Annotated in this window: 59 protein-coding genes (2 of these 59 running past the window's edge); 26 read left to right on the plus strand and 33 right to left on the minus strand. The window is 69.1% G+C overall.

Going from position 1 to position 53,722, the window contains the following annotated elements; translation table 11 throughout:
* Positions 1-473: the 3' portion of an LOG family protein gene (locus ACK8OR_RS17315; RefSeq protein WP_410190627.1), read on the plus strand. The gene continues 382 nt to the left of window position 1, outside the view; the window shows 473 of its 855 coding nt (coding positions 383-855); its start codon lies off the left edge, out of view; the stop codon is at positions 471-473.
* Here the strand turns inward: ACK8OR_RS17315 and lhpI are convergent.
* The 5 genes from lhpI to ACK8OR_RS17340 all read right to left on the minus strand — a co-directional run bounded on the left by lhpI (position 470) and on the right by ACK8OR_RS17340 (position 5,742).
* Complete coding sequence (gene lhpI / locus ACK8OR_RS17320; RefSeq protein WP_410190628.1) at positions 470-2,107, minus strand: cis-3-hydroxy-L-proline dehydratase; 1,638 nt, start codon at positions 2,105-2,107, stop codon at positions 470-472. The genes ACK8OR_RS17315 and lhpI overlap by 4 nt on opposite strands.
* Before the next feature lies 1 nt (position 2,108).
* Entirely contained in the window at positions 2,109-2,960 is an 852-nt protein-coding gene (locus tag ACK8OR_RS17325) for an esterase-like activity of phytase family protein (RefSeq protein WP_410190629.1), read from the minus strand.
* Positions 2,927-3,787 carry a penicillin-insensitive murein endopeptidase gene (gene mepA, locus ACK8OR_RS17330; RefSeq protein ID WP_410190630.1) on the minus strand — a complete coding sequence of 287 codons (861 nt, stop codon included), beginning with the start codon at positions 3,785-3,787 and terminating at the stop codon, positions 2,927-2,929. The genes ACK8OR_RS17325 and mepA overlap by 34 nt, the downstream gene beginning before the upstream one ends.
* Positions 3,760-5,127, minus strand: a complete 1,368-nt coding sequence (locus ACK8OR_RS17335; protein WP_410190631.1) for an MFS transporter — start codon at positions 5,125-5,127, stop codon at positions 3,760-3,762. Before ACK8OR_RS17335 ends, mepA begins: the two co-directional genes overlap by 28 nt.
* Before the next feature lie 72 nt (positions 5,128-5,199).
* On the minus strand, positions 5,200-5,742 hold the full coding sequence (locus tag ACK8OR_RS17340) for an acyl-CoA thioesterase (RefSeq protein ID WP_410190632.1): 543 nt from the start codon (positions 5,740-5,742) through the stop codon (positions 5,200-5,202).
* A gap of 107 nt (positions 5,743-5,849) precedes the next feature.
* Between ACK8OR_RS17340 and ACK8OR_RS17345 the strand changes: the two genes are divergently transcribed.
* A complete protein-coding gene (locus tag ACK8OR_RS17345) occupies positions 5,850-6,137 on the plus strand; it encodes a YggT family protein (RefSeq protein WP_410190633.1) in 288 nt (95 codons plus the stop codon).
* Between the two features lie 15 nt (positions 6,138-6,152).
* Here ACK8OR_RS17345 and ACK8OR_RS17350 read toward each other — a convergent pair whose 3' ends face one another.
* Together ACK8OR_RS17350 and ACK8OR_RS17355 are read right to left on the minus strand one after the other, a co-directional pair.
* Positions 6,153-6,656, minus strand: a complete 504-nt coding sequence (locus ACK8OR_RS17350; RefSeq protein WP_410190634.1) for a DUF5946 family protein — start codon at positions 6,654-6,656, stop codon at positions 6,153-6,155.
* Positions 6,657-6,723: 67 nt separating this feature from the next.
* Complete coding sequence (locus tag ACK8OR_RS17355) at positions 6,724-6,864, minus strand: hypothetical protein (RefSeq protein WP_410190635.1); 141 nt, start codon at positions 6,862-6,864, stop codon at positions 6,724-6,726.
* A gap of 87 nt (positions 6,865-6,951) precedes the next feature.
* Here ACK8OR_RS17355 and ACK8OR_RS17360 point away from each other — a divergent pair, with 87 nt between their 5' ends.
* Positions 6,952-7,848, plus strand: coding sequence for an aminotransferase class IV (locus ACK8OR_RS17360; protein ID WP_410190636.1), 897 nt, complete (start codon positions 6,952-6,954; stop codon positions 7,846-7,848).
* A 169-nt stretch (positions 7,849-8,017) separates the two neighbouring features.
* Positions 8,018-8,713 carry a sulfotransferase-like domain-containing protein gene (locus tag ACK8OR_RS17365; RefSeq protein WP_410190637.1) on the plus strand — a complete coding sequence of 232 codons (696 nt, stop codon included), beginning with the start codon at positions 8,018-8,020 and terminating at the stop codon, positions 8,711-8,713.
* On the opposite strand, the gene ACK8OR_RS17370 is transcribed toward ACK8OR_RS17365, so the two are convergent.
* Together ACK8OR_RS17370 and ACK8OR_RS17375 are read right to left on the minus strand one after the other, a co-directional pair.
* On the minus strand, positions 8,671-9,396 hold the full coding sequence (locus ACK8OR_RS17370) for a glycosyltransferase family 25 protein (protein WP_410190638.1): 726 nt from the start codon (positions 9,394-9,396) through the stop codon (positions 8,671-8,673). The two genes, ACK8OR_RS17365 and ACK8OR_RS17370, sit on opposite strands and share 43 nt — an antisense overlap.
* On the minus strand, positions 9,393-10,430 hold the full coding sequence (locus ACK8OR_RS17375) for a glycosyltransferase family 4 protein (protein ID WP_410190639.1): 1,038 nt from the start codon (positions 10,428-10,430) through the stop codon (positions 9,393-9,395). Before ACK8OR_RS17375 ends, ACK8OR_RS17370 begins: the two co-directional genes overlap by 4 nt.
* A 44-nt stretch (positions 10,431-10,474) precedes the next feature.
* On the opposite strand from ACK8OR_RS17375, the gene ACK8OR_RS17380 reads away from it, so the two are divergent.
* Complete coding sequence (locus ACK8OR_RS17380) at positions 10,475-11,311, plus strand: alpha-1,2-fucosyltransferase (RefSeq protein ID WP_410190640.1); 837 nt, start codon at positions 10,475-10,477, stop codon at positions 11,309-11,311.
* Here ACK8OR_RS17380 and ACK8OR_RS17385 read toward each other — a convergent pair.
* From ACK8OR_RS17385 to ACK8OR_RS17405, 5 genes are all read right to left on the minus strand, one after another.
* Entirely contained in the window at positions 11,308-12,489 is a 1,182-nt protein-coding gene (locus ACK8OR_RS17385) for a DegT/DnrJ/EryC1/StrS family aminotransferase (RefSeq protein ID WP_410190641.1), read from the minus strand. The genes ACK8OR_RS17380 and ACK8OR_RS17385 overlap by 4 nt on opposite strands.
* On the minus strand, positions 12,482-13,435 hold the full coding sequence (locus ACK8OR_RS17390; protein WP_410190642.1) for a GDP-L-fucose synthase family protein: 954 nt from the start codon (positions 13,433-13,435) through the stop codon (positions 12,482-12,484). The genes ACK8OR_RS17385 and ACK8OR_RS17390 overlap by 8 nt, the downstream gene beginning before the upstream one ends.
* Positions 13,428-14,471 (minus strand): GDP-mannose 4,6-dehydratase, encoded by a 1,044-nt coding sequence (gene gmd, locus ACK8OR_RS17395; protein ID WP_410190643.1) that lies wholly within the window; start codon positions 14,469-14,471, stop codon positions 13,428-13,430. The genes ACK8OR_RS17390 and gmd overlap by 8 nt, the downstream gene beginning before the upstream one ends.
* Before the next feature lie 68 nt (positions 14,472-14,539).
* Complete coding sequence (locus ACK8OR_RS17400) at positions 14,540-15,667, minus strand: glycosyltransferase family 10 domain-containing protein (protein WP_410190644.1); 1,128 nt, start codon at positions 15,665-15,667, stop codon at positions 14,540-14,542.
* Entirely contained in the window at positions 15,664-17,406 is a 1,743-nt protein-coding gene (locus tag ACK8OR_RS17405) for an ABC transporter ATP-binding protein (RefSeq protein WP_410190645.1), read from the minus strand. The genes ACK8OR_RS17400 and ACK8OR_RS17405 overlap by 4 nt, the downstream gene beginning before the upstream one ends.
* 63 nt (positions 17,407-17,469) lie before the next feature.
* On the opposite strand from ACK8OR_RS17405, the gene ACK8OR_RS17410 reads away from it, so the two are divergent.
* Positions 17,470-17,853 (plus strand): hypothetical protein, encoded by a 384-nt coding sequence (locus tag ACK8OR_RS17410; RefSeq protein ID WP_410190646.1) that lies wholly within the window; start codon positions 17,470-17,472, stop codon positions 17,851-17,853.
* Here ACK8OR_RS17410 and ACK8OR_RS17415 read toward each other — a convergent pair.
* On the minus strand, positions 17,784-19,019 hold the full coding sequence (locus ACK8OR_RS17415; protein ID WP_410190647.1) for a Coenzyme F420 hydrogenase/dehydrogenase, beta subunit C-terminal domain: 1,236 nt from the start codon (positions 19,017-19,019) through the stop codon (positions 17,784-17,786). The two genes, ACK8OR_RS17410 and ACK8OR_RS17415, sit on opposite strands and share 70 nt — an antisense overlap.
* Before the next feature lie 97 nt (positions 19,020-19,116).
* Between ACK8OR_RS17415 and ACK8OR_RS17420 the strand changes: the two genes are divergently transcribed.
* The gene (locus tag ACK8OR_RS17420; protein ID WP_410190648.1) at positions 19,117-20,277 is read left to right on the plus strand and encodes an MFS transporter; all 1,161 of its coding nucleotides are present in this window, start codon (positions 19,117-19,119) and stop codon (positions 20,275-20,277) included.
* 14 nt (positions 20,278-20,291) lie between these two features.
* Here the strand turns inward: ACK8OR_RS17420 and ACK8OR_RS17425 are convergent, their stop codons facing one another.
* On the minus strand, positions 20,292-20,858 hold the full coding sequence (locus ACK8OR_RS17425) for a TetR/AcrR family transcriptional regulator (protein ID WP_410190649.1): 567 nt from the start codon (positions 20,856-20,858) through the stop codon (positions 20,292-20,294).
* 69 nt (positions 20,859-20,927) lie between these two features.
* Between ACK8OR_RS17425 and ACK8OR_RS17430 the strand changes: the two genes are divergently transcribed.
* The 3 genes from ACK8OR_RS17430 to ACK8OR_RS17440 all read left to right on the plus strand — a co-directional run bounded on the left by ACK8OR_RS17430 (position 20,928) and on the right by ACK8OR_RS17440 (position 24,298).
* The gene (locus tag ACK8OR_RS17430; RefSeq protein WP_410190650.1) at positions 20,928-21,440 is read left to right on the plus strand and encodes an ester cyclase; all 513 of its coding nucleotides are present in this window, start codon (positions 20,928-20,930) and stop codon (positions 21,438-21,440) included.
* A gap of 137 nt (positions 21,441-21,577) precedes the next feature.
* Positions 21,578-22,600, plus strand: a complete 1,023-nt coding sequence (locus ACK8OR_RS17435) for an aspartate-semialdehyde dehydrogenase (RefSeq protein ID WP_410190651.1) — start codon at positions 21,578-21,580, stop codon at positions 22,598-22,600.
* Positions 22,601-22,690: 90 nt separating this feature from the next.
* A complete protein-coding gene (locus ACK8OR_RS17440; protein ID WP_410190652.1) occupies positions 22,691-24,298 on the plus strand; it encodes a DUF4139 domain-containing protein in 1,608 nt (535 codons plus the stop codon).
* 7 nt (positions 24,299-24,305) lie between these two features.
* Here ACK8OR_RS17440 and ACK8OR_RS17445 read toward each other — a convergent pair whose 3' ends face one another.
* From ACK8OR_RS17445 to ACK8OR_RS17455, 3 genes are all read right to left on the minus strand, one after another.
* Positions 24,306-24,617 (minus strand): DUF3240 family protein, encoded by a 312-nt coding sequence (locus ACK8OR_RS17445; protein ID WP_298428835.1) that lies wholly within the window; start codon positions 24,615-24,617, stop codon positions 24,306-24,308.
* A gap of 5 nt (positions 24,618-24,622) precedes the next feature.
* Positions 24,623-25,597 (minus strand): sodium-dependent bicarbonate transport family permease, encoded by a 975-nt coding sequence (locus ACK8OR_RS17450; protein WP_410190653.1) that lies wholly within the window; start codon positions 25,595-25,597, stop codon positions 24,623-24,625.
* A 72-nt stretch (positions 25,598-25,669) separates the two neighbouring features.
* On the minus strand, positions 25,670-26,320 hold the full coding sequence (locus tag ACK8OR_RS17455) for a carbonic anhydrase (protein ID WP_410190654.1): 651 nt from the start codon (positions 26,318-26,320) through the stop codon (positions 25,670-25,672).
* A gap of 153 nt (positions 26,321-26,473) precedes the next feature.
* On the opposite strand from ACK8OR_RS17455, the gene ACK8OR_RS17460 reads away from it, so the two are divergent.
* From ACK8OR_RS17460 to ACK8OR_RS17470, 3 genes are all read left to right on the plus strand, one after another.
* On the plus strand, positions 26,474-26,854 hold the full coding sequence (locus ACK8OR_RS17460) for a hypothetical protein (protein WP_410190655.1): 381 nt from the start codon (positions 26,474-26,476) through the stop codon (positions 26,852-26,854).
* 86 nt (positions 26,855-26,940) lie between these two features.
* Positions 26,941-28,326 carry a leucyl aminopeptidase family protein gene (locus ACK8OR_RS17465; RefSeq protein WP_410190656.1) on the plus strand — a complete coding sequence of 462 codons (1,386 nt, stop codon included), beginning with the start codon at positions 26,941-26,943 and terminating at the stop codon, positions 28,324-28,326.
* A complete protein-coding gene (locus ACK8OR_RS17470; protein ID WP_410190657.1) occupies positions 28,323-29,180 on the plus strand; it encodes a C40 family peptidase in 858 nt (285 codons plus the stop codon). The genes ACK8OR_RS17465 and ACK8OR_RS17470 overlap by 4 nt, the downstream gene beginning before the upstream one ends.
* 6 nt (positions 29,181-29,186) lie before the next feature.
* Here the strand turns inward: ACK8OR_RS17470 and ACK8OR_RS17475 are convergent, their stop codons facing one another.
* Positions 29,187-29,564: a MarR family winged helix-turn-helix transcriptional regulator gene (locus tag ACK8OR_RS17475; RefSeq protein ID WP_410190658.1), complete on the minus strand. Its 378-nt coding sequence runs from the start codon at positions 29,562-29,564 to the stop codon at positions 29,187-29,189.
* A gap of 169 nt (positions 29,565-29,733) precedes the next feature.
* Between ACK8OR_RS17475 and ACK8OR_RS17480 the strand changes: the two genes are divergently transcribed.
* A complete protein-coding gene (locus ACK8OR_RS17480; protein WP_410190659.1) occupies positions 29,734-30,102 on the plus strand; it encodes a hypothetical protein in 369 nt (122 codons plus the stop codon).
* A gap of 19 nt (positions 30,103-30,121) precedes the next feature.
* Here the strand turns inward: ACK8OR_RS17480 and ACK8OR_RS17485 are convergent, their stop codons facing one another.
* Together ACK8OR_RS17485 and ACK8OR_RS17490 are read right to left on the minus strand one after the other, a co-directional pair.
* On the minus strand, positions 30,122-30,448 hold the full coding sequence (locus tag ACK8OR_RS17485; RefSeq protein ID WP_410190660.1) for a DUF2794 domain-containing protein: 327 nt from the start codon (positions 30,446-30,448) through the stop codon (positions 30,122-30,124).
* A 302-nt stretch (positions 30,449-30,750) separates the two neighbouring features.
* Positions 30,751-31,620: a branched-chain amino acid aminotransferase gene (locus ACK8OR_RS17490; RefSeq protein ID WP_410190661.1), complete on the minus strand. Its 870-nt coding sequence runs from the start codon at positions 31,618-31,620 to the stop codon at positions 30,751-30,753.
* Between the two features lie 121 nt (positions 31,621-31,741).
* Here ACK8OR_RS17490 and ACK8OR_RS17495 point away from each other — a divergent pair, with 121 nt between their 5' ends.
* The 8 genes from ACK8OR_RS17495 to ACK8OR_RS17530 all read left to right on the plus strand — a co-directional run bounded on the left by ACK8OR_RS17495 (position 31,742) and on the right by ACK8OR_RS17530 (position 38,608).
* Positions 31,742-32,236, plus strand: coding sequence for a MarR family winged helix-turn-helix transcriptional regulator (locus ACK8OR_RS17495; RefSeq protein ID WP_410190662.1), 495 nt, complete (start codon positions 31,742-31,744; stop codon positions 32,234-32,236).
* A complete protein-coding gene (locus ACK8OR_RS17500) occupies positions 32,233-32,937 on the plus strand; it encodes a response regulator (protein ID WP_410190663.1) in 705 nt (234 codons plus the stop codon). Before ACK8OR_RS17495 ends, ACK8OR_RS17500 begins: the two co-directional genes overlap by 4 nt.
* A gap of 54 nt (positions 32,938-32,991) precedes the next feature.
* Positions 32,992-33,915 (plus strand): histone deacetylase family protein, encoded by a 924-nt coding sequence (locus tag ACK8OR_RS17505; RefSeq protein ID WP_410190664.1) that lies wholly within the window; start codon positions 32,992-32,994, stop codon positions 33,913-33,915.
* Positions 33,912-34,154, plus strand: a complete 243-nt coding sequence (locus ACK8OR_RS17510; RefSeq protein ID WP_410190665.1) for an exodeoxyribonuclease VII small subunit — start codon at positions 33,912-33,914, stop codon at positions 34,152-34,154. Before ACK8OR_RS17505 ends, ACK8OR_RS17510 begins: the two co-directional genes overlap by 4 nt.
* Complete coding sequence (locus ACK8OR_RS17515; protein ID WP_410190666.1) at positions 34,151-35,020, plus strand: polyprenyl synthetase family protein; 870 nt, start codon at positions 34,151-34,153, stop codon at positions 35,018-35,020. Before ACK8OR_RS17510 ends, ACK8OR_RS17515 begins: the two co-directional genes overlap by 4 nt.
* 10 nt (positions 35,021-35,030) lie before the next feature.
* A complete protein-coding gene (gene dxs / locus ACK8OR_RS17520) occupies positions 35,031-36,959 on the plus strand; it encodes a 1-deoxy-D-xylulose-5-phosphate synthase (RefSeq protein ID WP_410190667.1) in 1,929 nt (642 codons plus the stop codon).
* Between the two features lie 81 nt (positions 36,960-37,040).
* Positions 37,041-37,862 (plus strand): NAD-dependent epimerase/dehydratase family protein, encoded by an 822-nt coding sequence (locus ACK8OR_RS17525; RefSeq protein ID WP_410190668.1) that lies wholly within the window; start codon positions 37,041-37,043, stop codon positions 37,860-37,862.
* Complete coding sequence (locus ACK8OR_RS17530) at positions 37,859-38,608, plus strand: sugar transferase (protein WP_410190669.1); 750 nt, start codon at positions 37,859-37,861, stop codon at positions 38,606-38,608. The genes ACK8OR_RS17525 and ACK8OR_RS17530 overlap by 4 nt, the downstream gene beginning before the upstream one ends.
* On the opposite strand, the gene ACK8OR_RS17535 is transcribed toward ACK8OR_RS17530, so the two are convergent.
* Genes ACK8OR_RS17535 through hslO form a run of 8 tightly spaced genes read right to left on the minus strand, consistent with a single transcriptional unit; the run spans position 38,491 to position 47,730 of the window.
* Complete coding sequence (locus tag ACK8OR_RS17535; RefSeq protein WP_410190670.1) at positions 38,491-39,366, minus strand: ion transporter; 876 nt, start codon at positions 39,364-39,366, stop codon at positions 38,491-38,493. The genes ACK8OR_RS17530 and ACK8OR_RS17535 overlap by 118 nt on opposite strands.
* Positions 39,363-40,577 (minus strand): class I SAM-dependent RNA methyltransferase, encoded by a 1,215-nt coding sequence (locus tag ACK8OR_RS17540; protein WP_410190671.1) that lies wholly within the window; start codon positions 40,575-40,577, stop codon positions 39,363-39,365. Before ACK8OR_RS17540 ends, ACK8OR_RS17535 begins: the two co-directional genes overlap by 4 nt.
* 40 nt (positions 40,578-40,617) lie before the next feature.
* Positions 40,618-42,465, minus strand: a complete 1,848-nt coding sequence (locus ACK8OR_RS17545; RefSeq protein ID WP_410190672.1) for an ABC transporter ATP-binding protein — start codon at positions 42,463-42,465, stop codon at positions 40,618-40,620.
* Positions 42,462-44,321 (minus strand): ABC transporter ATP-binding protein, encoded by a 1,860-nt coding sequence (locus tag ACK8OR_RS17550; RefSeq protein WP_410190673.1) that lies wholly within the window; start codon positions 44,319-44,321, stop codon positions 42,462-42,464. The genes ACK8OR_RS17545 and ACK8OR_RS17550 overlap by 4 nt, the downstream gene beginning before the upstream one ends.
* Positions 44,322-44,358: 37 nt before the next feature.
* Positions 44,359-44,940, minus strand: a complete 582-nt coding sequence (locus tag ACK8OR_RS17555; RefSeq protein WP_410190674.1) for a LysE family translocator — start codon at positions 44,938-44,940, stop codon at positions 44,359-44,361.
* 55 nt (positions 44,941-44,995) lie between these two features.
* Positions 44,996-46,135, minus strand: a complete 1,140-nt coding sequence (locus tag ACK8OR_RS17560) for a CCA tRNA nucleotidyltransferase (protein ID WP_410190675.1) — start codon at positions 46,133-46,135, stop codon at positions 44,996-44,998.
* Positions 46,119-46,724 carry an NUDIX hydrolase gene (locus ACK8OR_RS17565; RefSeq protein ID WP_410190676.1) on the minus strand — a complete coding sequence of 202 codons (606 nt, stop codon included), beginning with the start codon at positions 46,722-46,724 and terminating at the stop codon, positions 46,119-46,121. Before ACK8OR_RS17565 ends, ACK8OR_RS17560 begins: the two co-directional genes overlap by 17 nt.
* Positions 46,711-47,730: an Hsp33 family molecular chaperone HslO gene (hslO, locus tag ACK8OR_RS17570; protein ID WP_410190677.1), complete on the minus strand. Its 1,020-nt coding sequence runs from the start codon at positions 47,728-47,730 to the stop codon at positions 46,711-46,713. The genes ACK8OR_RS17565 and hslO overlap by 14 nt, the downstream gene beginning before the upstream one ends.
* A gap of 173 nt (positions 47,731-47,903) precedes the next feature.
* Here hslO and ACK8OR_RS17575 point away from each other — a divergent pair, with 173 nt between their 5' ends.
* On the plus strand, positions 47,904-48,353 hold the full coding sequence (locus tag ACK8OR_RS17575; RefSeq protein ID WP_410190678.1) for an NUDIX domain-containing protein: 450 nt from the start codon (positions 47,904-47,906) through the stop codon (positions 48,351-48,353).
* Here the strand turns inward: ACK8OR_RS17575 and ACK8OR_RS17580 are convergent.
* Complete coding sequence (locus ACK8OR_RS17580) at positions 48,350-49,633, minus strand: PP2C family protein-serine/threonine phosphatase (protein WP_410190679.1); 1,284 nt, start codon at positions 49,631-49,633, stop codon at positions 48,350-48,352. The genes ACK8OR_RS17575 and ACK8OR_RS17580 overlap by 4 nt on opposite strands.
* A gap of 128 nt (positions 49,634-49,761) precedes the next feature.
* Between ACK8OR_RS17580 and ACK8OR_RS17585 the strand changes: the two genes are divergently transcribed.
* A complete protein-coding gene (locus tag ACK8OR_RS17585; RefSeq protein ID WP_410190680.1) occupies positions 49,762-50,079 on the plus strand; it encodes a hypothetical protein in 318 nt (105 codons plus the stop codon).
* A gap of 4 nt (positions 50,080-50,083) precedes the next feature.
* Here the strand turns inward: ACK8OR_RS17585 and ilvA are convergent, their stop codons facing one another.
* Both ilvA and ACK8OR_RS17595 read right to left on the minus strand, forming a co-directional pair.
* Positions 50,084-51,328 carry a threonine ammonia-lyase IlvA gene (ilvA, locus tag ACK8OR_RS17590; RefSeq protein ID WP_410190681.1) on the minus strand — a complete coding sequence of 415 codons (1,245 nt, stop codon included), beginning with the start codon at positions 51,326-51,328 and terminating at the stop codon, positions 50,084-50,086.
* The gene (locus tag ACK8OR_RS17595) at positions 51,321-52,079 is read right to left on the minus strand and encodes a hypothetical protein (protein WP_410190682.1); all 759 of its coding nucleotides are present in this window, start codon (positions 52,077-52,079) and stop codon (positions 51,321-51,323) included. The genes ilvA and ACK8OR_RS17595 overlap by 8 nt, the downstream gene beginning before the upstream one ends.
* Positions 52,080-52,222: 143 nt before the next feature.
* Between ACK8OR_RS17595 and ACK8OR_RS17600 the strand changes: the two genes are divergently transcribed.
* On the plus strand, positions 52,223-52,666 hold the full coding sequence (locus ACK8OR_RS17600; protein ID WP_410190683.1) for a PRC-barrel domain-containing protein: 444 nt from the start codon (positions 52,223-52,225) through the stop codon (positions 52,664-52,666).
* 91 nt (positions 52,667-52,757) lie between these two features.
* A protein-coding gene (locus ACK8OR_RS17605) for an argininosuccinate synthase (protein ID WP_410190684.1) crosses the window boundary here: on the plus strand, positions 52,758-53,722 show its 5' portion. It continues 259 nt past the right edge of the window; 965 of the gene's 1,224 nt are visible here — the first part of the coding sequence; the start codon lies at positions 52,758-52,760; its stop codon lies beyond the right edge, outside the window.

Below are 53,722 nucleotides of genomic sequence, written 5' to 3' on the forward strand. Positions count from 1 at the left end.
TCACCGGCGGCGGCCCCGGCGTGATGGAGGCGGGCAACCGGGGCGCCAACGACGCGGGCGGGCGATCCATCGGCCTCAATATCGTACTGCCGCACGAGCAGGCGCCGAACGAATACGTGACCCCCGATCTCAGCTTCAACTTCCACTACTTCGCGGTGCGGAAGATGCATTTCCTCGTGCGCGCCGCCGCCGTCTGCGTGTTCCCCGGCGGGTTCGGCACGCTGGACGAACTCTTCGAGACGCTGACGCTGATCCAGACCGGCCGGATGGAGCGGGTGCCGGTGCTGTTGTTCGGCGAGGAGTTCTGGCGGTCGATCGTCGATTGGGAGGCGCTGCGCGACGCCGGGACCATCGGGCAAAACGACCTCGACCTGTTCCGCTTCGTGGAAACCGCCGAGGACGCGCTGGGGCACATGCAGAACTGGCACCTGCCGCTAACGCGGCGCGACGCCATTCCGGGGCGCGACGGCTAGACCCGGCCCGACACCGCCGCCTTGGCGCAATCGGCAAGGTTCGCGAAACCCACGACCCGGCCCGACAAGCCGGGTCCGTAATGGGCGTATTTGCCCGAGTTGGTGAGCACCCGGCGCGCTGTCGGCGGGAAGACCGGTTCGGTGATCGAACACCAGCAGAGATCCGGCACGAGGGTCACGCCTGACGCGACAAGGGCCTCGCGCGTCCCGTCGCCCGCGATCTCGGCCAGAACGTCGCGGCCCATCGTCAGGATCACCGCCGTGCAGACCCGCCGTCCGCCCAAACGGGATGCGAAGGCCCGGCATTCCGCCGCCGAGGCATGGGGCGAGCCCAGCGCCACGAGGTCCACGGGGCCGGGCGGTAGGGCGAAGCGCGCGCGGGCGGCGGCCATCTCGGGCGCGCCGATCCGAACCGTATCCGCATCCTCACGCGACGGACGGTCCGCCTCGGGCGTCACCCCCGCGATATGCAGCATCGGCGCGGCGGAGCTTGTCCCGAATGCCGCGCAAAGGGCCTTGAGGTCGTCCGCATCCGGCCCCGCCGTCTCGAGCCCTGTCAGCAGCGGCACCCGGTCGGGCGCGGCCTGTCCCGCGAGCCAGCCGAGCATGGCCCAATCGCCGTCCTCCATCGGCAGGTCGACCTCGATCACCCGCGCAGGCCGCCGCGCCGCATCGAGATAGACGCCGGTCTCGGGCGCGCGGCCGCTGATCGCGATGCAGAGATCCATGAAATCCGCGTGCTTCACCGTGCGCGCGCCCAGCACCGAATTGGCGTAGATCACCGCGTTCGATTCCGCCCATGCGATGACCTCGCCCGCCTGTGGCGGGTCGGCCAGAAGGTAGGGCGCGCAGGTGAAGCTCGCCTCGGCCCCCATCTCGACATAGGCGTCCGCCAGCCGCGCCGCCGGTTCGCCGAACGTCTCGGCCACGCCCTGGGCGCGCCAATTCGCGTGATCGACGGAAATCGCATTGGTCGTCGTCGGCACCCGGACCCGCGCGCCGCGTGCCGCCATCGCCTCGGCGAAGGTCAGCATCGCGGGGGCAGCGTAGATGCAGCCGTCGATATGGACGCGGCTGACGTCGATCAGGGCCTCGGCCCCCTGCGCCTCGGCCATGGCGACGACGACCTCCATGGCCATCCGCACCGCCTCGCCGCCCGCGCCGCCCAGCATCGCGCGGTCCACGCCCGAGAGCGACACCGCGCCGCCGACCGGGCGGAGCGGGATCGAGATCGCGTCGGTCTCCAACGCGTCCGGCGTGATCCGCACGCGCGCCGCCGCCGAGATCGCCGCGTAGTCCGAAGCGCCGAGGCGCAGCACCGGCACCACCCGCTCGAAGAGGCGCGCGGCGATCAGCGCGCCCAGCGTCAGCACCTCCTCGGTCTCGCGGAAGATCAGCGCGGCTGGCCCTCTGCCGTTGAGGATGAGGTCCAGCAGCACGCCGGACCCGGTGCAGGACCCGCGGCTGGTCGGCATGACCACGATCCGGCCCGCCAGATCGGCGCCGACCTGCGGATGATGCGCGTCGATGATGCGGCCGGTGGCGGGATCGACGCCGCCCCAGACGCTCAGGCCCTCGGTGCAGGCTACAATCTCGCCCTCGGCCGTCCCAGGAAGGATCGCGCGCGCCTCCATGCTATCGGTCCAGCGCGTAATCGACGAACTCGGTGCGCTGGATGGCGCGGAGATTGTCGTCTGAGATGAGGGTCACGCGCAGCCGATCCGCTGCGTCGCGCCAGACCGAGATGCCTTCGAGGTTGTCATGCGCCGCGAGCCCGCTCTCGATCTCGGTCCGCCCGTCGCCGCCGTCGAGGTCGAAGCTGCGGACGCGGCTGCGGAACCCGATCAGCGCGAAATCCCGTTCAAGCACATAGAGCCGTCCGTCCGGCCCTATATCCGCCCCGGCCACGAGGTAGCGCCCGTCGCGCGGCAAATGGAACGCCACGGCCCAGTCGGTGCCGTCAAAGCGCCAGACCGGGAAGGGTCGGTTCAGCGCGCCCGACCGCTCGGGGATGGCATAGAGACGGCCCTCGGCATCGGCGGCCAGCGCCTCGAGGCCTGAATTGTCCTGAAGCCCCTCGAACGCGTCGGGCTGTTCGAAGCGTTCGGGCGCGCCCGCGATGTCGGAATGCCGCATCACGCGGTGCACGCCCTCGTAGCTGACGTAGAAGGCTTCCCCGGCGCGCGCGATGCCCTCGGCGTCGCGCTCCAGACCGCGCAAGTCGTCCCCGGTGGACCGCAGGAGCGGGCCGCGATCGGCGACCGTCACACCCGAGACGGCCCCGGCGGCATCGCGCGACACCGTGCCACGCACCCATCCGCCCCGGTCCGACAGCACGACGAACCCGGCGCCGTCGGCATCCAGCCACAGCGCCGAGAACCCGCCCGCCCCGTGCCATTCGGGGCGCCACGTATGGCTCCCGAGATAGTCGGCGGCAGAGGCGGGTCCTGCGATCAGCGCGAGGGCGCAGAGAGTACGGAGGCGCATTGCTGCGGCAGATCGGCGAGCCGAAGTTCGCGGCGCGGAGTCGGCGCGGGGGCGTTGGGATCGGGCGGCGGCGGGTTCAGGATGTTGGCCTGCCATTCCCGCGCCTCGGCGCAGCCGTCGCCGCGGGGCGGCGGGTCCTGGTCGACGCAGCCACGCGCGCCGCGCGGACAGGCAATGCGGACATGCATGTGATAGTGATGCCCGTACCAGGGACGCACCTTGCGCAGCCAGTCGCGGTTGCCGGTTTCGTCCTCGCACATCTGCACCTTGGCGCCCGGGAAGATGAAGATCCGGGCCGTGCGACGATCCTGTGCCGCCTTCTTGACCAGCTCGTGCTGGCCGCGGGACCAGTTGGAATTGACGTAGGCCCCTTCGGCCCGGCGCATCGACACGGCGCTGATGTTCTCACGCTGCCGGCGGCTAAGCGTCATGTCGGTCGCCGGATAGAGCCAGATGTCGGCGTCGAGCCCGATCTGGTGACTGCGGTGTCCGGTCAGCATCGGGCCGCCGCGCGGCTGGCTCAGGTCGCCCACATAGATGCCGCCCCAGCCGATGCGGTTCATGTGCCGCCCGACCTCCTGCACGAGGTCGATCAGTTCGGGATGGCCCCAGTTGCGGTTGCGGCTGAGGCGCATGGCCTGCCAGCTGTCCCCGGTTTCGGGAAGCTGCACGAGACCGGCGGCGCATCCCCGCGCATAGCTGCCGAAGGGTTCGGGCGACTGCGCCGAGGGGCGCGACTGCGCGCCGAATTGCTCCTTGGCGAGCTGGGCCTGCGCCGGCAGCGCCAAGAGCAGCGATATCAGACAGATGAGGGTCGTGCGGACCATGCGGCTTCCCCTTCAGGTTTCACCCAGAGTAGCAGGATCAGCCCGCCGATGAACAGGCCCGCGATGGGCAGGATGCCGAGTTGCTGGCTGCCCGAGGCGAGCGTCACCCAGCCAATCAGGAACGGCGCGAGGAAGGCCGTCGCCTTGCCCGCGAGCGCGTAGAGGCCGAAGCCTTCCGTGATCCGGTCGGGGTTGGCCTGCCGGACCAGCATCGTGCGGCTGGAAGCCTGGAGCGAGCCGCCCGCCGCGCCGATCACGGCACCGATCACGTAGAAGGCGGTCGTCGGCAGGGAAGAGCCTTCGGCGACCGGCAGGCCCAGCACCGAGGTCGGCGAGACCGTGACCACCGCGACCGTCGCGAGGAGCAGTGCCAGCACGCAGCCGACGATCACGGGCTTCGGCCCGCGCGCCCGGTCAAGCCGCCCGCCGATCCACGCGAAGATCGCGCCGGTGACGGCCGCGAGGATGCCGAACACGCCGACATCGATCACCGACCAGCCGAGCACGCCGACCGCGTAGATGCCCCCGAAGGTATAGAGCCCGTTGAGCGCGTCGCGGTAGAACATCGAGGCCCCGAGATAGGCAGTGAAGCCCGGCGTCTCCGGCAGGCGGCGAAGCGTATCGCCCAGCGCCCTTAGTGCGCGCCCCAGAGGGATGCCCTGCACCGCCGCCCGGCGCACCGGACGGACCCAGAGGAAGAACGGGATCATGAAGACCGCGTACCAGATCGCGGTGAACGGCCCGACGAAGCGGGTGCCCTCGCGCGTCTCTGGGTCCAGCCCGAAGAGCGGCGGCTGACCCAGCAGGGTCACGCCCGACGCGTTCTCGGCGAAGAGCAGCAGCATGATGACCAGCGCGATCACCCCGCCGACATAGCCCAGCGCCCAGCCGCTGCCGGAGATGCGGCCGATCTCGTCCCGCGGACCCAGCGTGGGCAGCATCGCGTTGGTGAAGATCGTCGCGAATTCCATGCCGATCAGCCCGAGGCAGAAGGCCACGAGGATCAGCGTCACGCCGTCCGCGTCGGGCACCGCCCACCAAAGCGCCGCCGCGCCGAGGATGTAGAGCCCCGAGAAGAACCAGATCCAGCCCAGATGCCGCCCCGACGCGTCGGCCAATGCGCCGAGCACCGGCGCCAGCAGCGCGATGGCGAGGCCCGCAAATCCGATGGCGAAGCCCCACATCGACTGCGCGGCGACCGGGTCGCCGACGACGGTCGCGAAATACGGCCCGAAGATGAAGGTCAGAAGGAGCGTGTTGTAGGGCTGCGACGCGAAGTCGAACATCATCCAGCCGCGCACCCGCTTGCGCAGGGCCCCGGCGTCCGTTTCGGTGGTCATGGCCGTCTCCCCGGTCGTCCCGGCGACCTTGGTCGGGAAAGCACGCTCATGCAACGCTCGCGTGACAGCCCGTTAGGCGGCGGCGGGCCGTTCCGGGGGCCAGGGTCGCGTGGCCTCGGCCTCGATCCATGCCGCGACCCAGTCGGGCAGCGCGGGCGGGGCCGCGTCCTCGCCCATGGCGGTCAGCACCTCGGTGGTCGGCACGGCACGGCCGCCGGCCACAACTGCCGTCCGCAGAAGCGCCTGGCTGCAACAGGTGCCCGCGACCCACATGTCCTGCACGATATAGACGAAGCGCGCGTCCCAGCCGACGACACGGGTGCGCATCTCGATCTTCTGGAAGGCGGTCACGCGCTTGCGATAGCGCACGCTCGTCCCTGCCACGGCGAGGCCCCAACGCTTCTCCCGAAGGACGCCCGAAAGGCCCATCCGGACCCCGGCCCCGAAGCGTCCGAGGTCGTAGAGCGTCAGCGTGCGGCCGTTGTTCATCTCCATGAACCCGTCGAGATCCCAGGGCCAGCAGCGGTGATGCGAGACATGCACGTCGCGAAGCCCGAGAGGGGGCAAGCCCCGCGCGCGGGCGAGTTGATGGGCGAGTCGCAGGAACGGATACATGGAGCCGTCCTCCGGCTGGACGCGCGCGGCGTCAACCCGAACGCGGCGTCCGGTTGCTATGGCCCCTCGCCGCGCCTAGATCGGGGGCGCAACCACAGGAACCGCCCATGACCTCGCTCTTCCAGATTATCATGATGCTGCTCTCGGTGGCGCAGACGATCATCATCGTCCACATCATCATGTCCTGGTTGATCCAGTTCGGGGTGCTGAACCTCGGCCAACCGATCGTCGCCCAGATCTGGGACGGCCTGAACCGCCTGCTCGAGCCGATCTACGGCCCGATCCGGCGCGCGCTGCCGCAGATGGGCGGTCTCGACCTCGCGCCGCTCATAGTCATCCTCGGGATCTTCGTGCTGCGGACCGTGCTGATCAACAACGCGCCGGCCTTCTACTGACATCCGCCTCGCCGGTCAGCCGGACCCGTACCCGGACCGCGCGTTCACCCAGTCGCGGATATAGGCGTGGTGGTCTGACCAATCCTCCCACGCCGCCTGCGCCCAGGCCCGAACCTTCGCTGCGTGGGACGGGGTGCCGGCATGGGGCGCCACCTCGTCAACCGTGATGCGGTACGCCTTCGGTGGGTCCAGCCGGCGAAGCGTCATCTTGCTCCGCATGAACTCCAGCATCGCGGCATTGATCTCGCGCGACGGGCGCGATGTCTCGAACTCAACATGGAGCCGGGCAAGATGAAGGCCCCGCGACCGCACCGCGCGCGGATCGTCATCGGGGCCCGGATGCTGGATCGCCCATGTGTCCACCGTCAGGCGATGCACGTCCATGAGAACGGCGGATTCGTACTCCGCAGCCAACAGGCGACAGAACGCCGCGAAACAGGCGGGCGACGACTGCAGGTAGCCGTGGACGGGACCGTCGAGCGGCTCATACCGCGCCCCGCATCCGATAAATCGTTCCATGTGCCCGTCCCCGCCGATGCGGGCGGGCCGGTCCGTCGCGGCAGGATTATCCCGCCCGCGACCCGCGTCACCCCAGCATCGAGGTCTCGATGCGAGGCTCGGCTTCGGCCTTTCCGCTCCGGTCCTGATGACCCTGGACCGCGACACCCGCAAGGATCGCGATCACCAGAAGGATCAGCCGCAGGTTCTGTGTCGTCTCGCGCGTCATGATCGCCCCTCCTGAACCGTTCGGTCTACCTTCACGCGGCGGGCGGCGGCTTGCAAATCACGCCCGCGTGACGGCAGCCTCCCGCCTATGGACAAGATCAGTACACACGAGGCCGAGGAGGACGCGCGCAACGCCGGTATCCTCATCTGGATCGACGGAACCCTGACGGCGCGGCCCGACGCGAAGGTCTCGGTCTATGACAGCGGGTTCATGCTGGGCGACGGCGTCTGGGAGGGGCTGCGCCTCTACGATGGGCGCTGGACCTTCCCCGACGAGCATATCGCCCGGCTCTTCGAGGCGGCGAAGGCGATCGACCTCGATATCGGCCGCAGCTCCGACGACGTGCTGGCCGCCCTCGAGGAGACGCGCGCCGCCAATGGCATGGAGACGGACGCCCACGCCCGGCTGATGGTCACGCGCGGCGTGAAGCGCCTGCCGTTCCAGCACCCGCGCCTTTCGGTTTCGGGGCCGACCATGGTCATCATCATGGAGCATTCGCGCCCGAAGATCCCCCGCCCCGTGTCGCTCGCCACCGTGCCGCACCTGCGCGGATTGCCGATGACGCAGGACCCCAAGCTGAACTCGCATTCCAAGCTCAACTGCATCCTCGCCTGCATCGCCGCCGAGAAGGCCGGCGCGGACGAGGCCCTGATGCTGGACGTGCATGGCTTCGTGAATACGACCAATGCGTGCAACTTCTTCATCGTACGCCGCGGCGCGGTTTGGACCTCGACCGGGGACTACTGCATGAACGGGATCACGCGGCAGAAGGTGATCGACCTCTGCCGCGCGAACGACATCCCGGTCTTCGAGCGCAATTTCTCGCTGGTCGACACCTATGGAGCTGACGAGGCGTTCCTGACCGGCACCTTCGGCGCGCAGACGCCCGTGGGCATGATCGACGGTCGCGTGATTGGAACCGGTGAGCTCGGCCCCGTGACGGAGCGGCTCCGGAAACTCTACAAGACGTTGGTCAGCGTCTAGCCGCTCCGCGCGCCGCGCCGGTCCGACCGCCCTGCCGTAAGGCGGAACCGATCGCTGCCGCCATGTGCACGGCCTATGCCCGTGCCGACCGGTGCAGCCCTTGACCCGGCCCGATCTCGGGCGGACGGTCGCGACGACCACCCTTCGCTCTCAACCGCTCGGACACCTCATGCGAATCGTCACCTGGTCCGGTCCCCGGAACCTCTCCACGGCCATGATGTATGCCTTCGGGAACCGGCCCGATTTCACCGTCATGGACGAGCCGTTCTACGCCGCCTATCTCGCCGCGACCGGAAGCGATCATCCGATGCGCGACGCGATTCTCGAAAGTCAGCCCATCGACCCCGCCGAGGTCGCGCGGGTCTGCGCGCGGGATGGCGACCCGCATGTCTACCAAAAGCACATGGCGCATCACATGGCCGCCGGGATGCCGCTCGACTGGGCCGAGGGCGCGGTCCATGTGCACCTGATCCGCCACCCGGCCCGCGTCATCGCGAGCTACGGCGAGAAGCGGGACGAGATAACCGAGAACGGCATCGCCTTCGCCGCGCAGGCGACGCTCTACGACCGGCTGGGTGGGATCGTCATCGACACGGCCGACCTGCGGGACGACCCGCAAGCGATGCTGCGGGCGCTCTGCGCCGAGATCGGATTGCCCTGGACGGACGCGATGCTGTCCTGGCCTGCCGGCGGGCATCGCGCGGACGGGGTCTGGGCGCCCCATTGGTACGGCGCGGTCCATCGCTCCACCGGTTTCGCGGGGCCCGAGGGGCCCCTGCCGGACGTGGACCGGGGCGACCTCATGGCGGCGGCACTGCCGTTCTACGGGGCATTGCGCGAACGGCGCTTGATCGCCGCGCGGTAGATTGGCCGCATGACCTCGCGGCGCATCTTGGCCCAGCCGGGCACCCGCGCCTGGATGACGCTGCCGCCCACGGCCTCGGATTGCTCGGTGGCGCCCGACGGCCAGAGGACCAGCGGAACGACCCCCGTGATCCAGTGCATCTGGAGCGTCGTGTCGATCGGACGGTCAAATTGATCGGTTGCGTCCAGAAGCCGGGTCGCGGCGTCGCGCGTGAAGAGGTTGAACGTGGTCCGCAAAGGCACGACCTCGGGGCGGATCAGGGCGATCTCGCCGTCGGAGGCGACCGTTTCCCCCGGACCGGGCGGGCGCGTCTGGAACTGCACGAACCCCTCGCAGGGATGGGCTTCGGCCAGCGCGATGGCGCGACGCAGCGGCTCCGGCTCGATCCCGGCATCGTCCTCGATCACCAGCGCCGCATCCCAGCCGGCCTCGACGATCCGCGTCCATGCGGCGCGGTGGCTGAGGAAACACGCGATCTCGCCGGGATTGGCCTCGAACGGATAGCGCGGGCGGTGCAGGCCCGCGACGTAGCGTGCGGCCAGCGCTTCGGGGGTCAGCGCGCGCCCGTCGACCGCGTCCAGGATCTCGGCCGGAACCGGGCAATCCTCGATCAGGCGGTCCACCTGTGCCCGACGCTGGGTGGCGCGGGCCAGATGGACGATGAGCGCAGCCTCGACCTTCATCGCGTCCCCCCGTCCCAGAGCATATCATAAACGGCGCCGATCCCCGCCACTTCCCGGTCGATGCCGAATTCGGCGACGGCGCGGGCCCGCGCCGCGCGACCAGCCTCGGGATCGTCCAGAAGATCGGGCAGGGCCAGCGCCGCCGCTTCGGGCACGCCGTCGCCTTCGGGCAGGATACGCCCCGCCTGCGCGCCCACGAACCGCGCGAAATGACCGGTATCGGTGGCGAGGAACGGCACGCCCGAGGCCATCGCCTCGAGCGGCGTCATCCCGTAGCCTTCGTAACGCGGCAGGGCGACCAGCGCCGACAATGCGCGCATCAGGCGGGGCAGATCGCCCGCCGCGACCTCGCCCGGAAAGAGGATGCGGTCCGCCAGTCCAGCCGCCGCGACCCGCGCGCGCAGGTCCGCCTCGAACGCGGCATGTCCGCGTCCGGCCTGCCCGATCACCAGCGCGGTCAGTCCGGGGCGGGTCGGCAGCAGCCGCAGCATCGCCTCGACGAAGCGGTCGGTGCCCTTTTCCGGGCGGATGCGCCCGATCGCGGCCACGCCATGGGTGCCGCCATAGCCCGTCGCGGCCCACGCGGCGGCGCGGTCCTCGGTAGGCGCCCAGCGGTCGGTGTCCACCCCGTGGGGCACGACGGCACGCACATGCGGCACGTAGGTCGCGGCGGCCTCGGTCGTGGCGATGACCGCATCCATCCGCGAGATCAGCCAGCGGGGCCAGGCCGAATGGCGGCGCTGCGCGGCGGAGGTGAAGACGAGCCGGATCGGCAGGCGCAGCACGTCCCGCGCCCAGATCCCGGCCTGCATCTCGGGGTTGCGGCGTACATGCCAGATCGCGAAGGGGCGGTCGCCGTGCTCGCGGCTCTGCGCGCGCGCCTCGGCCAGCGTGATCGGCGCCGGGCAATCCGGCAGCGCGCGTCCCGCCAGCGCCATGTCGTAGCGCCCGGCCTGAAGGCGGACGACCCCGGCGGCCGTGGCCGAGACGCCGGTGAAGTTCGGATTGAAGTTCGTGACGATCAGCTCGGCCATGCCCCGCTATGGCCATCCCGCCCGCGCTTTGGCAAGAACCGCCCATGATCACCGCGCGCCTCCTCGGGGGTCTGGGCAACCAGATGTTCCAATACGCCACCGGTCGCGCGCTGGCCCTGCGGCACGGGACCGATCTGGCGCTCGATGCACGCGAGACCGATGCCAAGGGCGGGCACTGGCGCAATGGTCTGGACGCGTTCCGCATCGCCACCGCGCCGCCTGCCGACCTGCCGCCCGATCGAAGCCGCCATCCCCTCCGCTACGGCCTCTGGCGCGCGACGACGCGAAGGCTCCTGCGGCAAGCGGGACCCGGCTACGATCCGCGCATCGCGGCGGCGCCGGATGGCACGTATCTGCACGGATATTTCCAGTCCGAGCGCTACTTCGCGGATCATGCCGACACGATCCGTACCGAGCTGTCGCTGGCCCAGGCCCTGCCGCCCGCCGCAGAGGCCGTGGCGGAGACAATCCGCGCCGAACCGAATGCCGTCTCGCTTCATGTCCGGCGCGGCGACTACCTGACCTCGGGGGCCTATGGCGCCTGCGACGCCCCATATTACGCGCGCGCCGTCGGGGCCCTGCGGTCGGAGCGTCTCGACTTGCGCGTCTACGCGTTCAGCGACGACCCGGCTTGGGTACGCGAAAACCTGACGCTCGACGCCCCGATGGAGGTGATCGACCTGCCCGGCACCGGGCCCGAGGTGGACATGACGCTGATGTCCCTCTGCCGCGACCACGTCATCGCCAACTCGACCTTCAGCTGGTGGGGCGCGTGGTTGAACCCGCGCACCACGAAGCGTGTCATCGCGCCGAAGGTCTGGTTCAGCGATCCGGCGATGACCAATCCCGACCTGATCCCCGACGACTGGATCCGGGTCTAGGCGAAGACCCGGCGCAGCACGCCCGCCAGCGCCGCGAACGCGTCGTCCAGCGGGTAGTGCTGGTTCCCGATAAAGAGGCCGTGGGCGTCGATCAGGTCGGCATTCGCGAGTTCGCCGTGGATGGAATAATCGAAATGTTTCTCGACCACCTCGTTGCGGGCGAAGTTGCCGGCGACGATGGGCCGGCATTCGATCCCCGCCTCGGTCAGCGCATTCACCAGCACCTTGCGGGCCACGCCCGCCGACGGGTCCAGAACCATCGAGAAGCCAAACCAGCTGTTCTCGCCGATCTCCTGCTGCATCCGAACCTTAGGGAACGCCTGCATCATCGCGCGGAAGCGGTCGGCATTGGCCCGCCGCTCGCGGACCAGCATCGGCAGCTTGGCGATCTGCGCCTGCCCCAGCGCGCCCGACATCTCGAGCGGGCGCAGGTTGTAGCCCGGCAGCACGAAGCGGAAGCTCTCGGTGAAGGGGTCGTCGCCCTTGGTGCCGGTGACGTGGTTGGGCGAGGGCAGGTTGCGCGTCCAGCCATGGGCCCGGACCGACAGCATGATGTGGTAGAGTTCCTCGTCATCGGTACAGACGAGCCCGCCCTCCATGGTCGAGATATGGTGCGAGAAGAAGCTCGAATAGCTGCCCGCGATCCCGAAGGTGCCGCATTGCTTGCCGCCCAGCGTGGCCCCCATCGACTCGCAATTGTCCTCCATCACGAGGATGTCGCGCCCGCCGACGATCGCATCGATCCGGTTGAAATCGTTCGGATTGCCCAGCAGGTTCACCACGAGGATCAGGCGCGTCTTGTCCGTGACCGCAGCCTCCAGCGCGTCGAGGTCGTAGTTCAGCGTGTCCGCGTCGATATCCACGAACTTCACGTGGCAGCCGTATTGCTGGAACGGGTAGTAGCTGGTCGACCACGACACGGCAGGCACGATCACCTCGTCGCCGGGCATCAGCGGCCGGGAATGATAGCGCAGCGCGCCCACGATCAGCAGGTTTGCCGATGAGCCGGAATTGACCATGACGCAGTGCTTCGACCCCATCGCGGCGGCGAACTGCTCCTCGAAGGCGCGGACCTCCTTGCCCATGGAATAGAAGCCGGACGCGATCACGCGCTGCATGGCGTCGTGTTCGGCCTGGTCCCAGGACGAGGTGGCGAGCGGCAGGATCGTGTCAGGCATGGGCGGCCTCCGTCTGGGCGCGATAGGTGTCGATGGTCGCGGCCAGCCCGTCGCGCAGGCCGATCCGCGGCGTCCAGCCCAGCGCCCGCAGGCGCGACGAATCCATCAGCTTGCGGGCCATCCCGTCGGGCTTGGTCTTGTCCTTCACGATCTTTCCCGCGAAGCCGGTCAGCTCGGCGATGAGTTCGGCCAGCTCGAGGATCGAGACCTCCTCGCCGGTGCCGACATTGATGTGCTCGGGCGCGTCGTAGTGCTTGAGGAGAAAGACCAGCGCGTCGGCGCAGTCATCGGCATGCATGAACTCGCGCCGCGCGGACCCCGTGCCCCAGATCACCACGTCGGGGGCGCCCGTCCGCACGGCCTCCACGAACTTCACGATCAGCGCGGGGATGACGTGGCCGGCGGAGAGGTCGAAATTGTCGCCCGGACCGAAGAGGTTCGTCGGCATGGCCGAGATGTAGTGCCGTCCGTGCTGCCGCCAGAGATATTGGCAAGCCCGGATGCCCGCGATCTTGGCCAGCGCGTAGCCCTCGTTCGTGGGCTCCAGCGGGCCGGTCATCAGATGCTCTTCGCGCATCGGCTGGGGGCTGTCCTTCGGGTAGATGCAGGACGAGCCCAGAAACAGCAGGCGTTCGCAGCCCGTGCCGTGCGCGGCTTCGATCACGTTGGTCTGGATGGCGAGGTTCTGGTTCAGGAAATCCGCCGGATAGGCCGTGTTCGCGCCGATCCCGCCGACGCGCGCGGCGGCGAGGATGACGGCATCGGGCCGCTCGCGGTCGAACCAGGCTTCGACATCCGCCTGACGTGTCAGGTCGAGATCGGTCCGCCCCGTCGTCAGGACGGTGCAGGGCTCCTCGGACAGGCGGCGGACCAGCGCGCCGCCCACCATGCCGGTGGCGCCCGCGACATAGACCCGCTTGCCCGAGAGGTCGAAGGCGTCAGCCACGCAGGTTCTCCAGCCGCGCCTCGGCCAAATCGGCCTCGACCATCTCGGCCACCAGCGTCTCGAACGGCGTCTGCGGCGTCCAGCCCAGCTTCTCGCGGGCCTTCGCGGCGTCGCCAAGAAGGGTTTCCACCTCGGCGGGACGGAAATAGCGCGGATCGACCTCGACGATGACCCGGCCCTCGCCGTCGCGGCCGACCTCGTCCAGCCCCTCGCCTTCGAACGTGACCTCCATGTCCAGCGCCGCGCAGGCCGCGCGAACGAAATCGCGCACCGAGTACTGCACGCCGGTGGCGATCACGAAATCCTCGGGCGTGTCCTGCTGCAGCATGAGCCACATCATTTCCACGTAGTCGCGCGCATGGCCCCAGTCGCGCTTGGCGTCCATGTTCCCGAGCTTCAGGACGTCGCCGGTCCCCAGCTTCAGGCGGGCCAGCGCGCGGGTGATCTTGCGGGTCACGAAGGTCTCGCCCCGGAGCGGGCTCTCGTGGTTGAAGAGGATGCCGTTACACGCGAAGAGGTCGTAGGCCTCGCGGTAGTTCACCGTGATCCAGTAGGCGTAGAGCTTGGCCACCGCGTAGGGCGAGCGGGGGTAGAACGGCGTCGTCTCGCGCTGCGGCGTCTCCTGGACGAGACCGTAGAGCTCGGAGGTCGAGGCCTGGTAGAACCGGGTCGGGAGTTCGAGGAACCGTATGGCCTCCAGAAGGCGCAAAGGCCCCAGCGCATCGGAATTGGCGGTGTATTCCGGCTCCTCGAAGGAGACGGCGACGTGGGATTGTGCGGCGAGGTTGTAGACTTCGTCCGGCTTCACCGAGGACAGGATCCGCGTCAGCGAGGACGAATCCGTCATGTCGCCGTGGTGCAGGATGAACCGCCCTTCCTGTCCCGGCGCGCCGTCGAACAGGTGGTCGATCCGCGCCGTGTTGAAGAGTGAGGTGCGCCGCTTGATCCCATGCACCTCGTAGCCCTTGTCGAGCAGGAACTCCGAAAGATAGGCGCCGTCCTGGCCGGTGATGCCGGTGATGAGTGCGCGCTTCATGATGTCTCCTTCGCCCCGTCTGGGCTTGGTCCTAGTGCCGGGGGTGCCCCGCGTCGAGGGCGGGCGTCCTAGCCGTTGCGACCTTCCTGCCGGGCGAAGCGGCGGGCGCGACGTTCGGATTTCAGGCGTTCGTTGATCTCGACGAAGCGGTGCATCCGCAGTTCGATCTTGGGATCGATCTTCAGAAGCAGAGACCGGAACGCCCATTGCGGGATGCTGCCCCGCGTCCCCGGCTCGGGCCAGAGCGAGCGCTCGGACCGGATCACGTGACGCTGTCCGGGCTTGGCCACCGGCATCTCGTAGGCCGCCCGTGCCGCACGTGCCATCAGCCCGGCGAGGTTCCATTCGTGCAGCATCGCGTCGCGCGCGATCCTCAGGTCCGGCAGTGCCGCCTCCCAGCGCCCGCTCTCGATATCGGCGACCATGTCGCGCGCGGCGCCGTCGGGGTCGTCGAGGTCGAGGACCCGGCGCGCCCCCTCGGGGATGTAGCGCTCGGTGTTGGTGCAGCCGGCATAGAACGGGAAGGTCCAGGTCAGGAGCGGGTCGGACAGTTTCTCGGTGAAGGTATCCGGGCCGCCGCCGTTCTCCAGCGCAAGGTGATACTTGTAGGGCAACAGCGCATCGGCCTTGTCGTCCACCGAGCGGATGCCCCGCCCGAAGATCTCCAACCGGTCAGGGATCAGCTCCTTCAGGCGTTCGAGGAACTTGAGCCTGCGGCGGTGATAATCGGTCGAGGTCTTGTCGGAGGTGACGACGCTGATCTTGTCGAGCTTGCCCTCGGGCACCTCGAGCGCGGACCAGTGGTCGTAGCCGAGCACCGGCTTCGACGCCGCATCCTCGCCGAAGGGCACGCCGACGAACCACATCGACGCGTAGTTCTCCTGCCACTTCACGGTGTCGAGCGCCTTCTCGGTCGGCGAGACGACGATGCCGAACTGGTCGAGAAAGCCCTTGGAGTAGGGATGGATCACGTCCGGCTCGCCCGCGATGAAGACCGTCCGCTCCTTGGGGAGATGTGTCGGGATCGAATAGCTGGCCCGGATATGGACGATCAGGACGTCGGCATCATCGGGCAGGTCCATCCCGAAGGTGAAGTGGACGTCGTCCCAGACCATGCGCTCGCCCGGAAACTGCTTGGCCAGCCCGCCGCCATAGGTGGCGAAGACATGGGCTCGGAGGGTGGGCTTTTCGCTCATGTCGCGTCGTCTCCGAATTGCAGGCGGTGCAGTTGGGTATAGTGGCCGTCCGCCGCAAGCAACTGGGCATGGCTGCCCCGCTCGACCACGCGACCCTGATCGAGCACGACGATCTGGTCGGCGTCGCGGATCGTCGACAGGCGGTGGGCGATGACGAGCGTCGTGCGCGCCTCCGACAGCCGGGCCAGCGCGGTCTGCACGAGCCGTTCGGACTTGGTGTCCAGCGCGCTCGTCGCCTCGTCGAGCAGCAGGATCGGCGTGTCGCGCAGGAGCGCCCGCGCGATGGCGACCCGCTGGCGCTGGCCGCCCGAGAGGTTCGAGCCGCGCGGCCCGGCCTCGGTGTCCAGTCCCGCGGGCAGGTCGTCCACGAAATCGCTGACATGGGCGGCGTCGAGCGCGGCCCGCAGCCGTGCATCGGGAATGTCGCCGCGCCCGAGGAGAAGGTTCTCGCGCAGGGTCTCGTCGAAGAGAAGCGTGTCCTGGCTGACGACCGAGAAGAGACCGCGCAGATCCTTGATGCCCCAGTCGCGGATATCGCGGCCGCCGATCGTCACCCTGCCCGATTCCGGGTCGATGAGCCGGGTCAGCACGTTGAAGAGCGTCGACTTCCCCGCGCCCGACTGTCCGACCAGCGCCGTCGTCGTGCCCTGCGGCACCTCGAAGGACACGCCGCGCAGCACCGGGTTGTCGCCATAGGCGAGGCGGACATCGTCGAACGCGACGGTCGTGTCGTCGGGGCGCAGGACGGCTGGGGTCGCGGGCTCGAGGATCGTGGGCACGGTGTCGCGCAGCGCGTAGATCCGCTCGAGCGAGGCGATCATCTGCTGCCAGAGTGCCGACATGCTGGCCAGCCGCCGAAGCGGCTGGAAGGCCAGCGACATCGCGGTGAAGAAGGACATGAACTCGCCGATGGTCTTCTCGCCCGCGATGATCTGCGGCCCGCCATAGAGCAGCACCGCGAGGAACCCGAGCCCGACCGCGACATCGACCAGCGCGGGCACCGTGGCCTGCCCTGCCTGTGTGCGCACGGTGGCGCGCACCATCTCCTCGGTGGCGGCCCGGAAGCGCTGTTCCTGGTAGCCTTCCATCGCGTTCAGCTTGATCGGCGTGATGCCGTGGAAGATCTCGTCGAGCCGCGTCGTCCGCCGCCCCGCGATGTCGCGCAGCGCGATGGATTTCCGGCGGATATACCGCTGGACGATCAGGCTCGGCGCCACGAGAAGCGGCGCGCCGACGATCGCGACGAGGGTCCAAACCGGGTCCACGAGGATCGCGACCACCATCAGCGACACGAGACCCACCGCGTCGCGCCCGACATTGGTGATGATCGCGGTCCACATCGTCTGGATGGCCTGCACGTCGCCCTGCACCCGCTCGATCAGGGTGCCGGGCGAGGTCGCGCTGAAATACGCGCTGTCGAGCCGGAGGACGTGGTTCAGCAGATCCTGCTGAAGGCGCGAGGACGCGGTGAACGCCACCCGCGCCATGATGATGCGCTGCGCGACCCCCGCCACGCCCCTGAGCGCGAAGAGCCCGAAGATCGCAGCCCCCACGACCCAGATCATTTCGGAGCGGCCCGCGACGAAGACCACGTCGAACATCGGCTCCAGCATCCAGGCCAGCAGGCCGACGGTGCTTCCCTCGACCGCCATCAGGAGGGCGGCCAGAAGGATCCACCAGAGGTGGCGACGCAGATATCCCGTCCAGAGGCGGGCGAACGGGTTGCGGGTCTGGTCCAAGCGGCCTCCGGGCGGGTCCAAGGGGCAGTAGCGCAGGACGCCCGCGACGGGCAAGCTGGCGCGATGGGCTACGAAGGCGACAGCTTCTTCACGCTGACGGCGTCGGAACGGGCGGGGCTCGTCCTCGTGGCGCTCGCGCTCTGGGCGGCAGCGATCGCCGTGGCGCGCCGCCTTCCGGGGCCTCGCGGGCTGCGGATCGCGGGGGCCCTGGCGCTCGGCTGGGCGGTCCTCTGGCTCTCACCGCAGCTCTTCTATCTCTACTATCTCGCGATCTTCGACGGGCTCCCGTGGCAAGTCGTCATCGGAACGCCGCCCGCGCCCCTCGATTTCGGACGGCTCCTGACCTTCACCGGACGCGCGACGCTCGCCGCGCATTCTCAGGGGGTCTTGATCTGGTCGCTCGTGCTGGTGGCCTGGGTCTCGCCCGGACGCGGCGTCAGGCCGTAGGGCGCGGCCAGGGCCCAGACATGCGCGGGCACTATGTGCTTCATGCGGCCGGGCATCGCGCGCCGCAGATGCAGGATCGTCTCGATGGCCTTCATCTCCAGCCGGGCGCGCGCGAACTCCATCCCGCGCGGGCCGATCCGCGGTTGCAGCCATGCCACGATGGGGCGCGCCCAACCCGGCATCCGGCGAAGCGGCAGCCCGCCCGCCGCCCGCTCCACGTTGGCGGCAAAGCCGGTCACGGCCCCCGCCCGCTTGCCCCGCGTGGTCAGCGGACGGATCGCGATGTCGTCGCCCAGTGCGCCGAGCATCTCGGCCCCCCGCGCATTCCGCACGATCACCCACTGGTCCCCATCGCCCGCCATGTAGCCGACCGTGATATCGGCCAGCCGGTTGGTGTAATCGGTGCAGGTCCGGCAGGTCATCGGGAAGAAATCCGGCGGCAGATCGGCCAGAGGAAGCTTCAGGAACGGGATCAGCCGTACGCCGCCGTCGCGGAACCGCATCTCGACGCGGTAATCGGCGCGGAACTCGAGATAGGTGACATCGCCGGGCCGGTCGGTCAGCCGTCCAAGGAAGTCGTGGAACCGGTCGATGGTCGTGTTGTCCGAACAGGGCGTCCCGATGACGTAGAGCCGCTCGAGCCCCAGTTCCGCCTCGATGGCGCGGAGCGCGTGGACCTGGCAGGGGATGCCCACCAGCGCGATCCGTCCGTGCCCCGCGTCGATCGCCGGCTCGAGCAGCGCGAGAAGCGGCGAGAACCCCATCCGCATCCCCCGGACCTGCGCCATGTCGGCGGGGTCCGTCACGATGACCGGCACCCCCCGGAACGGATCGTCCGGTGCGGGCGCCAGCGTCAGGACGGCGGTGACCGTCCCGGTCTCCAGAAGGCGCGCGGCAAGCGCGGTTGTGATCCCGGTCCACTGCGCGCCCGGCTTCGGCGGCACCATCGCGGCGCGGTGCATGGCGAGGTGCGGGCCGAAATGCGCGTCCCCGCCGCTCCGGCCATGTGCGGCGGCCTCGCGGGCCGGGAAGTCCGGCACCGTGAACTGGCAAGCCGTGCCGCAGCGGGGCGCGAGCGCCATCCGCGACAGGCCGCAATCGGTGCACATCGCGCCGCGCGGCGCAGGGGGAGCGAGTTCGGGGGCTTGGAGCGGGAGGGTAGGCATGGCCCCACCCTGCGTGGGCGGGGCGGCGGCGTCCACCACCCGCGCGCCGACGCGAGCCGTCTTGCCGCGACCGCCGCCCCGTGCCACGGCTGCGCCCATGAAGACCGGCATCGCGATCCTGACCCTCGGCTACGTGCTATCGCAGTTCTACCGCGCCTTCCTCGCCGTCCTAGCCCCCGACCTGACCGCCGATCTCGGCATCGCCGCCGCCGATCTCAGCCGCGCCTCGGGGATCTGGTTCCTTGTCTTCGCCGCGATGCAGATCCCGGTCGGCTGGGCGCTGGACCGGATCGGCCCCCGGACAACCGCCGCGATCCTGCTGGGCGTCTGCGGGGCGGGCGGTGCCGCTCTATTCGCCGTCGCCACCGCGCGCTGGCAAATCGAGGTCGCGATGGGCCTGATCGGCGCGGGCTGCGCGCCGGTACTGATGGCCAGCTACTACATCTTCGCGCGGGTCTACCCGGCGGCGGTCTTCGCCACGCTGGCGGGAGTGCTGATCGGGGTCGGCTCGCTGGGCAATATCGCGGCCTCGGTGCCGCTCGACTGGGCGGCGGAGGCGCTGGGCTGGCGGGGCGCGATGTGGGCACTGGCGGCGGTTACGGCCCTGACGGCGGTGGGCACATGGCTGCTGGTCCGCGATCCCGAGGCGGCCGAGGGCGCGGTCGCGGGATCGCTTCTCGACCTTCTGCGCATTCCGGCGATGTGGGCGATCCTGCCGATGATGCTGGTCAACTACGCGCCCGCCGCCGGGCTGCGTGGCCTCTGGGCCGGACCCTACATATCCGAGATCTACGACCCCGCGCTGGTCGGCGCGGTGACGCTGGCGATGGGCCTCGCCATGATCGCGGGCAACTTCGCCTACGGCCCGATGGACCGCATCTTCGGTACGCGAAAATGGGTCGTCTTCGCGGGCAATCTCTCGGGCGGGATCTGCTGCGCGATCCTCTGGGCGGTGCCGATGCCGGGGCTCTGGACGGCGGCGTTGCTCCTGGCGGCGATCGGGGCCTTCGGCTCCAGCTTCCCGATGCTGGTCGCCCATGGCCGCGCCTTCTTTCCGCCCGCGCTGGTGGGGCGGGGTGTCACGCTGATGAACCTTTTCGGGATCGGCGGGGTCGGGCTGATGCAATTCGCCACCGGCCCGATCCACGCGGCGGCCGGCGGCGGGCTCGACGGCTACCGCGCGCTGTTCGGGGTCTTCGCGCTGGCGCTCTTGGCGGGTTGTGCGGTCTATCTCCTGGCGCCCGACAAGACGGACTGACCCGGCCGCGCCTCTCACTCGGTCGCGGCATCCTCAAGCATCATATGCCAAAGGCCGTCCATATCGGCGAGGCGCTGCGCCGGGTTGCCCGAAACCGCATTCATGTAAGAGCCGAGCCACGCCAGATAGCCGACCCGCGCCCGTATCCGCGCGTCTTCCTGCGCGATGCCGGCCTCGGTCGCGAGGCGGGCCATGTACCCGATCCGGCGCTCGTCGATCCGCTCGAGGATATCGAGCGCCCCGGCGTCATCCTTGGCCCAGGCCCGTATCCCGATTTCGAACCGGCCGTCATCTGTGGCGCAAGTCCGAAGCAGACGGAGCAACCGCGCCGCCGGAGCGCCGCCCGCGGCCTCGTTCTCGGCGATGGTCGCTTCGGTGTTCGTCGCGTCCCACCGGTCGATCACCGCCCGGAGCAGCGCCTGGCGGTCCTTGAAGTGCCAGTAGAAGCTGCCGCGCGTGATCCCCAGGGCCTTCGCCAGCGGATCGACCCGGATCGCACCGACCCCGCCCCGCTCGAACGCGACATAGGCCGCATCGATCCAGGCGTCCGGTCCCAGTCGTAACTCCGGTGGCGCGTCCATACAGACTGTATTGACTTCGGTGGCGGGACAATCAATGTCTATCTCCGTACATACTGTATGGAGATAGACATGCATCGTGTCGCAGCCTTGGCAACAAGCCTCTTCGCCGCTCTGGTCGCGGGCCCGGCCCCGGCCGTCGCGCAGGACCGGACCGCCACAGAAGACCGGAACGTCGCGATCGTGGAACGCCTGTTCGACGATGGCTGGGGCGCCCGCCCTGGCTGGGAGGCGGTGTGGCGCGCCCATCTCGCCCCGGATGTCCGGACGTTCTTCCACGCCTTCCCGCCGACCGACGGGCGCGCGCCCGCGATCGCGTTCAACCGGGATCTCTTCGCGGGGTTTCCCGATCTCCACATGTCCATCGAGGACGTCGTGGCCGAGGGCGACACCGTCATCGTGCGGGGACGTCTGACCGGGCGTCACGATGGCCCCTTCCTCGGCATCCCCGCCTCTGGCGCATCGGTCGACGTCCCGGACGTCACGCTGTTCCGGCTGCGGGACGAGAAGGTCATCGAAAGCCGCTACTTCACCGATCTCCTCGCCGTCATGACGGCCATCGGCGCCATCCCTGCGATGCGATAGGCGCGGCGCAGCCAGGCCCGGGGTCGCGCGCGTGTCAGCGGCGCGTCGATCGGGGGTGCTCGGCCGCGAGCGCCACGTTCGCAGCTTGCTCCGCCCCCCCGATCCGTATAGCGGCGTTCCCGCTACAGGAGGTCGAAATGGGCTACAAGGTCGTCGTCTGCGGCGCCACGGGGAACGTGGGCCGCGAAATGCTGAACATCCTGGCCGAGCGCCAGTTTCCGATCGACGAGATCACGGCGCTCGCGTCGCGCCGGTCGCTCGGGACCGAGGTAAGCTTCGGCGACAAGACCCTGAAGACCAAGGACCTCGAACAATTCGACTTCACCGGCTGGGACATCGCGTTCTTCGCCATCGGCTCGGACGCCACGAAGATCCACGCGCCCCGCGCCGCCAAGGCGGGCTGCATCGTCATCGATAACTCGTCGCTCTACCGCTACGACGCGGATGTTCCGCTGGTCGTGCCGGAGGTGAATCCCGAAGCCGTCGACGGCTACGCCAAGAAGAACATCATCGCGAACCCGAATTGCTCGACCGCGCAGATGGTCGTCGCCCTGAAGCCGCTGCACGATCGCGCGCGGATCAAGCGCGTGGTCGTCAGCACGTACCAATCCGTTTCGGGCACCGGCAAGGACGCGATCGACGAGCTCTGGGACCAGACCAAGGGCATGTATGTCCCCGGCCAGGAACGCGAGCCGAAGGTCTATACCAAGCAGATCGCCTTCAACGTGATCCCGCATATCGACGTCTTCATGGACTCGGGCGAGACCAAGGAAGAGTGGAAGATGGTCGCCGAGACCAAGAAGATCGTGGACCCGAAGATCAAGGTCACCGCGACCTGCGTCCGCGTGCCGGTCTTCGTCGGCCATTCCGAGGCCGTGAATATCGAGTTCGAGGAGTTCCTCGACGAGGACGAGGCCCGCGACATTCTGCGCCAGGCCCCCGGTGTGCTGGTCGTCGACAAGCGCGAGGATGGCGGCTACGTCACGCCGGTCGAATGCGTCGCCGATTTCGCCACCTTCGTCAGCCGCATCCGGCAGGATTCGACGATCGAGAACGGGCTGAACATCTGGGTCGTCTCGGACAACCTCCGGAAGGGCGCGGCGCTGAACGCCGTGCAGATCGCCGAGACGCTTGGCGCGCGGGTTCTCAAGAAGGGCTGACCGCTATCCGATAGCAGGGGGTCCGGGGCTGACCCCGCCCCCCTCGGCTGGCATAGTGGCGCGGACCCCTGCAACGCCGGAGCCCGCGCCATGCGCCTCATCGCCCTTCTGATCCTGCTGCCGGGCCTCGCGCTCGCCGACGAACTGCGGCTGCCCGCCCCCGTGACCGACGCGACCTTCTATTCCAACGGCGTCTCGCTGACCCGGCGCGACGGGGCCGAGCTCTCCGCGGGCACGCATCGCCTGCTGATCCCGATGGCCGGCCGGAACGGCACGGTGCCGGATGTCGAGCTGGACGGTGCGCGTCTCGTGGCGCAGGGCACGGCGCCCGGCGGGCTCGTAGACGGGCGCGCGGTCTTTGACGACGCGCAGGACGCGGCCTTCGCGGCATGGGAGGCGGCGCAGGACGCGCTCGACCGCGCCCGCGACGCCGCCGACCGCGCACAGGCGGCGGCCGAGGCGGCCAGCGCGCAGATCGCGTTCTGGCGCTCGGTCTCGGGCGAGGCGCTGACCGGGCTCGACCCCGCCGCCCTGACCGCGACTGCGGCGGCGGTGGCCGAGGGCGTCGCTCGCGCCCAGGCCGCGCAGATCGAGGCCCGCGCCGCCGTCCGCGCCGCCAATGACGCGGTGGACGAGGCCGGTCGGGACCTGGCGCAGGCGCGGACCGATCTCGAGGCGACGGGCGCGCGGCTCGACCCCGTGGATCTCCTGGTGCTGGACATCTCCGTCGCCGAGGCCGGGCCCGTCGCCCTCGCCCTCAGGCAGGACGCGTTCGGCGGCTGGCGCCCGCTCTACGATGCCATCCTCGACGAGGATGCGGGCCGCCTGTCGATCGTGCGCCGTGCCGAGATGCGGCAGGACTCGGGTCTGCCTCTCCGGGGCGTGTCGGTACGCCTCTCGACGGCCGATCCGACCGGACAGGCCGATCCCGCACCGGTCTTCCCCGATCGTGCAATCCTGACCCGCAAGGAAGTCCTGCGCGAGGAGATGGTGGAAAGCCGCTCGATCGCGATGGCGCCAGCACCGATGGCCGATGCCGCCAGCGAGGGCATGATGGCCGTCGCGGTCGACGGCATGCCGGTCCTGACCTACGCGGTGCCCGTGCCCGTCGATCTGCCGCCGACCGAAACCTCTGTCACGGTCACGCTGGGCACGCTCGACCTGCCGGTGCGCGTGTTCAACCGCGCATCGCCGCGCCGCGACGCCTTCGCGTTCCTGATGGCTGAGGCCGCCGACGGCCCGTCCGAGACGCTGCTGCCGGGCGCGGTCACGCGCTACCGGGGTGCGACGCGGGTCGGCGAAGGCGCGCTGCCGCTCGTCCCGGCGGGCGACAGCTTCGAGATCGCCTTCGGGCCGCGCCGCGACCTGCCACTGGAGTTCACCGTGCTCGACAATGCGACGGGCGAGCGTGGCATCTTCTCGAGCTCGGGCACGCGGGTGCAGGACATCGCGTTCCGGGTCCGCAACCTCTCGGATGCGGCCGAGGTGGTCGAGACGCTCTACGCGCTGCCCTTCTCGGAGGAAGAAGCGCTGGACCTGACCGTGCGCGCGACGCCTGCGCCCGATGCCCGCGATATCGACGACGCGCGCGGCGTGTCGCGCTGGGATCTGGAGGTTGCTCCCGGCGGCGAGGCGGAGGTCCGCATCCGGGTCGAGGCGACATGGCCCGAGGGACAGGTTCTGGACTGGCGACCCTGAGGCGGATCTAGAACCGTTCGGCGCGGAGCACTTCGCAATCGGTGACGGTCACGACGCCGATATGGCGCTCGACCACAGCGAAGGCGGCTTCCAGCAGCGTGTCCAGCCGCTCGGGTCGGACGATGCAGGTCACGGCGACCATGCCGCCCGCGCGGCTGACCTGGCCCGAGCGGGTCCAATGCCCGGACCGGCCCGAGCCGCCCTGCACCGGCAGAATGGTGAAACCCGAAACCTCGGCCTCGAGCAGCGCCGTGGTCAGCCGCCGTTCCATCATGGCCTCGATGATGATCTCGACGCGCTTTGCGGGGTGTGTCTGCATGGGGCTCAGCCTCCGGTGATCCAGCGGGCGAACGCCAGGTAGATCGGCAGGCCCAGCGTCAGGTTGAATGGGAAGGTCACGCCCAGCGACAGGGTGAGGTAGATCGACGGGTTCGCCTCGGGGAGGGCCACGCGCATCGCGGCGGGCACCGCGATGTAGCTGGCCGAGGCACCGAGCACCATGAAGAGCATCGTGCTGCCGGTGCCGAGCCCCAGGAAGACGCCGGCCAGCGCGCCCGCGCAGGCGCCGACCAGAGGCATCGTGACCCCGAAGGTCAGAAGACCGGGCCGTAGCACGCCCCGCGCCTCGCGCAGGCCGCGCCCGGCCACCAGCCCCATGTCGAGCAGGAAGAGGCAGAGCACCCCTTGGAAGGGCGAGACGATGAAGGACGCGATGCGGTCGAGCCCTTCCTGCCCCGTGATCCAGCCGATCGCGAAGCTGCCCACCAGAAGGACGATCGAGCCGTTGAGCAGGATCTCGCGCCAGAGCTCGGCATCCATCGAGCGCCCCTGCCCCGAACGGGCGACCAGCCACAGCGCCGAGAGGATGGCGGGTGCCTCCATTACGGCAGCCACGGCGACCATCCAGCCGTCCGAGCCGATCCCGGCTGCGTCCAGCACCGAGGTCCCCGCGACGAAGGTCACGATCGAGATCGAGCCGTAATGCGCGGCCACCGCCGCCGCATCGAGCGTCGAGAGCCGCGTCATCACCCGCAGCAGCGAGAAGGCCGCGAAGGGCAGCGCGAAGGACAGGACCGCGCCCGCGACCAGCGCGCCGACCAGCGTGACGTCGAGCCCGGCCACGTTGACCGCGACGCCGCCCTTGAAGCCGATCGCGAACAGCAGGTAGATCGACATCCCCTTGGCCACGGCCTCGGGAATCGTCAGCTCGGATCGTGCCAGCGCCGCCGCGAGCCCCAGCGCAAAGGACAGAATGATCGGCGAGAGCAGATTGCCAAGCGCGAGGTCGAGAAGATCCATGGCATGCTCCGGGGAATGGGCCGGGTCCGGCCTAGCCGCTCCTGCCGATGCGTCAAGCCCGACGGGCTCCGGTCAGAGCGGCACGAAGCGGTCGCTTGGCGCGTCGTAGATCTCGAGCACGCCCTCGGTGATGTCGTTCCAGAGCCCGTGCAGCGCGAGATCGCCCGCTTCCACGGCGCTGGCGACGAAGGGGAAGGTCATGAGGTTGTCGAGCGAGATCAGCACGGCCTGCTTCTCCAGCGCCTCGAGGCGTGCGGGTTCGTCGGCAATGTCGTGCACCGCCTCCCAGCCGGGCCGGAGCAGGTCCATCCAGCGCCCGACATAGCTGGAGCGTTCCTCGAGTTCGGGCGCATGGCCCGAGCACATCTCCTCGCAGCCCTTCACACCGCCGCAATGCGAATGCCCCAGCACGATGATCTGCGCCACGTGAAGCGAGCGGACCGCGTATTCCACTGCCGCCGACGTGCCGTGATGCAGCCCGTCGGGTTCGTTCGGCGGGACAAGATTGGCGATGTTGCGATGCATGAAGAACTCGCCCTGCTCGGCGCCGAAGATCGCGGCGGCGTTCACGCGGCTGTCGCAGCAGGAGATCACCATCGCCCGCGGCCGCTGCCCTTCGAGGGCGAGACGGCGATACCAGGCGGCGTTGTCGGCGAAGGTCGTGGCCTTCCAGCCGTGATATCGCTGCACCAGCGATCCCGGCAGAGGCTTGGCGGATCTCATGTCGGTCTCGTCCCGTTTTGCATCGCCGCTCTTCTAGAAGCCCGTTGCGTGCAATTCGAGAGGTTTCTCGAAACTTTGGCCGCGACGGTGCCCCGGTTCCGCCCCGATCGGCCGCGAGTCTGTCCGGCGACACGAGATACAGGAGCTGACCCGATGTCCGAAACGATTCCGATGATCCGCCCCTTCGAGCCGGTCGAGTTCGACCACGACACGCTGGCCGCGCTCTGCGATCGCCACCGGGGCGACGCCGAGGCGGTGATCGCCGGCCTCCTGGCCGAGATCGAGGCCGGGCTCCGCCGCGCCGCGTCGCAGTTCCGCGCGAATGATCCCGCCTTCGCGCGCACCATCGACGACCTGCACCGCCTTGCGGACGAGGTGGGGATGCGCACGCTGCGCGTCTGCACCGAAGCGATCCGCGACCAGCTTGCCGCCCGCGACCGCGCCGCGCTTGAAGCCTGCGCCTGGCGGATGTTCCGCCTCGCCGATCCGGCCACGATGTCCGACTGGCAGGTCTGCCACGACACCGTCGCCTGACGCGGCCCACGCGGTGCCGGACCTTGCGGCGCACGGCGCGGACGCTAGGGTGTGCCGCGCCGCAGACCCGTGGCGCAGAGGACCCGATGACGCCACGCTTCGCCGACCCCGACACCCGCGCGATCCCCGTTCGGCCCGTGCCGCAGGATGGCTTCGACGACTGGCTCGCGGGACAGGACGATCCGACGCGGGACTGGGCGCGGGCCAATGACTTCACCGGACGCGCGGGCCAGGTGCTGCGCGTGCCTGGACCGGACCTGTCGATCGCGCGCGTCCTCGTCGGATGGGGTCGCCGCCGCGACCGGCCGCGGTCGCGCTTCGCGATTGCCCGTGCCGCCGCCGCGCTGCCCGCCGGAACCTACGCGCTCGACGCCGATCTTTCTGCCAACGACACCGAGGAGGCGGCGCTGGGCTGGCTTCTGTCGGGCTACGCCTTCACCCGCTACAAGGGCGGCGCATCCGAGCGCCCGCGCCTGCGCGCGCCCCGCGGCGTCGATGCCGCCCGGCTCGAAGCGATCGCCTGCGGCGAATGCCTGACCCGCGACCTCATCAACACGCCCGCCGCCGATATGGGCCCCGACGAGCTGGAGGCCGCCGCCCGCGCGCTGGCCGAAAGTCATGGTGCCGGGATCACGGTGACGACGGGCGAGGACCTTCTGGCCGCGAACCTGCCGATGATCCACGCGGTCGGCCGCGCGGCCAGTCGCGCGCCGCGCCTGATCGACATGACCTGGGGCGAGACAGGCCCGGAGCTGACCCTCGTCGGCAAGGGCGTCTGCTTCGACACCGGCGGCCTCAACCTCAAGCCGGGCGCGTCGATGGGCCTGATGAAGAAGGACATGGGCGGGGCGGCCACCGTCCTCGGGCTCGCCCACATGATCATGGCGACGGGCGTCGGCCTGCGGCTGCGCGTCCTGATCCCGGCGGTCGAGAATGCCGTCTCGGGCGACGCGTTTCGGCCCGGCGACGTGCTGACAGCACGCAACGGGCTGACCGTCGAGGTCAACAACACGGACGCCGAAGGACGGCTCGTGCTGGCCGATGCACTGGCGCTCGCCTCCGAGACGCCGCCCGACCTGCTGGTCTGCATGGCGACCCTAACCGGCGCGGCCCGCGTCGCGGTCGGGCCCGATCTCGCGCCCTTCTATACAGATGACGACGCGCTCGCGATGGCGCTGTCCCATGCGGGCGCGCGGGTCCGCGACCCGCTCTGGCGGATGCCCCTCCACCGCCCCTACGAGGCGATGATCGAGCCGGCCATCGCCGATCTCGACAACGCACCCTCGGGCGGAATGGCGGGCTCGGTGACGGCGGCGCTCTTTCTCGATCGCTTCGTCGCCGACACGCCGCGTTTCGTGCATTTCGACATCTACGGCTGGAACCCGACCGCCGCGCCCGCGCGCCCCAAGGGCGGCGTCGGGATGGGCGCGCGCGCGGTATTCGACGCCCTTCCGAAGGTGCTGGACCTATGAGCGCGATCGATCCCCGGATGACGCCTGCCAACGGGCACGCCGCTGCCCATGAGCTGCGCGGCGTCGTCGAGGCCACGCGCTACGTCAAGGGCACCATCCGCACCGTGCAGCAGCCCATCGTCAATCTCTCGGACGCGCCGCGCGGCGACCGGGCGAGCCAGCTTCTCTTCGGCGAGGCGTTCCGCGTCATCGACGAGCGGGACGGCTTCGCCTTCGGCCAGTCCTTACGTGATGGCTATTGCGGCTACGTGCTCGGCGCGGCCCTCGCCCGACAGGAGGCGGCGACGCATTGGGTCGCGGCGCCCGCCACGCATCTGTACCCCAAGGCGCGGCTGAAGGCCCCGCCCGAGGTCGCGATCTTCTTCGGCAGCCATGTGCGCGTGACCTCCGACATGGGCGACTTCCAGAAGATCTCGACTGGGCATTTCATTCCGACCGGGCACCTTCAGAAGTTGCGCGCCCGCTTCGGCGACCCGGTCGGCGTGGCCGACATGTTCCTCGGGACGCCCTATCTCTGGGGCGGATGCTCGCGCTGGGGGATCGACTGTTCGGGGCTGGTCCAGCAGGCGCTCGTGGCATGCGGCATCGATTGTCCGAGGGACAGCGACCAGCAGCGGGGCGTCGGCCGCCCGCTCCATCCCGACGAGCCCGCGGCGCGTGGCGACCTGATCTTCTGGGACGGGCATGTCGGGATCATGTCGGACGCCGACACGCTCCTGCATGCGAACGCGCATCACATGGCCGTGGCCTACGAGCCGCTTCACGTTGCCCGAGACCGCATCATCGACAGCCACGGCGCAGGCACCGGTCGCGGCGAGATCGCGATGCGGCGACGGATCGAGCCGGGACGCTAGGCGCGACTAGCCCAGCGCCCGCTCGGCATTCTGCCGCATCCGGTCCAGCAGATCGAAGGCCGCGTCGCATTCGGCGTCGGACAAGCCGTCGAGCAGCGCCGCGTTCACCCGCATGTGGAAGTCGCGCAGATGATCGAGCGCGCGCCCCTTCGCGGTCAGGCCCACCACGGCCGTGCGGCGATCGGACGCGTCCCTGCGGCGCGTGACGAGATCGCGGGCGGCCATGCGGTCGACGATGCGCGACATGGCGGGAAGGCCCGTGCCCACCCGCTGCGCCAGCGCGCCGACGGTCAGGTCCCCCTCCCGCCAGAGACAGGACAGGACCACCCATTGCGGCAACGACAGGTCGTGCGGCTCCAGCAGGCGCTGGCACAGCGCGTTCATCCGACCGGCGGCAAAATTCAGCTCGCGGCCGATGGATCGCGGGGTCGGTGGGTTTTTAGTTGCCATGTAAACTGAATCGCGTTTTAATTTACGTGTAAATTAACTCTAGCCATCCGTCGTGCCACGCTCAACCGCGTCCGGACGCGGCGAACGCGGAAAGGAATGCACCATGGCGAAGAAGATCCTGATGATCGGCTGGCATCCGAGCGTCGTCGATTACGACAAGTATCCGGGGCTGACGCCGGAGAAGCTGGAGGGCGCGCTGCGCGCCGACGAGCGCAACCTCAACGAACAGGGATACGATGCCGAGATCGGCTTTCTCCACGACGGCGAGAGCGCGACGGATCGCCTGGCCGAACGACTGCAGTCGGAGCGGTTCGACGTCATCCTGATCGGCGCGGGCGTCCGCAAGGACGACGCGCATTTCCTGGTCTTCGAGCGGTTGGTCAATATCGTGCACCAACACGCGCCGGACGCGCGCATCGCCTTCAACACCGGGCCCACCGATTCCGAGGCGGCGATCCGCCGCTGGGCCTGACCGGTCCCGGACCCCTAGATCAGTCCACCGCGCGGATCAGCTTGCGCTCCAGCACGCGCAGCACCGTTTTGAGGTCGTGACCTCGGCGCAGGATGCGGCCATCCATGCCCACGATGCTCCACATGCCTTGCTTCGCTGCCATCTTGGGGCGCTTCTCTATGCGGTACATCGGCTGTTCGGCGGTGCGGCGGAAGACGCTGAACACGGCGACCTCGCGCAGCGCCGAGATGCCGTAGTCGCGCCATTCGCCGGCGGCGACCATGCGGCCATAGAGCGACAGGATCGGTCCCAGCTCGGTTCGATGGAAGTGGACGGCATCGGCGGGCGGGGGCGGCATGGCGTTCATATCTCGAACGTGGCGCGCCCGTCCGGACAGATCAAGGCGTTGCACACAAGGGCCTCCGTAAACCATGCCATGCCCGTGCCACGAAAAGACCCAGGCGAGGGCACCGCGCGACCCGATATTCGCCGCCCGGCAAATCGATACAGGGTTCAGTAGGAGCGAAAGCTCAGTTCCCCGGCGCGGTGTTCATAGCCCCCACCCAGTGTGTCGCGTCGGGGAGCCCTACCACCTTAACCAGTGCCGTCTGCATGACGAGACGGATCCCGTCCTCTCGGTCGGGGTCCGTCTTGTGCAGGGCGTGGTCGTCAGGTCCGGACCAGCTTCTCATAGGCGTCCGAGATATCGCGCGTGATCGCGCCCACCTCGAAATTGTAGTCGCCGATCTGGCCCACGGGCGTCACCTCGGCGGCCGTGCCGGTCAGCCAACATTGCTCGAAGCCTTCCAGTTCCTCGGGCATGATGTGCCGCTCGTGGACCTTGATCTGGCGGTCCTTGAGCATCCCCAGTACCGTCTGACGCGTGATCCCGTTGAGGAAGCAGTCGGGATCGGGCGTGTGAACCTCGCCGTCCTTGACGAAGAAGATGTTGGCGCCCGTCGCCTCGGCCACGTAGCCGCGATAGTCGAACATCATCGCGTCCGAGCAGCCCTTTGCCTCGGCGGCGTGCTTGGACATGGTGCAGATCATGTAGAGGCCTGCGGCCTTGGCGTGGCTCGGGGCCGTCTCGGGAGAAGGCCGCTTCCACTTGGCGATGTCGAGCTTGGCGCCTTTCATCTTGGCGTCGCCGTAATAGTTGCCCCAAGCCCAGGTCGCGACGGCCATCCGCACTGGGTTGCGCGCGGACGAGACGCCCATGTCCTCGCCCGCACCGCGCCAGGCCAATACGCGGACATAGGCGTCCTCCAGCCCGTTGCCCTTCATGGTCTCGTACTTCGCGGCCTCGATCTCGTCGACGGTCCACGGGATCTCCATGTCGAGCTGACGCCCCGATTCGAGCAGGCGCTCGGAGTGCTTGCGGCTTTCGAAGATCTTGCCGGAATAGGCCCGCTCGCCCTCGAACACCGCGGAGGCGTAATGCATCGCATGGGTCAGAAGATGCACGTTCGCATCGCCCCATTCGATCAGCTTCCCGTCCATCCAGATCTTGCCGTCGAGTTCCGCATAGGACCCAGCCATGACACTCTCCATCCCGTTCGTTACCGAAACAGTGCCGTTTCGGACATAATATTTCGCAGATTATGCCCTCGGCTAACAATCCGGTCTTGGAATGTCAACAAGGCTGACGTAGTTTCCCCGCATGGCGGACGATCACAGCGACAATCTCCTGTTCCTGACGGATGAACAGCTGCGCCGCGCGATCGAGGCGATGTTCTTCGCCTATCGCGGCTTCACCGCCGATCCCGACCGGATCCTGTCGGGCAAGGGATACGGGCGGGCGCATCACCGAGCGCTGCACTTCATCCACCGGACGCCGGGCACCACGGTCAACAACCTGCTCGCGATCCTCGGGGTCACGAAGCAATCGCTCAACCGCGTGCTCAGGACGCTGGTCGAAGACGGGCTGGTCGACAGCCGGGTCGGCCAGCGCGATCGCCGCGAGCGTCATCTTCACCTGACCGAGGCGGGCGAGGCGCTGGAGCGCGAGCTTTCGGATGCGCAGCGCAACCGGATGCGCGGCGCCTTCCGCGCCGCGGGGCCGCAGGCTGTGGCCGGGTTCCGGCAGGTGCTCGAGCAGATGATGGACCCCGAGATGCGCCATCACTTCACCGCCGCGCGGGACGGCGACCGATGACCGACAGCACCCATCAGGCCCATGTCCTCCTCGTGGACGATGACGACCGCATTCGTGGGCTCCTGCAGAAGTTCCTGATGCGCAACGGCTACCTGACGACGGGCGCGCGTGACGCGGACCATGCGCGGCGTCTTCTGGCGGGGCTCGATTTCGACATCGCGATCCTCGACGTGATGATGCCGGGCGACAACGGCTACGTGCTCTGCGCCGAGATCCGCGAGAGCCGGCCGATGCCGATCCTGATGCTAACCGCCAAGGGCGAGACGCAGGACCGGATCACGGGCCTCGAATCGGGGGCGGACGACTACCTGTCGAAACCGTTCGAGCCCAAGGAGCTGCTGTTGCGGCTCAAGGCGATCCTGCGCCGCGTGCCCACGGGGCCGGGTGCCGTACCGAAGGTCCTGCAACTGGGGCCGTTTCGCTACGACATGGAACGGGGCGAGCTCTGGCGCGGGTCCGATGCGGTCCGCCTGACCGCGACCGAGACCACGCTGATGCGGATCTTCGCGGCGACCCCGCACGAAGCGGTCAGCCGCGCGCAGCTGGTCGAGCAGCTGGGCCGCGGCGATGGCGAGGCGACGGGCGAGCGGGCCGTGGACGTCCAGGTCACCCGCCTGCGCCGCAAGCTCGAAGCCGACCCCAAGCAGCCACGCTATCTCCAGACGGTGCGCGGCGAAGGCTACATGCTCGCGCCGGATTGACCCCGGACCCGGCGGCCGTAGGGTGAGGAACCCCTTACCGGACGCTCGGACCCCATGACCCTGCTCATCACCCATGACGACGCCGACGCGCACGAGAATCCGCCCGGCCATCCCGAACAGGTCGACCGCCTGCCCGCCATCCGTCGGGCGCTCGCCGACATGGACCTGATGCGGGAAGACGCGACGGAGGCGAGCGATGAAACCATCACCCGCTGCCACCCGCAGGACTATGTCGACACGCTGGTGGTCGCGGCCCCGCGGCAGGGCTGGACCCAGCTCGACGCCGACACCCACATGGCACCCGGCACGCTGCGCGCCGCGCGGCTGGCCGTCGGCGCCGCCTGCCGCGCGGTCGATGCGGTCATGGCGGGCGAGGCGCCGAACGCCCTCGTCGCCATGCGCCCGCCCGGCCACCATGCCGAGACCGCCAAGCCCACGGGGTTCTGCCTGTTCGGCACCGTCGCCATCGCCGCACGCCACGCGATGGAGGTGCATGGCCTGACTCGGATCGCGGTCGTGGATTTCGACGTCCATCACGGCAACGGCACGCAGGATCTGCTTTGGTCCGAGGCGCGTGCACTCTTCGTGTCGACGCACCAATCGCCGCTCTGGCCCGGCACCGGCGAGCCATCCGAGCGCGGCGAGTACGACACCATCCTCAACATCCCTCTGCCGCCCGGCTCGGACGGCAGCGTTTTCCGCGCCCGCTTCATGGACGAGGCATGGCCCCGCCTGACCGCGTTCGACCCCGAGCTCGTCCTCGTCTCGGCGGGGTTCGACGCGCATCGCGACGACCCACTGGCCCAGCTCGAGTGGGACGAGGAGGACTTCGTCTGGATCACCGAGAAGCTCTGCGATCTGGCGCGCGACCACGCGGGCGGGCGGCTGGTCTCCTGCCTCGAGGGCGGCTATGACCTCGACGCGCTCGCGGCCTCGGTCGCGGCTCATATGGACGTCTTGCGGAGGGCAGGAACATGACCGATCGACCGGTGACCGAGATGAGCTTCGAGGAGGCGATCGCCGAGTTGGAGCAGGTGGTGAACCAACTCGATTCCGGAGACGTGTCGCTCGACGATTCGATCCGGCTCTACGAACGCGGCGCCGCCCTGAAGGCACGCTGCGAGACCAAGCTGAAGGAAGCCGAGGCCAAAGTCGAGCAGATCACGCTGGATGCGCAAGGCAACCCCACCGGCACCCGGCCCGCCGACGGCTCGTGACGCTCGACGCCGTTCTGCGCACGACCCAAGGCGAGGTTCAGGCGGCGCTGGATGCCGCGCTCCGCCCGTTCGATGGCCCCGTGGGCGACGCGATGCGTCACGCCCTGCGCGGCGGCAAGCGGCTGCGCGCGATCCTGCTTCTGGAATCCGCCCGCCTCTTCGACGTGCCGCGCGACCGCGCGCTGCGCGCCGCCTGCGCGATCGAGGCGGTGCACGCCTATTCGCTGGTCCATGACGATCTGCCCAGCATGGATGACGACGACCTCCGGCGCGGGCAGCCGACGGTGCACCGCCAGTGGGACGAGGCGACAGCGGTGCTGGCGGGTGACGCGCTCCAGACCCTCGCCTTCGAGATGCTGGCCGATCCCGCGACCGATCCCGACGCGGGCGTGCGCGCCGAACTCGTCCTGACGCTGGCACGCGATGCCGGTGCTGCGGGCATGGTGCGAGGGCAGGCCCTCGACATCGCGGCCGAAAGCGCGGGCGAGCCCCTGACCCTGGCCGAGATCACCGAATTACAGCGCCTCAAGACCGGCCGCCTTCTTGAATGGCCCTGCCGGGCCGGAGCGATTCTCGGACGGGCCGACCCTGCCGCGCTGGTCGATTTCGCGACGCATCTCGGCCTCGCGTTCCAGATTGCCGACGACCTCCTCGACGTCGAGGGCGATGCCGATACCGCGGGCAAGGCGCTCCGCAAGGACGCCGCCGCGGGCAAGGCGACCTTCGTGTCGCTGCTGGGTGCCGAAGCTGCCCGTGCCGAGGCGGACCGGTTGGTCGGACAGGCCGAACTGTCACTTTTGCCTTACACCGAAAAGGGGGCTACGCTGAGATCCGTCGCCCGCTACGTGGTGACCCGCGACCGCTGAGGACGACCCTATGACGACCGACGACCGGCCCCGCCCCGCGACCCCCCTTCTCGACCGCATCGCCGGACCCGCCGACCTCAAGGGGCTGAGCGACCGCGAGTTGCGGCAGGTTGCCGACGAGCTTCGGACCGACACGATCTGGGCGGTCAGCCAGACCGGCGGCCATCTGGGCGCGGGTCTCGGCGTGGTCGAGTTGACGGTCGGCCTACATGCCGTGTTCGACACGCCGCGCGACAAGCTGATCTGGGACGTCTCGCACCAATGCTATCCCCACAAGATCCTGACCGGCCGCCGCGACCGGATGCTGACGCTGCGCAAGAAGGACGGGCTCTCGGGCTTCACCAAGCGCAGCGAGTCGCCCTATGACCCGTTCGGTGCGGCCCATAGCTCCACCTCGATTTCCGCAGCGCTGGGCTTTGCGATGGGTCGCGAGCTGGGTGCGCCGAACAACGGCGACGCCATCGCGGTAATCGGCGACGGCGCACTTTCAGGCGGGATGGCCTACGAGGCGCTGAACCACGCGGGCCATCTGGGCAAGCGGCTGATCGTGATCCTGAACGACAACGAGATGTCGATCGCCCCGCCCGTAGGCGCGATGTCGTCCTACCTCTCCCGCCTCTATGCCGGCGCGCCGTTCCAGGAGTTCAAGGCCGCCGCCAAGGGCGCCGTCGGCTTCCTGCCCCCGCCCTTCCAGGAAGGCGCGCGCCGCGCCAAGGAGATGCTCAAGGGCATGACCGTCGGCGGCACTCTCTTCGAGGAGCTGGGCTTTTCCTATGTCGGGCCCATCGACGGCCACGACATCGAACAGGTCTTGGCCATCCTGCGGACGGTGAAGGTACGGGCGACCGGGCCGATCCTGATCCACGCCATCACACAGAAGGGCAAGGGCTTCCGCCCGGCCGAGGGACGCGCCGACAAGGGTCATGCCACCGGCAAGTTCGACATGATCACGGGCGAGCAGGCCAAGGCCGCCTCGAACGCACCGAGCTACACCAAGGTCTATGCGCAGAACCTGATCCGCGAGGCGCAGGACGATGACCGCATCGTCGCAATCACCGCCGCGATGCCCGACGGGACAGGCCTTAACCTCTTTGCCGAGCGTTTTCCGAACCGCTGCTTCGATGTCGGCATCGCCGAGCAGCATGGCGTCACCTTTTGCGCCGGCCTCGCCGCGTCGGGGATGAAGCCTTTCTGCACGATCTATTCGACCTTCCTGCAACGCGGCTACGACCAGGTGGTCCACGACGTCGCGCTTCAGAACCTTTCTGTGCGCTTCGCCATCGACCGCGCGGGGCTGGTCGGAGCCGACGGTGCGACCCATGCCGGCAGCTTCGACGTGGCCTACCTGTCGAACCTGCCCAATTTCACCGTCATGGCCGCCGCCGACGAGGCGGAGCTTTGCCACATGGTCGCAACCGCGGCCGCCCATGACGACGGGCCCATCGCCTTCCGCTTCCCGCGCGGCGAAGGCGTCGGCGTCGAGATGCCCGAACGGGGCGAGCCGCTCGAGATCGGGCGCGGCCGCATGATCCACGAGGGCGCGCGCGTCGCGATCCTCTCCTTCGGCGCGCGGCTGACCGAAGTCCGCGAGGCGGCCGAAAGGCTGCAGGCGCGCGGCATCGATCCGACCATCGCCGACGCCCGCTTCGCCAAACCGCTCGACCGCGAGATGATCCTCGGGCTTGCCCGAGACCACGAGGCGCTGATCACGATCGAGGAAGGCGCCGTGGGTGGATTCGGCAGCCATGTCGCCCAACTTCTCTCGGACGAGGGCGTCTTCGATCAGGGTCTGCGGTTCCGGTCCATGGTGCTTCCCGATGCATTTATCGACCAGGGTGGTCCGGCCGATATGTATGCCAAGGCGGGGCTCAACGCCGAGGATATCGAGGCGCGCGTGCTGTCGCTTCTCGATGTCGAGATGTTGGGCAAGCGGGCGTGAACCCGGTACAATCCGCGGCTTAATCATTCGGAAATTCGTGTCGGCTAGGCGTGGGGAAGATTCCCAGCGCGAGACCGCCCGATGCCCGTTCCGATTTGCCCCCTTCCCGATGCCGGGCGCATCGCCGTCACCGGTCGGTCGGGCCGTGTCGCCCGGCTGGTCCGCCGGGTCTGGGGCGACAGCGTGCGATGGCACGGACGGGCCGACGGGGCACTTGCCCCGCGCCTCGCGGGATGCGCCGCGCTGGTCTGCCTCGCCGGGGTCACCAGCGGGTCGGCCGATACGCTCCGCGGCAACGTCACCTCGGCGCTGGACGCGCTCGACGCCGCCTCCGAGGCCGGGCTGAGCCGCGTCGTGCTGATGTCGTCAGCGGCGATCTACGGGCGCGTCGACTCCCCCGCCGGCGAGGCACGCCCGCCCCGTCCGATCGCCCCCTACGGCGCGTCGAAGGTCGATATGGAGCGCGCGGTGCGGCAGTGGCGCCGGGCCCGTCCCGATGGGCCGGATGTGGTGATCCTGCGCGTCGGCAACATTGCAGGCGCGGATGCGCTTCTGGGAAACCTGCGCGACGACACCCATCCCGCACTCAGCACCTTCAGCGACGGCACGACGCCGCGCCGCTCCTATATCGGACCGCTCACGCTGGCGCGGGTCCTCGCCCGGATCGCCCTCCATCCGGGCCCACTCCCCGAGATCATGAACGTGGCCGCGCCCGGCACGGTCGCGATGGCCGACCTTCTGGCCGAGGCGGGCCGCGGCTGGCGACCGGTGCCCGCCAACCCCGACGCGATCCCGTCCGTCGATCTCGATGTCGGTGCGCTGTCGCGTGTCCACCGCGTGCCGCAGGGCAGCGTCGCGACCCTCGTCTCCGAATGGCAGGCCTGCGCGGGGCGTGCCGCATGATTCTTCCCCGGCGCGCCCTCGATTTCGGCCTCGCGCTGGTTCTCGCCGTGATGCTCGCGCTTCCGATGCTCCTCATCGCGGCCCTGATCTGGCGTCAGAACGACGGGCCGGTCTTCTATCGGTCCGAGCGGATGCGTGGCCCTGCGACCGCGTTCACGCTCTGGAAATTCCGCACCATGCGACCCGATTCCCACGACACGGGCGTGACCGGCGGGCACAAGTCCGACCGCATCACGCCGCTCGGCCGCCTGCTCCGGCGCACGCGGCTCGACGAGTTGCCCCAGCTTTGGAACGTGCTTCGCGGCGACATCGCGTTCGTTGGGCCGCGCCCGCCGCTTCGCCGCTATGTCGAGATGTATCCCGATCTATATGCCCGCGTTCTCGCCGACCCACCGGGAATCACCGGTTTGGCGAGCCTCGTCTACGCCGCTCAGGAAGAGCGTGACCTCGCCCGCTGCCGGACCGCCGCCGAGGTCGAGCATGTCTATGTCACCCGTTCCATCCCGCGAAAGGCGGCGCTCGATCTGCTCTACCGGCGGCACCGGCATCTCGGCACGGATCTGCATTTGATGCTCTGGACGGCGATGCGGCTTCTGCCCGGCCGCATCCGACCCCGCCACAGGGGACGCTATGCGCGGTCTGTCGGCCGATCCTTCGGGCGGATCGCGGCATCGGTCTCGCCGGTCTCGGTCGTCGCAAGCGCCCGTTCGATGGCGCGCAGCCGCTCGAGCACGTCATCGCGATAGGCATCGGTCGCGGCGTTCGATTCCTCGGCATGGGCGTCCTGCATGGAGTTCACGATCAGGCCGACCAGCAGGTTCACCACGGCGAAGGTCGTCATCATGATGAACGGCACGAAGAAGGCCCAGGCGTGGGGATAGACCTCCATGACCGGCCGGACGATGCCCATCGACCAGCTTTCCAGCGTCATGATCTGGAACAGGCTGTAACCCGACGCGCCCAGATGCCCGAACCATTCCAGAAGCTGCGCATCCCGTTCGGGCGTGCAGCCTTCGATCCCGAGACCGAGGCAGCCACCCCCGAACAGCTTCGTGGCCATCACCGCGCCGATATAGAAGATGATCCCCATCAGGAGGAACACCGACGCCATTCCGGGCAGCGCCGTGACGAACCCTTCGACGACGCGGCGCAGACGCGGAAAGACCGACACGATCCGCAGCACGCGCAGGATGCGGAGGGCGCGCAGCACGCTGAACGGCCCGGCATCGGGCACCAGTGCCACGCCGACGATCACGAAATCGAAGAGGTTCCAGCCCTGCCGCCAGAAGGCCCGGCCCTGCGCGATCATCTTGGCCCCGAGCTCGACCACGAAGAACGCAAGACACGCCGTGTCGATCGCGACGAGCACGGGCCCGAACGCCTCCATGACCGGAGGCACCGTCTCCAGCCCGAGGGTCACGGCGTTCAGGAGGATAACCCCGATCACGAGGTTGCGGGCGACGGGGTGGTCCAGAAGGGCAGCAAGGCGGGCGCGCATGTTCATCTCTCGAAACTCGTGACCAGCTCGATATGGGGTGACCAGCGGAACTGGTCCACCACGGTGATCGGTCCCATGCGAAACCCCGCCTTCGCGAGCGTGGCCGCGTCGCGGGCGAAGGTGCCGGGATCGCAACTGACGGCCGCGACGCGCCGCAGGCCCGACGCGGCGATCTGCGCCATCTGTGCGGCCGCCCCCGCGCGCGGCGGGTCGATCACCACGGCGTCGAAGCCTTCGAGTTCGTCGGGGCGCAGCGGCTCGCGAAAAAGATCGCGGACCGCGCCGGTGACGGGTCGCAGGCCCGGCGTCGCACGCGCCGCCGCCAGAAGCGCCGCGATCGCCGGGCGGTCCCCCTCGACGGCATGAACCGCGGACGTCTCGGCCAGCGGGAAAGCGAAGGTGCCGCATCCGGCGAAGAGGTCCACCACGCGCTGCGCCCCGCGGAGGATATCCGCCATGCGCGCAGTCAGGGCGGCTTCGCCCGCCGCCGTCGCCTGAAGGAACGCGCCCGGCGGCGGCGTGACGCAGGCGCGTCCAAGCGCCACCCATGGTGCATCTTGCTGGAGCGCGGGTTCGCCGTTCCAGGTGATCCGTACGAACCCTCGCCCCTGTTCGGCCAGCGCCGCCAGCAGGTCGTGATCGAGGTCGCGGGCGCCGGTTACCGACAGGTCGACGCCGGCGGCCGTGTCGGTGATCTGGAACGCGACCTCGACCCCGCGGGGTGCCGCGATCCGGGCCAGGGCCTCGAGCTGCGGCAGACGCTCCAACAGGGCGGGGGTCAGGACGCGGCAATCGGGAATGGCCACGATCTCGGCCGAGCCGCGCATATGGAAGCCGACCTCGGCACCCTTGCGGGTCTTGCGTGCCGAAAGCGTCGCGCGACGGCGACTGCGGGGGGGCGAGGTCTCGACCGATGCGATCTCGGCCTCGAGGCCGGCGCGGGCCAGCGCAGCGCGGACCAGATCCGCCTTCCACGTGGCGACGAACGCGTCGGAGGCGTGCTGCACCGCGCATCCGCCGCAGCGCCTGGCATGGGGACAGGGCGCCGATACGCGGTCGGGCGACGGCGTCACGATCCGGGGGGCGGGCAGGCGGTCGCCTTCGACATCCCCGGTCACCACTTCGCCCGGCAGGCTGCGCGCGACGTAGATCGGGCCGTCCTCGCCGGTCGCGATGCCGTCGCCATGGTGGCCGAGCCAGGTGATGGTGAGCGTCATGGCCGCGCCATACCGAAGGTCCGCCGTCCCGGCCAGCCCGTCAGGCCGCGACATCCTCGACGCCGATGAACCCGCCCGACTGCCGTCTCCAGTACGTCGCATAGGTGCCGTCGGCGGCCAGAAGTTCGCCATGGGTGCCCATCTCGACGATGCGGCCCGCCTCCATGACGACGATGCGGTCCATCCGGGCGATCGTCGACAGGCGGTGCGCGATCGCGATGACGGTCTTGTCGCGCATCACCTCGTCGAGCGCCTGCTGGATCGCGGCCTCGACCTCGCTGTCGAGCGCGCTGGTCGCCTCGTCGAGGATGAGGACCGGCGCGTCCTTGAGGATGGCGCGGGCCAGTGCGATGCGCTGCCGCTGTCCCCCCGAGAGCTTGACGCCGCGCTCGCCGAGGAAGGCGTCGTAGCCGGTGTTGCCCCTGTGGTCGCGCAGCCCGGTGATGAACAAATGCGCCTCGGCCCGTCGGGCGGCGTCCTCGACCTCGGCATCGGTGGCGTCGGGACGCCCGTAGAGGATGTTGTCGCGGGCCGAGCGATTGAACATCGCCGTCTCCTGCGTGACCATCCCGATCTGGTGGCGCAGGCTGTCCTGCGTGACATCGCGGAGGTCATGGCCGTCCAGCGTGATCGCCCCCTCCTCGGGATCGTAGAGCCGCAGGAGAAGTGCCACGAGCGTCGACTTGCCCGCCCCCGACGCGCCGACGACACCCAGCTTCTCGCCCGGTTGCAAGGCCAGCGTCAGGTCGCGGATGCCGCCATCCGCGCGCCCGTAGCTAAAGGTCACGTCGCGCACCGCGATGGCGCCGCTCACCCGGTCCAAGACCCGCGCATCCGGTTTGTCGGTCAGGGTCCAGCGCGGGGTAAGCGTGTTCATGCCATCCTCGACCTCGCCGATATTGGCGTACATCGCCATCAGCGTGAACGACACCCAGCCGGACATCTGGCTGAGCCGGATGGCGATGGCGCCCGCTGTCGCTATTTCCCCCGGAGTGGCCTGGCCCGCGCGCCAGAGGAGGATCGCGCCGCCGATCAGGACCACGGGCAACACCCCCGCGAGCGCCATCAGCGTGAAGCGGAAGCCGGTGGACATGCGGCCGAACTCGATCGCCCGGTCGCGCAAGGTCGACATCGCGTCGAGCGCGGCGCGATCCTCGTGATCGGCATGACCGAAGAGCTTGACCGTCTTGATATTGGTGATCGTGTCGACCACCTGCCCGGTCACCATGGCGCGCGCCCCGGCCCGCGCCTTCGACCGCTTGCGGATGCGGGGCATGAAGTAGCGGAACATGACGACGTAGCCGCCGAGCCAGAGCGTCAACGCGAGCGCGATGCGCCAGTCGATCGTGATGAGGAGGAGCGCCGAGCCGACCACCGAGGCGAGCGTGAAGGCGACGACGTTGATGACCTCGGACGTCACCTCGGTCACGGCGCGCGCGGTCTGCATCTGCTTGGTGGCGATGCGGCCCGCGAAGTCGTTGTCGAAGAAGGTCACGGCCTGGCCCAAGGACCAGCGATGCAGGCGCGACTGAACGAGCGGATAGACCGAGGGCGAGACGGCGAGGCCGTTCATGGCCGCCGATGCGCCGAAGATCACCGGCCGCAGCATCAGGTAGAACGCGACGAAGCCCGCGAGGAGGAGCGCGTTTCGCACGAAATAGCCCTCCGGCCCGGTTACGGCGCTGTCGATCACGGCGCCGAGGAGGAACGCGGTCACGATCTCGGTCACGCCGGCCAGCGCCGAGATGGCGAAGGCCACGCCCACAACGCCCCATGCCCCCGCGAGGCACCAGCGGAAGAACGGCCAGAGCTCGGTCGGCGGCGGCCCGTCGGCCCGCGCGAAGGGCGCGATCAGGTTGCCCAGCCGGGTGAGCATCGCGTCGATCATTGCGCCGCCGTCGTCGCGTCGGCGGCGCGGGTGTCGATGAAGCCACCCGACTGCCGCGCCCAGAACGCCGCATAGAGCCCGTCGCGCGCCAGAAGGGCGTCATGGGTGCCTTCCTCGATGATGCGACCATCGTCGACGACGAGGATGCGGTCCATCGCCGCGATGGTCGACAGGCGGTGGGCGATGGCGATGACGGTCTTGCCCTCCATCATGCCGTAGAGCGTGTCCTGGATCGCGGCTTCGACCTCGCTGTCGAGCGCGCTGGTCGCCTCGTCCAGCACGAGGATCGGCGCGTCCTTGAGGATGACGCGGGCCAGCGCGATGCGTTGCCGCTGCCCGCCCGAAAGCTTCACGCCCCGCTCGCCGACCTGCGCGTCGTAGCCGCCGCGACCCTCGGGGTCTTCGAGGTCACGGATGAAGTCATGTGCCTGGGCCTTGGCCGCTGCGGCCTCGATCTCGGCCATGGTGGCATCGGCGCGCCCGTAGCGGATGTTGTCGGCCACCGAGCGATGCAGGAGCGACGAATCCTGCTGCACCATGCCAATTGCGTGGCGCAGGCTTTCCTGCGTGACGGCAGTGATGTCCTGTCCGTCGATCGCGATGCACCCGCGTTCGGGGTCGTAGAACCGCAAGAGCAGCTTCACGAGCGTCGACTTCCCCGCGCCGGACCGCCCGATGACGCCGACCTTCTCGCCCGGCGCGACATCCACGGTCAGGTCGGTGATCCCGCCCTTCGCGCCGCCGTAGTGATGCGTCACGCCATCGAAGGCGATGGCGCCATCGGCGACGGTCAGCGGGACCGCGCCGGCCGCGTCGGTCAGGCGGATCGGTTGGGCTATGGTCTCCATCCCCTCCTCGACCACGCCAAGCGAGCGAAAGAACGAGGTCAGCGCCCACATGATCCACCCGGTCATGGCGTTGAGCCGCAGGACGAGCGCCGTCGCCGCCGCGACGACACCGACGCTGGCCGTGCCCTGCACCCAGAGCATCACGCCCCAGCCGACGACGCCCACGATCAGGAGGCCGTTCAGCATCACGAGCGCCACGTCCATCACGGTGAAGATCCGCATCTCGGCCGCGAAGGTCCGGCGGGTCGTCTCGATCGCGTCGCGCGCATAGTCCAGCTCGCGCCCCTCGTGCGCGAAGAGCTTGACCGAATGGATGTTGGTATAGGCATCGACCACGCGGCCCGTGGTCATCGAACGCGCGTCGCTCGACGCCTTCGACGCGGGCCCGACTCGCGCCACCGTCCACCGCACGAGGACGGCATAGAGCGCCGCCCAGATCGCCAGCGGGATCAGCAGCCGTGGATCGGCCCCCCAAAGGAGGAAGGCCGCGCCGACGAGATAGGCCAGCGCGAAGGTGATGGCGTCGAACACCTGGAACACCGCTTCTCCCGCTGCGGGCGGGGCCTGCATGATCCGGTTGGCGATCCGTCCGGCGAAATCGTTCTCGAACCAGCCGACCGACTGGCGCAACACGTGCTTGTGCGCCCGCCAGCGCATCAGCGTGCCGTAATTGGGCAGGATCGCGTTGTTGAGAAGCAGAACGTCGATCATCTGAAGCGCGGGCCGGACGGCCAGGATGAAGAGCGCGACGAGCGCCAGCTCCCACCCGTGATCGGTAAGGAACTGGGCGGGCTGCGTGCCCGACAGGAGATCGACCAGCCGCCCCATGTAGGAGATTAGCCAGATCTCGACCGCGGCCACGATCACCGAGAAGAGCGCCGTGACCACGAAAACGCGCGCGAAGGGGCGCGAATAGACGGCGAGGAACGGCCAGAGCCGGGACGGCGGCGTGTCTTCGTCGTCGTGCTCCACATAGGGATCGACCAGATTTTCGAAGTAGCGGAACATGGGCGGGGCCTTCGGGCTGCCCGCACCATATAGGCGTTCAGGCCGCGAAGACCATCAATCCCGACGCGGCCAGCGCCGCCGCCATCACGCTCGTGAAGATGCGCCAGGCCAGCGGTGTCGTCAGCAGATAGGCCAGAAGCGTGCCGCCAAAGGTCCAGAACAGGCAGACGAACAGGTTGATGCCGCTGAACGCGCTGCCGATCCGGAGCGCCTCGAGATGGGCGGGCAGGTCGCTGGCATAGCCCGACGCGGCCGCCAGCGCGACGATCCAGATCTTCGGGTTCACCCATTGAAAGAGCACGGCCTCGACGAAGGTGAAGGGCCGGTCGCGGCCATCCGCCGCCGCACCCTGCGCGCGCAGGAGTTTCCACGCCATCCAGAGGATCCACGCCACCGCCAGCACCTGCAGGGTCAGCTTGAGGGCCGGTAGCGCCAGGAGCACCGCGCCTACGCCCAACGCCGTCAGTGCTGAGGTCACGCCCACGCCGAACGCGACACCCAGTACGTGCGGCAGCGTCGGACCGAAGCCGAACCGCGCACCCGACGCGGTCAGCAGGATGACGTTGGGGCCGGGCGTGAAGAGCCCGAAGAACACGAAGAGATAGAGCGGGTCGATCATCGGCCGGGCGTGCCCCGCGCGAGCCTCCGCGGTCAAGCGCCGACTGCGCGAAGCGCTATTCTTCGAGGAGCCGCGCCTTCAGCGCCCCGCGGTCGAGACGTCCCTCGCTGGCCCGCCAGAGCGTGCGTGCGCGGGCCAACGCCGCGCCGAGATCCGGTCCCGACAGGTCCGGCATCAGGTCCTTTGCGGCCAATGGGAACCGCGCGGCCGCCCCCCGCGCCGCCGCTTCGAGGTTGCGCGTATCCAGCGGTGCGCCCATCAGGGCCGCCCTCACCCGAAGCGCATCGGCTGCCCGCGCGCCCAAAGCATCGCCCAGCGCGAAGGGCACCGTGCCGTCGCGCGCGGCGGTCGCGATCTCGTCCAGCTGCCGCGCCTCCAGCTTCGAGAGGCGCAAGCCCGACGCGTCGCCACCGAGCGCCGCCAGTCGCGCGATCCAGTCCGACGCGCCGTGATGCACCGCCGGGCCGAGCGCCGTCGCGTCGGCCCCCGGCAGAACCCGCGCGAGGATGCCAGCCTGCGCCATCGCCGCGACGGCAAGGGCCGGATCGGGCGCGGCCAGCAGGCGACGCATCTCGTGCCCGATCCGTTCTGCGCTAAGCCGCTCCAGACCCTCGGCATGCGCAGCGCAGGCGGCCAGACCCTCGGCATCGAGACCGAGCGCGGGGTCGCCGTACCAGGCGGTGAAGCGGAAGAAGCGCAGAATGCGGAGATAGTCTTCGGTGATCCGGTCGGCGGGCGTTCCGATGAAGCGGACATGCCGCGCCCGAAGGTCCGACAGCCCGCCCAGCGGGTCGATCACGTGACCCGCGGCGTCCGCATAGAGCGCGTTCATCGTGAAATCGCGCCGCGCCGCGTCCTCGGCGACATCGTCCGAGAAGGCGACGGTCGCGTGGCGACCATGGGTCTCGACGTCGCGCCGGAAGGTCGTGATCTCGTGCGGGATACCATCCGCGACGACGGTGACGGTGCCGTGTGCCATGCCCGTCGGAACCGGCTTCAACCCTGCACCTTCGGCAAGCTCCACCACCCGTTTGGGGTGCGCGTCGGTTGCGATGTCGATATCCGACACCGGCGCACCCAGAAGCGCGTTGCGCACGCAGCCGCCAACCGCCAACGCGCGGAAGCCCGCATCGTCCAGCATCGCCATGACCGCCTGCGTGGTCGCGGCCGTCAGCCAGTCATCCTCGATCTTCACCCATCCGCTCCGCCAGTCCGCGCAGGATCCGGGCGGTCGCCCCCCAGATGTAATAGGGACCATAGGGCACGGCGTAGTAGCGGCGCCACTCCCCGCGCCAACGGCGCTTTTCGACCACGTAGCGGTCGGGATCAAGCACATGCGCCAAAGGCACGTCGAAGATCTCGGCCACCTCGCCCGGCTCGGGCACCGGATCGAATGGCGCGACATGGGCAAGAACGGGCGTCACGGTAAACCCCGTCACCGTCTCGTGGCAGGGCAGGCGCGCGAGAATGCGCGCGGCGCCCTCGGGCAGGCCGACTTCCTCGTGCGCCTCGCGCAGGGCCGCGCTCTCGGGGGTCTCGCCCGTCTCCAGCTTGCCGCCCGGAAACGCGATCTGCCCCGGATGGTGGCGCAGCCGCGAGGACCGCTTGGTCAGCAGGACACGCAGGCCCGACGGTCCCTCCGACAGGCCGATCAGCACGGCCGCATCCCGCAGGACACGCCCGCCCGGCAAGATTACATCCGGGTTCAGATCGAAATCCGAGGATCCCGCGGGTCGCGGCGGCGCCGGTCGGGCCAGCGCCGCCGCGATCTCATCGAGCGTCATCGGCATCTTCGGTCGCGGTCGCCTCGAAGCCCAGCGTCTCGGGCCGGAACTCGTAATGCGCGCCGCAGAACTGGCAATCGGCCGTGACGATACCCTCGTCGGTCGTCATGTGACCGATGTCGCGTGCCGAATAGATCGACAGCGACTGGCGCACCTTGTCGGCCGAGCAGGAACACCCGAAGCGAACCGGCTGCGGGTCGAAGACGCGCGGCCCCTCGTCGTGGAACAGCCGCACCAGAAGGTCGGTCGGCGCGACGGTCGGCCCGATCAGCTCCAGTTCCTCGGTCGTGTCGAGGAGGATGTTGACGCGGTTCCAGTTTTCGCCCGCATCGGCGTCGAGCACGTCGGACGCGGCCATCAGCCCGCCTTCGCCCGTGCCGCCCTCGCCGGTGACCGACATGCCCGCCTTGGGCATGTGCTGCAGCATCACGCCGCCGGCGCGCCACTGCTCGGGTCCGCCCGCCAGCGTCGAGCGGCCATGGGCCAGAGCGAACCGCGTCGGAATCTGCTCGGATTGCGCAAAATAGGTCTCGGCACAGGACGCGAGGCTGCCCCCGGCGATCGGTGTGATCCCCTGATAGGGCGCCATGTCGGGCCCCTGGTCGATCAATATCGCAAAATACCCCTTGCCGATCAGCTCGAACGGCGTCGCCCCGGCCAGCGTCATCTCGGCCTGCCGCTCCTGGTCATAGCTGGCATAGGCGCGGATGCGCGCAGGCGCGCCATCCTCGGTCGGGCCGTAGTAATCCGTGGCGATCAGGCGCGCGGGTCCGTCGCCGCGGACTTGCAGCGACAGCTTCCAGCGCAGCTTGATCGTCTGGCCGATCAGCGCGGTCAGCGTCGCCATCTCGGCCACGAGCGATTCGATGGCGGGCGGATAGTCGTGCTGTTCGAGCACGCGCTCGAGTACGCCGTCGAGACGGGCGATGCGGCCGCGAATGTCGCTGGCATCGAGCTGGAACGGCAGCACGGTATCGTCCCAGAGAAGGGTCGTGGCGTCGGTCATGTCGGAATCCTTCCGTTCGCGGCCCCGAATGCCATGGCAGGCGGCGGGGCGGCAATGGTCGCGCCCTAGATAGGAAACCTTGCCACGGACGCAAGTCGGGCGCGGCAGGGGCGCCCGTTCGGTGTCCGACTTGCGGCGATTGGCGCGGCCCCCGCGGCGGGCTAGAGGGACGCATGATCCCGATCTTCGGCCCACCGCCCCGCCTCGGCATCCGGTATCGCCGCAGGCCCGGCGCCTACGCGATCCTGCTCGATGCGGGGCGCATCCTGCTGACCGAACAGGCAACCGATGACGGCCCCGACCTTCAATTGCCCGGCGGCGGCATCGATCCGGGCGAGGCCCCGCTGCCCGCGCTCGCCCGCGAGGTGCTGGAGGAGACGGGCCACACCTGCCGCGTCCTGCGCCGCGTTGGCGTCTTTCGACAGTTCAATTGGATGCCGGAATACCGAATCCACGCCGAGAAGGTCTGTGCGGTCTATCTCTGCCAACCGGGCCTGCGGCCCGGGCCGCCCACGGAAGCGGGGCACCGCGCGGTATGGATGACGCCGGACACGGCCGTGGCGCGGCTGCCTGCCCCCGGAAGCGCCGCGATCCTGCGTCGCGTCCTGTCCGGGGCAGGCTAGGCCGCGAGACCGGTCCCCGCCCCCGCCGCCGCCCCGTCGAAGCGCAGGAGAAGCATGGAAATATCGTCGTCGAACGCCACGCCGCCGGCATGGGCGTTGAGCCCGTCGGTTACCCGTTCGACCCCGTCCTCGGTCGGCCCCGACACCTCCGCCAGGATCCCCATCAGCCCCTCTTCGTCGAGCATCCGGCCGTCGGCATCGACGCATTCCGTCAGTCCGTCCGAATAGGCGAGAAACGAATCTCCCGGCGCCAGCCGCGCCTCGATGCGTTCGAAGGTCGCGCCGGGGATCAGGCCGACCGGAGGCCCGCCGGTGCCGACGCGCTCGACGCGACCGTCGGCCCGGCGGATAAGCGGGTGGGGATGCCCGGCCTGGCACAGACGCACCCGCCCGGTGCGAAGGTCGACATAGGCGAGGACGGCGGTGAAATAGATGTCCGATGTCAGTTCCTGCAGCATGAACTCGTTGAGTGTGTCCATTACCACCTCGGGCGAGGCGGGAGGACCGTTGGGATCGGGAAAGGCGATGTTACGCCAGCGCGAGCGCCACGAGAACAGCCCCGCCAGCCGTCCGGTCAGAAGGGCCGATGCGATCCCGTGCCCCGAGACGTCGATCGAGATCAGCCCGATACGTGTCGCGTCGATCGCGAAATGCCCCACGAGGTCGCCGCCGATCTGGCCGGAGGTCACGAGCCTGAGGCTGAGCTCGGCGCCGTCGACCGTGTGGTGGCGCGGCGCAAGGAACGCGCGCTGCAACTTGCGCGCCTCGGCCAGGTCGCGCTGAATCCCGTCATGCAGCGCCTGCAGGTCGTCGAGCGCCGACCGCACCTCCCGGTTGCGGACAAGCAGTTCCTCCTGCATCCGCAGGATGCGCCGACCGGTCGTGATGCGCGCGCGAAGCTCGGCGATGTCGACGGGGCGGGTGACGAAATCGTCGGCCCCGGCCTCCAGTCCGCGGGCCTTCATGCCGCGGTTGGTTTCAGATGTCATCAGAATGAAATAGGCATAGCGATCGCGCGCCAGTTCGCGCACCGCGCGGCAGAGATCTGGCCCGTCCATGCCCGGCATCTGCCAGTCGCTGAGGATCATGCGGATCTCCGCCGCCTCGTCCGACATCAGGATGTGGAGTGCGCAGCCCGCATCCGGCGCCGTCACCACGTCGAGGTCCAGCCCCGCGAGGATGCGCGACAGGAGCGCACGCTGCGACGCGCTGTCATCCACCACCAGCACGCGGATCCGCGCATGCGCAGTGGTCGGTTCGAGATCGGCGATCTGTCGCATGGCGTCCGTTCGAGCAATCCCGACCGGCCTAGCGGGCGGACGTTAAGGCGGGGTGAACGTTCGAATGCAGCGCGTTTTGACGACCGCTGTTAAGGGCCGGTAAAGGTCGTGCACCTTAAGTATCGAAGATGATCGACACCGACCGAATATCCGAACTTGAGGCCGAGATCGGCGCGGACGACCTGACATTCATCGTCGCCCTGTTCCTCGGCGAGGCGGAGGATGCGATTGCCGAGATCGCGGGGGGCCTGGCCGATGATGCCCATGCGCGCGCGACGCATTTCCTGCGCAGCGGGGCGCTGAATATCGGTCTGACCGGGTTCGCTGAAGCCGCAGATGCGGCGGCCGCGGTCGCGGCCCCCTTGCGGGCGGCGACGGCGGGGCCGCTGGCCACCGCGCTCGACGAGACCCGCGCGGCCCTGGGGCACCCGGCCATCGCCGCCTGATGCCTCAGATGACCAGTTCGCCCAGCATCGGGTCCTCGCTCAGGTCGCGCCAGACGAAGCCGATCGCCTCCATCTCGCCCTCCAGCCGCTCGAAGGCGGCGGGGGTGTCGGTCTCGATCCCGATCAGGACCGTGCCGAAATTCCGCGCCGACTTCTTGAGATATTCGAACCGCGCGATGTCGTCCCGCGGCCCGAGGATGTCGAGGAAGTCGCGCAGCGCGCCGGGACGCTGCGGCATCCGCAAGACGTAGTATTTCTTGGTCCCGGCGAAGCGCATCGCGCGCTCCTTGACGTCAGGAAGACGCTCGAAGTCGAAATTGCCCCCGGTCGTGACGCAGACGACCCGCCGCCCCTCGATCTCGGGTCCGAGGTCGCGCAGCGCATCCACCGAAAGCGCGCCCGCCGGTTCCAGAACGATACCTTCGGTGTTCAGAAGCTCCTGGATCGTGATGCAGAGACGGTTTTCGGGCACGCGCAGCACATGCCGCTCGGGGACCTGGCTCAGATGCGCGAAGGTGCGGTCGCCGATCCGCGCCACCGCCGCGCCATCGACGAAGTTGTCGAGCCGGTCCAGCGTCACGGGGTGCCCGGCCGCCAGCGCCGCCGTCAGGCTTGCGCCGCCGCGCGGCTCCACCAGCCGCATCTCGGGCACGGTCTCCAGCCCGCGCCCGACCGCGCGCAGATAGGAGAGCATCCCCGCCGTCAGGCCGCCGCCGCCCACAGGGGACACGATCAGGTCGGGCAAAACGTCCATCTGTTCAATCATTTCGACGGCGACCGCGGCCTGTCCCTCGATCACGTCGTCGTCGTCGAAAGGCGACAGGAAATGCGCGCCATCCTCGGCGCAGAACGCCTTGGCCGCCGCCAATGTGTCATCGAAGAAATCCCCGACGAGCCGGATCTCGACCCGGTCGCCCCCGAAAAGGCGGGTCTTGTCGATCTTCTGGCCCGGCGTCGTGACCGGCATGAAGATCACGCCGTCGACGCCCAGATGGCGGCACATCCACGCGACACCCTGCGCGTGGTTTCCCGCACTGGCGCAGGCGACGCGCACGCCGCCCAGCTTGCGCATCGCGTTGAACGCGCCGCGAAGCTTGTAGGATCGGACGGGAGTCAGATCCTCGCGCTTGAGCCAGATATCGGCGCCGAACCGGTCCGAGAGATAGTCGTTGCGCTGACAGGGCGTCGGCGGGAAAACGTCGCGCATTGCCGCCGTCGCGGCCCGCGCGCGTTCGGCGAAATCAGTCAACGGGCCGGCCCTCGACCACGACGCCATAGAGCGCGGTCAGCGTCCCCACCCCGAACATCAGCCCGATCCATTGTACGACGAGCTGGTAGATGACCGAGATCAGCCCCCCGCCGCCGTCGATCACGGCCGGCAGTTGCAGCAGGAACGAGAAGGCGACCGTGACGAGGGCGAGGACGACCGCGGTGCCCGAATGGCCCGCCGTCGCGCGCATCGCCTCGCCGAAGGTCATGCGCTTGCCCACGGCCCCGGCCGGCAGCACGACGCCCAACCGGTAGAACGACAGCATCGCCACAAAGAGCGCGACCGCGCTGATCGGTGCGCCGACGCTCGTCCCGAAGATGGGCAGCAGGAGCACTGACAGCATCGTCGCGATGGCTGCGACGATCGCGACCGTCGCGATACCCACGAGCAGCGAGCGGCCCAGATAGCCGAGCATCAGCCCGCCATGGATCGGCGGCACCCAGCCGCGCCCGTCCTCGCCCAGCAGGACGAAGCGGTGCCACGCCACCGCGACCCAGAGATAGGCAAGGACGACGAAGCCGAATTCGATCAGCTTCGCGGTCGCGAAATCGCCCGGCAAGGGATCGCTTGGATCGAAGGTGACCTGTCCGACGAATTCCGGCCAGCCGGTGGCGACCCAGATCGACGCGATCGCGGCCAGGCCGTAGGGCAGCGCCGTCAGCCGCAGCGCGGTGCCCAGATTGTCGAGGATGAGGTTCACCGCCCGCAGGAACAGCTTCCAGCCCAGCATCGCGTCCACTCCGTCAGATCACCGTCGCGTCACCGCTACGCGCGGCCCTCGCCTGCGTCAACGCGGCTGCGGATCGACCGCCCGGCACCGCGCGCTAGGTCCCGCCTTGGGCCATCGGCCTGCCAACCCACGGAGAACCTGCAATGAAACTGCTTCGGACATCGCTCGCGACCCTCGCCCTGACCGGCACCGCCGCCCTCGCCGACGGCCACGCCGCCGCGCCGTTTTCGGTCACGACGCTGGAATACGGCCAGAGCTATCTTGCCACGACCCTGATCGGGACGCGGGTGCACGCCACCGACGGCGAGATCGACCCGACCGCCGCGCTGCCCGCCGGAACCGTCGCCGACTGGGACGATATCGGCGAGATCGGTGATCTGATCATCGGCGTCGACGGCTCTCTGCAGGCGGTCGTGATCGACGTCGGCGGCTTCCTCGGGCTGGGCGAGCGCGAGGTGGCGCTGGACTGGTCCGCGCTGCGCGGCGTGCGCGAGGACGACGATCCGGGCGAGTACTTCCTTGGCGTGACCATGTCCGAAGGGATGCTGGAAGACGCGCCCGAACTGGTCCGAACACCGGCCGAGTGACGCCCCGGCGGGGGCGCATCCGTCCCCGCCTTTCCCTTGAAGCTTCTGCGCAAGGGGCATACCCGAAAGCCAAAGGCATTCGGAGACACCCATGGACGCGCCCAAGAAAGTCGTGCTCGCCTATTCCGGCGGGCTGGACACCTCGATCATCCTCAAGTGGCTCCAGACCGAATACGGCTGCGAGGTCGTCACCTTCACCGCCGATCTGGGCCAGGGGGAGGAGCTGGAGCCGGCGCGCGCCAAGGCCGAGATGATGGGCGCAACCTCGATCCATATCGAGGACCTGCGCGAGGAATTCACCCGCGATTTCGTCTTCCCGATGTTCCGCGCCAACGCCCTTTACGAAGGGCTCTACCTGCTCGGCACGTCCATCGCCCGGCCGCTCATCTCCAAGCGCCTGGTCGAGATCGCCGCTGCCGAGGGGGCCGATGCGGTCGCACACGGCGCGACGGGCAAGGGCAACGACCAGGTCCGCTTCGAACTGGCGGCCTATGCGCTCAACCCCGACATCAAGGTCATCGCGCCTTGGCGGCTCTGGGACCTGTCGAGCCGCACCAAGCTCATCGATTTCGCCGAGAAGCACCAGATTCCCATCGCAAAGGACAAGCGCGGCGAGGCGCCGTTCAGCGTGGACGCGAACCTTCTGCACACCTCGTCCGAGGGCAAGGTGCTGGAGGATCCGGCGGAGGAGGCGCCCGACTACGTCCTCCAGCGCACGACCCGTCCCGAGGACGCGCCGGACGAGGCGCAGATGGTCGAGATCGGCTTCGAGCGCGGCGATCCCGTGTCGATCGACGGCGTGGCGATGTCCCCGGCCGCGATCCTGACGAAGCTCAACGAACTGGGCGGCGCGCATGGCATCGGCATTCTCGACCTCGTCGAGAACCGTTTCGTCGGGATGAAATCCCGCGGCATCTACGAGACGCCCGGCGGCACGATCCTCCTCGAGGCGCATCGCGGGATCGAACAGATCACGCTCGATGCGGGCGCGGGGCACCTGAAGGACAGCATCATGCCGCGCTATGCCGAGCTGATCTATAACGGCTTCTGGTTCTC

The organism is Jannaschia halovivens (genome assembly GCF_046452375.1).
In the GTDB taxonomy this organism is placed as follows: domain Bacteria; phylum Pseudomonadota; class Alphaproteobacteria; order Rhodobacterales; family Rhodobacteraceae; genus Jannaschia; species Jannaschia halovivens.

Bases quoted from the DNA above. Each gene is read 5' to 3' on its own strand.
- ACK8OR_RS17550 (WP_410190673.1), bottom strand. From the start codon at position 44,321: ATGTTCCGCTACTTCGAAAATCTGGTCGATCCCTATGTGGAGCACGAC.
- ACK8OR_RS17340 (WP_410190632.1), bottom strand. From the start codon at position 5,742: ATGTATCCGTTCCTGCGACTCGCCCATCAACTCGCCCGCGCGCGGGGC.
- gmd (WP_410190643.1), bottom strand. From the start codon at position 14,471: ATGAAGCGCGCACTCATCACCGGCATCACCGGCCAGGACGGCGCCTAT.
- ACK8OR_RS17460 (WP_410190655.1), top strand. From the start codon at position 26,474: ATGTCCGAAACGATTCCGATGATCCGCCCCTTCGAGCCGGTCGAGTTC.
- mepA (WP_410190630.1), bottom strand. From the start codon at position 3,787: ATGGTCCGCACGACCCTCATCTGTCTGATATCGCTGCTCTTGGCGCTG.
- ACK8OR_RS17510 (WP_410190665.1), top strand. From the start codon at position 33,912: ATGACCGATCGACCGGTGACCGAGATGAGCTTCGAGGAGGCGATCGCC.
- lhpI (WP_410190628.1), bottom strand. From the start codon at position 2,107: ATGGAGGCGCGCGCGATCCTTCCTGGGACGGCCGAGGGCGAGATTGTA.
- ACK8OR_RS17445 (WP_298428835.1), bottom strand. From the start codon at position 24,617: ATGCAGACACACCCCGCAAAGCGCGTCGAGATCATCATCGAGGCCATG.
- ACK8OR_RS17435 (WP_410190651.1), top strand. From the start codon at position 21,578: ATGGGCTACAAGGTCGTCGTCTGCGGCGCCACGGGGAACGTGGGCCGC.
- ACK8OR_RS17430 (WP_410190650.1), top strand. From the start codon at position 20,928: ATGCATCGTGTCGCAGCCTTGGCAACAAGCCTCTTCGCCGCTCTGGTC.
- ACK8OR_RS17490 (WP_410190661.1), bottom strand. From the start codon at position 31,620: ATGGCTGGGTCCTATGCGGAACTCGACGGCAAGATCTGGATGGACGGG.
- ACK8OR_RS17535 (WP_410190670.1), bottom strand. From the start codon at position 39,366: ATGAACATGCGCGCCCGCCTTGCTGCCCTTCTGGACCACCCCGTCGCC.
- ACK8OR_RS17495 (WP_410190662.1), top strand. From the start codon at position 31,742: ATGGCGGACGATCACAGCGACAATCTCCTGTTCCTGACGGATGAACAG.
- ACK8OR_RS17400 (WP_410190644.1), bottom strand. From the start codon at position 15,667: ATGAGCGAAAAGCCCACCCTCCGAGCCCATGTCTTCGCCACCTATGGC.
- ACK8OR_RS17345 (WP_410190633.1), top strand. From the start codon at position 5,850: ATGACCTCGCTCTTCCAGATTATCATGATGCTGCTCTCGGTGGCGCAG.
- hslO (WP_410190677.1), bottom strand. From the start codon at position 47,730: ATGACCGACGCCACGACCCTTCTCTGGGACGATACCGTGCTGCCGTTC.
- ACK8OR_RS17475 (WP_410190658.1), bottom strand. From the start codon at position 29,564: ATGAACGCGCTGTGCCAGCGCCTGCTGGAGCCGCACGACCTGTCGTTG.
- ACK8OR_RS17370 (WP_410190638.1), bottom strand. From the start codon at position 9,396: ATGAAGGTCGAGGCTGCGCTCATCGTCCATCTGGCCCGCGCCACCCAG.
- ACK8OR_RS17530 (WP_410190669.1), top strand. From the start codon at position 37,859: ATGATTCTTCCCCGGCGCGCCCTCGATTTCGGCCTCGCGCTGGTTCTC.
- ACK8OR_RS17325 (WP_410190629.1), bottom strand. From the start codon at position 2,960: ATGCGCCTCCGTACTCTCTGCGCCCTCGCGCTGATCGCAGGACCCGCC.
- ACK8OR_RS17335 (WP_410190631.1), bottom strand. From the start codon at position 5,127: ATGACCACCGAAACGGACGCCGGGGCCCTGCGCAAGCGGGTGCGCGGC.
- ACK8OR_RS17360 (WP_410190636.1), top strand. From the start codon at position 6,952: ATGGACAAGATCAGTACACACGAGGCCGAGGAGGACGCGCGCAACGCC.
- ACK8OR_RS17450 (WP_410190653.1), bottom strand. From the start codon at position 25,597: ATGGATCTTCTCGACCTCGCGCTTGGCAATCTGCTCTCGCCGATCATT.
- ACK8OR_RS17355 (WP_410190635.1), bottom strand. From the start codon at position 6,864: ATGACGCGCGAGACGACACAGAACCTGCGGCTGATCCTTCTGGTGATC.
- ACK8OR_RS17595 (WP_410190682.1), bottom strand. From the start codon at position 52,079: ATGCTGGGCTGGAAGCTGTTCCTGCGGGCGGTGAACCTCATCCTCGAC.
- ACK8OR_RS17375 (WP_410190639.1), bottom strand. From the start codon at position 10,430: ATGGCCGAGCTGATCGTCACGAACTTCAATCCGAACTTCACCGGCGTC.
- ACK8OR_RS17365 (WP_410190637.1), top strand. From the start codon at position 8,018: ATGCGAATCGTCACCTGGTCCGGTCCCCGGAACCTCTCCACGGCCATG.
- ACK8OR_RS17540 (WP_410190671.1), bottom strand. From the start codon at position 40,577: ATGACGCTCACCATCACCTGGCTCGGCCACCATGGCGACGGCATCGCG.
- ACK8OR_RS17465 (WP_410190656.1), top strand. From the start codon at position 26,941: ATGACGCCACGCTTCGCCGACCCCGACACCCGCGCGATCCCCGTTCGG.
- dxs (WP_410190667.1), top strand. From the start codon at position 35,031: ATGACGACCGACGACCGGCCCCGCCCCGCGACCCCCCTTCTCGACCGC.
- ACK8OR_RS17545 (WP_410190672.1), bottom strand. From the start codon at position 42,465: ATGATCGACGCGATGCTCACCCGGCTGGGCAACCTGATCGCGCCCTTC.
- ACK8OR_RS17425 (WP_410190649.1), bottom strand. From the start codon at position 20,858: ATGGACGCGCCACCGGAGTTACGACTGGGACCGGACGCCTGGATCGAT.
- ACK8OR_RS17455 (WP_410190654.1), bottom strand. From the start codon at position 26,320: ATGAGATCCGCCAAGCCTCTGCCGGGATCGCTGGTGCAGCGATATCAC.
- ACK8OR_RS17415 (WP_410190647.1), bottom strand. From the start codon at position 19,019: ATGCCTACCCTCCCGCTCCAAGCCCCCGAACTCGCTCCCCCTGCGCCG.
- ACK8OR_RS17505 (WP_410190664.1), top strand. From the start codon at position 32,992: ATGACCCTGCTCATCACCCATGACGACGCCGACGCGCACGAGAATCCG.
- ACK8OR_RS17350 (WP_410190634.1), bottom strand. From the start codon at position 6,656: ATGGAACGATTTATCGGATGCGGGGCGCGGTATGAGCCGCTCGACGGT.
- ACK8OR_RS17440 (WP_410190652.1), top strand. From the start codon at position 22,691: ATGCGCCTCATCGCCCTTCTGATCCTGCTGCCGGGCCTCGCGCTCGCC.
- ACK8OR_RS17470 (WP_410190657.1), top strand. From the start codon at position 28,323: ATGAGCGCGATCGATCCCCGGATGACGCCTGCCAACGGGCACGCCGCT.
- ACK8OR_RS17480 (WP_410190659.1), top strand. From the start codon at position 29,734: ATGGCGAAGAAGATCCTGATGATCGGCTGGCATCCGAGCGTCGTCGAT.
- ACK8OR_RS17485 (WP_410190660.1), bottom strand. From the start codon at position 30,448: ATGAACGCCATGCCGCCCCCGCCCGCCGATGCCGTCCACTTCCATCGA.
- ACK8OR_RS17420 (WP_410190648.1), top strand. From the start codon at position 19,117: ATGAAGACCGGCATCGCGATCCTGACCCTCGGCTACGTGCTATCGCAG.
- ACK8OR_RS17410 (WP_410190646.1), top strand. From the start codon at position 17,470: ATGGGCTACGAAGGCGACAGCTTCTTCACGCTGACGGCGTCGGAACGG.
- ACK8OR_RS17380 (WP_410190640.1), top strand. From the start codon at position 10,475: ATGATCACCGCGCGCCTCCTCGGGGGTCTGGGCAACCAGATGTTCCAA.
- ACK8OR_RS17585 (WP_410190680.1), top strand. From the start codon at position 49,762: ATGATCGACACCGACCGAATATCCGAACTTGAGGCCGAGATCGGCGCG.
- ACK8OR_RS17600 (WP_410190683.1), top strand. From the start codon at position 52,223: ATGAAACTGCTTCGGACATCGCTCGCGACCCTCGCCCTGACCGGCACC.
- ACK8OR_RS17555 (WP_410190674.1), bottom strand. From the start codon at position 44,940: ATGATCGACCCGCTCTATCTCTTCGTGTTCTTCGGGCTCTTCACGCCC.
- ACK8OR_RS17525 (WP_410190668.1), top strand. From the start codon at position 37,041: ATGCCCGTTCCGATTTGCCCCCTTCCCGATGCCGGGCGCATCGCCGTC.
- ACK8OR_RS17565 (WP_410190676.1), bottom strand. From the start codon at position 46,724: ATGACGCTCGATGAGATCGCGGCGGCGCTGGCCCGACCGGCGCCGCCG.
- ACK8OR_RS17580 (WP_410190679.1), bottom strand. From the start codon at position 49,633: ATGCGACAGATCGCCGATCTCGAACCGACCACTGCGCATGCGCGGATC.
- ACK8OR_RS17575 (WP_410190678.1), top strand. From the start codon at position 47,904: ATGATCCCGATCTTCGGCCCACCGCCCCGCCTCGGCATCCGGTATCGC.
- ACK8OR_RS17500 (WP_410190663.1), top strand. From the start codon at position 32,233: ATGACCGACAGCACCCATCAGGCCCATGTCCTCCTCGTGGACGATGAC.
- ACK8OR_RS17385 (WP_410190641.1), bottom strand. From the start codon at position 12,489: ATGCCTGACACGATCCTGCCGCTCGCCACCTCGTCCTGGGACCAGGCC.